Origin of the sequence: Chryseobacterium sp. Leaf405, from assembly GCF_001425355.1 — a bacterium.
Classification (GTDB): Bacteria; Bacteroidota; Bacteroidia; order Flavobacteriales; family Weeksellaceae; genus Chryseobacterium.
This window is the reverse complement of the sequence record NZ_LMQN01000016.1, coordinates 173014-230684: the sequence shown is the minus strand read 5'-3', so window position 1 is coordinate 230684 and position 57671 is coordinate 173014. Positions and strand designations below refer to the sequence as shown.

General features: G+C 33.7%; 55 protein-coding genes and 1 other RNA gene (1 of these 56 running past the window's edge). 44 read left to right on the top strand and 12 right to left on the bottom strand.

Annotated elements, in window-relative coordinates:
- The first annotated feature begins 173 nt into the window (after nucleotides 1-173).
- The 13 genes from ASG22_RS16950 (at nucleotide 174) to ASG22_RS16890 (ending at nucleotide 14261) form a co-directional block, all read left to right on the top strand.
- On the top strand, nucleotides 174-773 hold the full coding sequence (locus ASG22_RS16950; RefSeq protein ID WP_055987265.1) for a bifunctional nuclease family protein: 600 nt from the start codon (nucleotides 174-176) through the stop codon (nucleotides 771-773).
- A 22-nt stretch (nucleotides 774-795) separates the two neighbouring features.
- Nucleotides 796-2178, top strand: a complete 1383-nt coding sequence (locus tag ASG22_RS16945; protein ID WP_055987264.1) for a nucleoside permease — start codon at nucleotides 796-798, stop codon at nucleotides 2176-2178.
- 113 nt (nucleotides 2179-2291) lie between these two features.
- Nucleotides 2292-2846 (top strand): RNA polymerase sigma factor, encoded by a 555-nt coding sequence (locus ASG22_RS16940; RefSeq protein WP_055987263.1) that lies wholly within the window; start codon nucleotides 2292-2294, stop codon nucleotides 2844-2846.
- Entirely contained in the window at nucleotides 2812-3519 is a 708-nt protein-coding gene (locus tag ASG22_RS16935) for a hypothetical protein (RefSeq protein ID WP_055987260.1), read from the top strand. The genes ASG22_RS16940 and ASG22_RS16935 overlap by 35 nt, the downstream gene beginning before the upstream one ends.
- Nucleotides 3520-3599: 80 nt before the next feature.
- On the top strand, nucleotides 3600-4685 hold the full coding sequence (locus ASG22_RS16930) for a hypothetical protein (RefSeq protein ID WP_055987258.1): 1086 nt from the start codon (nucleotides 3600-3602) through the stop codon (nucleotides 4683-4685).
- Between the two features lie 148 nt (nucleotides 4686-4833).
- Complete coding sequence (locus ASG22_RS16925) at nucleotides 4834-5220, top strand: hypothetical protein (RefSeq protein WP_055987255.1); 387 nt, start codon at nucleotides 4834-4836, stop codon at nucleotides 5218-5220.
- Nucleotides 5221-5234: 14 nt separating this feature from the next.
- A complete protein-coding gene (locus ASG22_RS16920) occupies nucleotides 5235-5687 on the top strand; it encodes a hypothetical protein (RefSeq protein WP_055987253.1) in 453 nt (150 codons plus the stop codon).
- 54 nt (nucleotides 5688-5741) lie between these two features.
- Nucleotides 5742-6920 (top strand): acetyl-CoA C-acyltransferase, encoded by a 1179-nt coding sequence (locus ASG22_RS16915; protein ID WP_055987252.1) that lies wholly within the window; start codon nucleotides 5742-5744, stop codon nucleotides 6918-6920.
- 196 nt (nucleotides 6921-7116) lie between these two features.
- Nucleotides 7117-8604 carry an MFS transporter gene (locus tag ASG22_RS16910; protein WP_055987249.1) on the top strand — a complete coding sequence of 496 codons (1488 nt, stop codon included), beginning with the start codon at nucleotides 7117-7119 and terminating at the stop codon, nucleotides 8602-8604.
- Between the two features lie 194 nt (nucleotides 8605-8798).
- Entirely contained in the window at nucleotides 8799-10967 is a 2169-nt protein-coding gene (locus ASG22_RS16905) for a T9SS type A sorting domain-containing protein (RefSeq protein ID WP_055987248.1), read from the top strand.
- Nucleotides 10968-11160: 193 nt separating this feature from the next.
- On the top strand, nucleotides 11161-12087 hold the full coding sequence (locus ASG22_RS16900) for a mevalonate kinase (RefSeq protein WP_055987246.1): 927 nt from the start codon (nucleotides 11161-11163) through the stop codon (nucleotides 12085-12087).
- Between the two features lie 10 nt (nucleotides 12088-12097).
- Nucleotides 12098-13027, top strand: a complete 930-nt coding sequence (locus ASG22_RS16895; protein WP_055987244.1) for a UbiA family prenyltransferase — start codon at nucleotides 12098-12100, stop codon at nucleotides 13025-13027.
- A 64-nt stretch (nucleotides 13028-13091) separates the two neighbouring features.
- Nucleotides 13092-14261, top strand: coding sequence for a proline dehydrogenase family protein (locus ASG22_RS16890; RefSeq protein ID WP_055987242.1), 1170 nt, complete (start codon nucleotides 13092-13094; stop codon nucleotides 14259-14261).
- Between the two features lie 370 nt (nucleotides 14262-14631).
- Here the strand turns inward: ASG22_RS16890 and ASG22_RS16885 are convergent, their stop codons facing one another.
- A complete protein-coding gene (locus ASG22_RS16885) occupies nucleotides 14632-15180 on the bottom strand; it encodes a helix-turn-helix domain-containing protein (protein WP_055987241.1) in 549 nt (182 codons plus the stop codon).
- Nucleotides 15181-15993: 813 nt separating this feature from the next.
- Between ASG22_RS16885 and ASG22_RS16880 the strand changes: the two genes are divergently transcribed.
- The gene (locus ASG22_RS16880) at nucleotides 15994-17103 is read left to right on the top strand and encodes a M14 family zinc carboxypeptidase (protein ID WP_055987238.1); all 1110 of its coding nucleotides are present in this window, start codon (nucleotides 15994-15996) and stop codon (nucleotides 17101-17103) included.
- Nucleotides 17104-17206: 103 nt separating this feature from the next.
- Here ASG22_RS16880 and ASG22_RS16875 read toward each other — a convergent pair whose 3' ends face one another.
- Nucleotides 17207-17716 (bottom strand): DUF4920 domain-containing protein, encoded by a 510-nt coding sequence (locus tag ASG22_RS16875; RefSeq protein WP_055987237.1) that lies wholly within the window; start codon nucleotides 17714-17716, stop codon nucleotides 17207-17209.
- A 200-nt stretch (nucleotides 17717-17916) separates the two neighbouring features.
- Here ASG22_RS16875 and ASG22_RS16870 point away from each other — a divergent pair, with 200 nt between their 5' ends.
- The 3 genes from ASG22_RS16870 (at nucleotide 17917) to ASG22_RS16860 (ending at nucleotide 22153) form a co-directional block, all read left to right on the top strand.
- Nucleotides 17917-19332, top strand: coding sequence for an APC family permease (locus ASG22_RS16870; RefSeq protein ID WP_055987235.1), 1416 nt, complete (start codon nucleotides 17917-17919; stop codon nucleotides 19330-19332).
- 474 nt (nucleotides 19333-19806) lie between these two features.
- Complete coding sequence (locus ASG22_RS16865) at nucleotides 19807-20247, top strand: GPW/gp25 family protein (protein ID WP_055987233.1); 441 nt, start codon at nucleotides 19807-19809, stop codon at nucleotides 20245-20247.
- Nucleotides 20248-20269: 22 nt separating this feature from the next.
- A complete protein-coding gene (locus ASG22_RS16860) occupies nucleotides 20270-22153 on the top strand; it encodes a type VI secretion system baseplate subunit TssF (protein ID WP_055987231.1) in 1884 nt (627 codons plus the stop codon).
- A gap of 224 nt (nucleotides 22154-22377) precedes the next feature.
- Here the strand turns inward: ASG22_RS16860 and ASG22_RS16855 are convergent, their stop codons facing one another.
- From ASG22_RS16855 to ASG22_RS16845, 3 genes are all read right to left on the bottom strand, one after another.
- Nucleotides 22378-22677 (bottom strand): putative quinol monooxygenase, encoded by a 300-nt coding sequence (locus ASG22_RS16855; RefSeq protein WP_055987229.1) that lies wholly within the window; start codon nucleotides 22675-22677, stop codon nucleotides 22378-22380.
- Between the two features lie 22 nt (nucleotides 22678-22699).
- On the bottom strand, nucleotides 22700-23380 hold the full coding sequence (locus ASG22_RS16850; protein WP_055987227.1) for a type 1 glutamine amidotransferase domain-containing protein: 681 nt from the start codon (nucleotides 23378-23380) through the stop codon (nucleotides 22700-22702).
- A gap of 123 nt (nucleotides 23381-23503) precedes the next feature.
- Complete coding sequence (locus tag ASG22_RS16845) at nucleotides 23504-24076, bottom strand: Crp/Fnr family transcriptional regulator (RefSeq protein ID WP_055987224.1); 573 nt, start codon at nucleotides 24074-24076, stop codon at nucleotides 23504-23506.
- 207 nt (nucleotides 24077-24283) lie between these two features.
- Between ASG22_RS16845 and uvrA the strand changes: the two genes are divergently transcribed.
- From uvrA to ASG22_RS16820, 6 genes are all read left to right on the top strand, one after another.
- Nucleotides 24284-27115: an excinuclease ABC subunit UvrA gene (uvrA, locus tag ASG22_RS16840; RefSeq protein ID WP_055987222.1), complete on the top strand. Its 2832-nt coding sequence runs from the start codon at nucleotides 24284-24286 to the stop codon at nucleotides 27113-27115.
- Nucleotides 27116-27434: 319 nt separating this feature from the next.
- Nucleotides 27435-27833, top strand: a complete 399-nt coding sequence (locus tag ASG22_RS16835) for a hypothetical protein (protein ID WP_055987220.1) — start codon at nucleotides 27435-27437, stop codon at nucleotides 27831-27833.
- A 142-nt stretch (nucleotides 27834-27975) separates the two neighbouring features.
- A complete protein-coding gene (locus ASG22_RS20775) occupies nucleotides 27976-28110 on the top strand; it encodes a bacteriocin-like protein (protein ID WP_082505037.1) in 135 nt (44 codons plus the stop codon).
- 141 nt (nucleotides 28111-28251) lie between these two features.
- Nucleotides 28252-28764: a DUF421 domain-containing protein gene (locus tag ASG22_RS16830; protein ID WP_055987219.1), complete on the top strand. Its 513-nt coding sequence runs from the start codon at nucleotides 28252-28254 to the stop codon at nucleotides 28762-28764.
- A 5-nt stretch (nucleotides 28765-28769) separates the two neighbouring features.
- A complete protein-coding gene (locus tag ASG22_RS16825) occupies nucleotides 28770-29264 on the top strand; it encodes a GNAT family N-acetyltransferase (protein ID WP_055987216.1) in 495 nt (164 codons plus the stop codon).
- Between the two features lie 106 nt (nucleotides 29265-29370).
- Nucleotides 29371-29655, top strand: a complete 285-nt coding sequence (locus ASG22_RS16820) for a hypothetical protein (protein WP_131726209.1) — start codon at nucleotides 29371-29373, stop codon at nucleotides 29653-29655.
- Nucleotides 29656-30029: 374 nt separating this feature from the next.
- Here ASG22_RS16820 and ASG22_RS16810 read toward each other — a convergent pair whose 3' ends face one another.
- Nucleotides 30030-30344, bottom strand: a complete 315-nt coding sequence (locus ASG22_RS16810; RefSeq protein WP_055987210.1) for a DUF4286 family protein — start codon at nucleotides 30342-30344, stop codon at nucleotides 30030-30032.
- A gap of 148 nt (nucleotides 30345-30492) precedes the next feature.
- On the opposite strand from ASG22_RS16810, the gene gyrA reads away from it, so the two are divergent.
- The 5 genes from gyrA to ASG22_RS16785 all read left to right on the top strand — a co-directional run bounded on the left by gyrA (nucleotide 30493) and on the right by ASG22_RS16785 (nucleotide 36899).
- Complete coding sequence (gene gyrA, locus ASG22_RS16805) at nucleotides 30493-33084, top strand: DNA gyrase subunit A (RefSeq protein WP_055987209.1); 2592 nt, start codon at nucleotides 30493-30495, stop codon at nucleotides 33082-33084.
- 28 nt (nucleotides 33085-33112) lie between these two features.
- Entirely contained in the window at nucleotides 33113-34150 is a 1038-nt protein-coding gene (locus ASG22_RS16800) for a tetratricopeptide repeat protein (RefSeq protein ID WP_055987207.1), read from the top strand.
- Between the two features lie 198 nt (nucleotides 34151-34348).
- On the top strand, nucleotides 34349-35185 hold the full coding sequence (locus ASG22_RS16795) for a 1,4-dihydroxy-2-naphthoyl-CoA synthase (protein WP_055987205.1): 837 nt from the start codon (nucleotides 34349-34351) through the stop codon (nucleotides 35183-35185).
- Between the two features lie 72 nt (nucleotides 35186-35257).
- On the top strand, nucleotides 35258-36187 hold the full coding sequence (menA, locus tag ASG22_RS16790) for a 1,4-dihydroxy-2-naphthoate octaprenyltransferase (RefSeq protein ID WP_055987204.1): 930 nt from the start codon (nucleotides 35258-35260) through the stop codon (nucleotides 36185-36187).
- Between the two features lie 25 nt (nucleotides 36188-36212).
- On the top strand, nucleotides 36213-36899 hold the full coding sequence (locus tag ASG22_RS16785) for a metal-dependent hydrolase (protein WP_055987202.1): 687 nt from the start codon (nucleotides 36213-36215) through the stop codon (nucleotides 36897-36899).
- 105 nt (nucleotides 36900-37004) lie between these two features.
- On the opposite strand, the gene ffs is transcribed toward ASG22_RS16785, so the two are convergent.
- Nucleotides 37005-37101: signal recognition particle sRNA small type (ffs, locus tag ASG22_RS20770), an RNA gene on the bottom strand.
- 131 nt (nucleotides 37102-37232) lie between these two features.
- On the opposite strand from ffs, the gene ASG22_RS16775 reads away from it, so the two are divergent.
- From ASG22_RS16775 to ASG22_RS16720, 11 genes are all read left to right on the top strand, one after another.
- On the top strand, nucleotides 37233-37832 hold the full coding sequence (locus tag ASG22_RS16775) for a DUF4199 domain-containing protein (protein WP_055987384.1): 600 nt from the start codon (nucleotides 37233-37235) through the stop codon (nucleotides 37830-37832).
- 15 nt (nucleotides 37833-37847) lie between these two features.
- Nucleotides 37848-38798 carry a glycosyltransferase family 2 protein gene (locus ASG22_RS16770; RefSeq protein WP_055987197.1) on the top strand — a complete coding sequence of 317 codons (951 nt, stop codon included), beginning with the start codon at nucleotides 37848-37850 and terminating at the stop codon, nucleotides 38796-38798.
- Nucleotides 38799-38800: 2 nt separating this feature from the next.
- The gene (locus ASG22_RS16765; RefSeq protein WP_055987196.1) at nucleotides 38801-39529 is read left to right on the top strand and encodes a DUF3667 domain-containing protein; all 729 of its coding nucleotides are present in this window, start codon (nucleotides 38801-38803) and stop codon (nucleotides 39527-39529) included.
- Nucleotides 39530-39531: 2 nt separating this feature from the next.
- The gene (locus ASG22_RS16760; RefSeq protein WP_055987194.1) at nucleotides 39532-40233 is read left to right on the top strand and encodes a GIN domain-containing protein; all 702 of its coding nucleotides are present in this window, start codon (nucleotides 39532-39534) and stop codon (nucleotides 40231-40233) included.
- 109 nt (nucleotides 40234-40342) lie between these two features.
- Complete coding sequence (locus ASG22_RS16755) at nucleotides 40343-42058, top strand: phospho-sugar mutase (RefSeq protein WP_055987191.1); 1716 nt, start codon at nucleotides 40343-40345, stop codon at nucleotides 42056-42058.
- Nucleotides 42059-42074: 16 nt separating this feature from the next.
- Complete coding sequence (locus ASG22_RS16750; RefSeq protein WP_055987189.1) at nucleotides 42075-42983, top strand: hypothetical protein; 909 nt, start codon at nucleotides 42075-42077, stop codon at nucleotides 42981-42983.
- Between the two features lie 17 nt (nucleotides 42984-43000).
- Entirely contained in the window at nucleotides 43001-44254 is a 1254-nt protein-coding gene (locus ASG22_RS16745) for a pyridoxal phosphate-dependent aminotransferase (RefSeq protein ID WP_055987188.1), read from the top strand.
- A gap of 109 nt (nucleotides 44255-44363) precedes the next feature.
- On the top strand, nucleotides 44364-44918 hold the full coding sequence (locus tag ASG22_RS16735; protein ID WP_131726208.1) for a hypothetical protein: 555 nt from the start codon (nucleotides 44364-44366) through the stop codon (nucleotides 44916-44918).
- A gap of 18 nt (nucleotides 44919-44936) precedes the next feature.
- Complete coding sequence (gene kdsB / locus ASG22_RS16730; protein ID WP_055987182.1) at nucleotides 44937-45665, top strand: 3-deoxy-manno-octulosonate cytidylyltransferase; 729 nt, start codon at nucleotides 44937-44939, stop codon at nucleotides 45663-45665.
- Nucleotides 45666-45736: 71 nt separating this feature from the next.
- On the top strand, nucleotides 45737-46399 hold the full coding sequence (locus tag ASG22_RS16725) for a hypothetical protein (protein WP_055987180.1): 663 nt from the start codon (nucleotides 45737-45739) through the stop codon (nucleotides 46397-46399).
- A gap of 21 nt (nucleotides 46400-46420) precedes the next feature.
- Entirely contained in the window at nucleotides 46421-46999 is a 579-nt protein-coding gene (locus ASG22_RS16720; protein ID WP_055987178.1) for a glutathione peroxidase, read from the top strand.
- A gap of 77 nt (nucleotides 47000-47076) precedes the next feature.
- Here the strand turns inward: ASG22_RS16720 and ASG22_RS16715 are convergent, their stop codons facing one another.
- Nucleotides 47077-47733: an NAD(P)H-binding protein gene (locus ASG22_RS16715; RefSeq protein WP_055987175.1), complete on the bottom strand. Its 657-nt coding sequence runs from the start codon at nucleotides 47731-47733 to the stop codon at nucleotides 47077-47079.
- Between the two features lie 103 nt (nucleotides 47734-47836).
- Here ASG22_RS16715 and ASG22_RS16710 point away from each other — a divergent pair, with 103 nt between their 5' ends.
- Nucleotides 47837-48190 carry an MmcQ/YjbR family DNA-binding protein gene (locus ASG22_RS16710; protein ID WP_055987382.1) on the top strand — a complete coding sequence of 118 codons (354 nt, stop codon included), beginning with the start codon at nucleotides 47837-47839 and terminating at the stop codon, nucleotides 48188-48190.
- Here ASG22_RS16710 and ASG22_RS16705 read toward each other — a convergent pair.
- A complete protein-coding gene (locus ASG22_RS16705; RefSeq protein ID WP_055987174.1) occupies nucleotides 48187-49107 on the bottom strand; it encodes a bifunctional riboflavin kinase/FAD synthetase in 921 nt (306 codons plus the stop codon). The two genes, ASG22_RS16710 and ASG22_RS16705, sit on opposite strands and share 4 nt — an antisense overlap.
- 183 nt (nucleotides 49108-49290) lie before the next feature.
- Here ASG22_RS16705 and atpD point away from each other — a divergent pair, with 183 nt between their 5' ends.
- The 3 genes from atpD (at nucleotide 49291) to ASG22_RS16690 (ending at nucleotide 52074) form a co-directional block, all read left to right on the top strand.
- The gene (atpD, locus tag ASG22_RS16700) at nucleotides 49291-50799 is read left to right on the top strand and encodes a F0F1 ATP synthase subunit beta (RefSeq protein ID WP_055987380.1); all 1509 of its coding nucleotides are present in this window, start codon (nucleotides 49291-49293) and stop codon (nucleotides 50797-50799) included.
- A gap of 89 nt (nucleotides 50800-50888) precedes the next feature.
- Nucleotides 50889-51170 (top strand): FoF1 ATP synthase subunit delta/epsilon, encoded by a 282-nt coding sequence (locus tag ASG22_RS16695; protein ID WP_055987172.1) that lies wholly within the window; start codon nucleotides 50889-50891, stop codon nucleotides 51168-51170.
- Between the two features lie 82 nt (nucleotides 51171-51252).
- On the top strand, nucleotides 51253-52074 hold the full coding sequence (locus tag ASG22_RS16690; RefSeq protein ID WP_055987170.1) for a hypothetical protein: 822 nt from the start codon (nucleotides 51253-51255) through the stop codon (nucleotides 52072-52074).
- 118 nt (nucleotides 52075-52192) lie between these two features.
- Here ASG22_RS16690 and ASG22_RS16685 read toward each other — a convergent pair whose 3' ends face one another.
- From ASG22_RS16685 to ASG22_RS16675, 3 genes are all read right to left on the bottom strand, one after another.
- Nucleotides 52193-54388 (bottom strand): B12-binding domain-containing radical SAM protein, encoded by a 2196-nt coding sequence (locus ASG22_RS16685; RefSeq protein WP_055987167.1) that lies wholly within the window; start codon nucleotides 54386-54388, stop codon nucleotides 52193-52195.
- 114 nt (nucleotides 54389-54502) lie between these two features.
- On the bottom strand, nucleotides 54503-55765 hold the full coding sequence (locus ASG22_RS16680) for an aminotransferase class I/II-fold pyridoxal phosphate-dependent enzyme (protein ID WP_055987165.1): 1263 nt from the start codon (nucleotides 55763-55765) through the stop codon (nucleotides 54503-54505).
- 75 nt (nucleotides 55766-55840) lie between these two features.
- Entirely contained in the window at nucleotides 55841-56878 is a 1038-nt protein-coding gene (locus ASG22_RS16675; RefSeq protein ID WP_055987163.1) for a PLP-dependent cysteine synthase family protein, read from the bottom strand.
- Between the two features lie 222 nt (nucleotides 56879-57100).
- Between ASG22_RS16675 and ASG22_RS16670 the strand changes: the two genes are divergently transcribed.
- On the top strand, nucleotides 57101-57671 hold the start of the coding sequence (locus ASG22_RS16670; protein WP_055987161.1) for a DUF2723 domain-containing protein. Its footprint extends 2912 nt past the window's final position; 571 of the gene's 3483 nt are visible here — the first part of the coding sequence; it begins with the start codon at nucleotides 57101-57103; its stop codon lies beyond the right edge, outside the window.

Sequence of the window (57671 nt, the reverse complement as noted above, 5' to 3'; positions counted from 1 at the left end):
GGCAATAGTCAGTTTATTTCACTTGTCAGTTTTAAAGTGTTTTTTAAATTCACTTATGAAGCAAAATTGACAACGAAATTAATTCACAATTCATATATAAAAGCCCATTTCGGGCTTTTATTTTTGTCTAAAAAAGTGAAAACACAAGAAAAAAATAATTTATATTTGTAGCCATGGATTATAAACAGTTAATTATTCGCGGAATATCGTACAGCCAGACCCAATCCGGGGCGTACGCGTTGTTATTGGAACATGAAGAAACACACATAAAATTACCTGTTGTTATAGGAAATTTCGAGGCACAATCCATTTCTCTTGGTCTGGAGAAAGACATTCATCCGCCTCGTCCTCTTACACACGATTTATTTACAAAATTTATCGTTTCTGCTAATTACGAATTGGTGTCTGTAATTATTTATCAGATTGTAGATGGAGTTTTCTTCTCTAATATCAACTTTAAAAATAAAGTTAATGATGAAGAATTAATTCTTGACGCAAGAACTTCAGATGCAGTAGCAATGGCAGTAAGATTTGATGCCCCGATTTATACAACACAGCAAGTACTGAATGAAGCGGGAATTCTTCTGGAATTAGAGGATGTTGCTAAAGAAGATCAGTCATTTTCTGAAACAGTAGAAGCAGAAGATAATTTAAGATCAGTTTCTATGGAAGAGCTTCAGAAATTACTGGAAGAAGCTGTGAAGGAAGAAGATTATGATACCGCTCTTGAGATTCAGGAAGAAATCAAAAGAAGGAAAAAGAAAATTGATTAAAGGGATATTTTTATACTAACTTATGAATTTAAAATTACGTCTGACCATCCTCAGTTTTTTGCAGTTCTTCGTTTGGGGAGCATGGCTGATTACGATGGCTAATTTTTGGTTCGGTACAAAACATTGGGACGGAGCGCAGTTTGGAGCTGTTTTCGGAACTATGGGGATTGCATCCATTTTTATGCCGACCATCACCGGAATTATCGCAGACCGTTGGGTAAATGCAGAGCGAATTTTTTCGGTTTTACACATCCTTTACGGAGTTGTACTTTTCATTTTACCACATTCGGCAGATCCCGGTTCATTTTTTACAGTAATGCTTGTGGCAATGTGTTTTTATATGCCAACGATTGCATTAGCAAATTCTATCTCTTACACGATTCTTAAAAACAGCGATTTGGATGTTGTAAAAGACTTTCCGCCGATTCGCGTTTGGGGAACAGTTGGATTTATTGTAGCCATGTGGATTACCAATCTTACGGGTAATAAAGCGACAGAAGGACAGTTTTACATTGCTGGGGTAGCAGCTATTTTATTGGGAATTTATGCTTTAACATTACCAAAATGTCCTCCACAGAAATTAATTGATAAAACGGCGCCATTATCAGAGCAATTAGGTCTTAATGCATTTAAATTATTTAAAGATTATAAAACTGCATTATTCTTCTTATTCTCCATGTTATTAGGAGCGGCTTTGCAGTTGACAAACGCTTACGGAGATGTATTTTTAAGTGAATTTGAACATTTTCCGAAATATGCAGATTCTTTTGTAGTACAGAGATCAACGATTATTATGTCGATTTCTCAGGTTTCTGAAACACTATTTATATTGGCGATTCCTTTCTTTTTAAAGCGATACGGAATCAAAAAAGTAATGTTGATTTCGATGTTTGCCTGGGTATTAAGATTCGGATTCTTTGCTTACGGAATTCCTGAAGGATACGGATTAGGATTAATCGTCCTTTCTTGTGTCGTTTATGGAATGGCTTTCGATTTCTTCAACATTTCTGGATCACTTTTCGTGGAAACGACAACTGACAAGAAGATTCGTTCTTCAGCCCAGGGTTTGTTTATGATGATGACAAACGGTTTCGGAGCTGTTTTCGGAAGTTATGCAGCAGGTTGGGCAATAGATAAATTTTTTACACACAAATTTACAACCGTTTCTTCTTTGGCAACCTATTTACAAACGACTCCTGATAATCAGACGTTTTTGGATATTCTTAAAAAGAGTTTTAATTCAGCGGTAAATCCTGACGGAACATTATCAGCAATCGTAATGGTAAAAGACTGGCAGAACATCTGGCTTTCTTTTGCGGCTTACGCTCTGATTTTAGCTATTTTATTCGCTGTTTTATTCAGACACAAACACAATCCGGCAGAAATATCAAAAATAAAACATTAATTTATTTCATTGATTACTAAAATATTAAATTGCACTTTCAAAAAAAGTGCAATTTTTTTGTTTTTCAGGCAACCATTTGAAAAATATTTCGTCTTATAGATAGAAACCAATACATGAAGCATTTAGAAGAGAATTTTAAACTGGCAAAAAAACAGGATCGAAGAGGGCAGAAAGCTCTTTACGAAATGTTTTCGGCGAAAATGCTTGCCATTGCGAATTCTTATACCAATAACCTTCATGATGCTGAAGATATTCTTTTAAATTCTTTTATGAAATGTTTCACAAAGATTAATGAATGTCGGGACTGGAAAAGTTTTCCTTTTTGGCTGAGAAAAATCGTTGTAAATGATGCGATTAATTTTATAAGGAAAAATAAAAACATTTTGTATTCAGATATAGAAATTTCAGACGAATATTTGGAGGATGATTTTGAAGAACGCTTTGATGAAATTAATATTGAAGAAATTTTTTCACAAATGCCGGTCGGATATAGATTAATTTTCAATTTGTATGTATTTGAAGAGAAAAAACATCAGGAAATTGCAGAAATACTCAATATTTCAGAAGGAACAAGTAAAAGCCAGCTTAGTAAAGGAAAAAAATGGCTTGCAGATTATTTAAAATCAAAAGAAAATGAAAAAAGAAATATTGAATCAATTAAAATCTGATTACGAAAAGCTTGAAATAAAGCCTTCAGCAGGTCTTTGGAGCAAGATTGATCAAATGGATTTTTCTGAGGATAAAGTTATTGATACATCTTCAAAAATATATTTTCAATGGTGGAAATATGCTGCTGTAATTGCATTTTTGGTTTCTCTGGGAGGAGGGTTGTTGTATTTTAATTTAAATGAGATTAAAAATATTTCTCAGGATAAATTGACTTCATCAAATCAGTCAACTGAAAATTCAAAAATAAATTCAAGCCTAAAAATTATGGATTCCGATTTTGAACAATCTGAAAATAATAAAGTCAAAGTTTTTCATTCTCAGCAAGATTTTGTTCATGAAAATCAAAATAAAAGTGTGGAGGATAAATTCGCAAATAATTCAACAATTGCTAATAATGAAATTAGTTCTGCCAAAGAAGAATTCCCTTCAATTGAAGATAAAATAGTGGTTACAGAGATTCAAAATCCTGTCATTACTGAAAAGAAAAAAGTGAATTATATAAAAGCTGACGAATTGCTTTTAGGAAGAGAATTTGATAAAACCCGTAAAGAAAATCTCGAAGAACATGGAAAGTTCGGGGTTTTAGATATGAGTAAAATTAAAGGTCCAAGGCTAACTTCTTTCAAAGTGCTTGGAATGACTATCTTTTCCGATTCCATAGACACAAAATAATCGTGTAAACTTTCAACTATAAAAAACTGTTCTGAAATAGGAACGGAAGAAAAACTATTGTTTAAAATAACTTAGAAATTATGAAAACAAAAATTGCTGTAATGACTGCTGTAATGGCTTTTTCGTATTATTCGGCGCAGGAAAAGCCTTATCTGAATTCTTATTCTCAAAAAATTGACAGTATAGTAGTTTCAGAAAAAACAAAAATGAATACTGAGCTGGATGAAGTCGATAAAAATTATAATGCAAAATCGATTACTGCAGATGAAAAACAAAAACAAAGGGCTGAGATAGCTTCTAAGTATCAGGAAATTATCAATACTAAAGTTGATGCAGAAAAATCTGACTTAGAAGATGCAACGAAAGAAATGGTGAGAAATGCAGTATTAGGTACAAATGATACAGTAAAAAGCCATGGTAGAAATGAACTTCAATTAGGAATTTCGGGACTGAAAATGAAAATTAACGGCAACAAAAAAGAACCAAAAGATTATCTTCATAATTGGAATCTTACGGTAAGTTTCGTGAGTGCTAACCTGACTTCAAAAGATGAACCTTTCAGATTTTATAATAAAGATTCTGACATAAGAGCTAATGTTTACAATGCATCCAGTTTTGCGGTCAGGTATGAAAATCAGCTTGGTGGCTACAGAAGTCCGTTATTTTATCGTGTCGGATTAGGCGTTCGGTCTGATCAGTTTACTCCGAAATATGGTAAAGTTTTCAGCCAGGAAAATAATACATTGGCACTTACAGACTTTACCAAAGGAAACCTTAAAAATACCAAATTCAATATCACGTATGTGTATATTCCATTGGATTTCAGATTGGTTTTAAATCCTAAATATACAGAGTACGACGGAGTTAAATATTTGGATAACAGAAAAAGCCAGATTAGTTTAATCGCAGGTATTTACGGTTGTGTAAAGGCGGGAAATATCATTTATAATAAATATTCTACCGAATATAGTAAAAGAATTGTAGAGCGTGAAAGAGTAATGCATGGCGTAAATGATCTTATTTTTGGAGCTAAATTAGGAATTGGTTTAGGCGGATTTAATTTATTTATTCAGAAAGATCTCACCCCGGCTTTTAATGATAATGCTCGGTTGAGTAAGAAATATGGATTACAGATAGGATTGGAAATCGCTAATGTTAATTTTTAAATTAATAAAAATGATTGTGTTTTTTTACAAATTATTAAATTTTATTATGAAATTTTTACTATTAATTGTTAGTTAATAATAAATTATTGTTTTTGAAACACACTTATTTAAAGTGTGTTTTTTTTTGTATTTTGGTACTTTGAGAAATATGAAAAACATTCAGTTAATAGGATTAATAATGGTGGTTGCAGGAAGTTTTCTGCCGTTGGTTCATGTTCCTGTCATCGGAAATTGGAACTATTGGAAAATAGACCATTATTTGGCAGTTACCTGTTGGGTTTTATCCGCAGGAGCGCTTTTCGGTATTGTAAACAATAGTGGAAAAATGACAAAAATCTTTGGAATTCTCTTAATCCTCTTGTTTCTCTTTACTTTATTTGCTGTAAAAGTTCAGGCTGCAGAGTATTTTAGCTTTATGCCTTTTAAATCTTGGCAAAATAAACTGGCAGGAATCGTAAAAATAAAATGGGGCTGGATAGTAGAATTTTTAGGAGCTTTCATCATCATTTTTACAAAAAACAATAACAAATTATAAATAATAACACAAATATGAATTTTTTAAAGGTAATTTCAGTAGCCGTATTGTTTTTAGGAGTTTCACAGGTAGATGCTCAGAAAAAAAAATCGGATAAACCAAAATCTGAGGTTTCAAGTCAAAAGCCATTAGATAATCCCATAAAATGTATCAATATCAAAGAAGGAACTTTTCTAAGAATTAATTATCCTAAAAATCTTTGGTATATGACGGTAAAAGATAATATTCAGACAGAATATTATAATGACGGAAAAGATTTCATAAAATCAAGTATGGTTTTTGTTGATGAATGTAATTATAAAGTGATTGTGCTGGAAAAATCAGAGAAAGAAAATCCTGTAAAAGTTGGAGATGTTTATTCTAACAGAATATTTGCAAGTCAGGATAATTTTTTAAGAATTGAAAGTACCATGAATGGCGATAAATATGATTTGCCATTAGAAAAAATAGAAGAGAGCAAAAAATAGAAATATAAGCCGAAAGGCTTACTCAATTTTAAAATATAAAAATAGAATTATAAAATGAAAGAAGTATTCATCGTTTCTGCAGTAAGAACTCCTATTGGGAGTTTTTTAGGAAGCTTAGCAGGCGTTCCGGCTACAAAGTTGGGAACTGCTGCCGTAAAAGGAGCATTAGATAAAATTGGTCTTGATCCTAAACAGGTTCAGGAAATTTATATGGGGAACGTTTTACAGGCGGGTGAGGGACAGGCTCCGGCTCGTCAGGTTGCTTTGGGAGCAGGGCTTTCTATTGAGACACCTTCTACTACAGTAAACAAAGTTTGTGCTTCAGGAATGAAGGCAGTTACTATGGCTGCACAGGCAATTAAAGCGGGTGATGTAGACGTAATCGTTGCAGGAGGTATGGAAAATATGTCTTCAGTTCCTCATTACTATAATGCAAGAAACGCAACTAAATTAGGTGATGTTAAAATGTTGGACGGAATGGTTTTAGACGGTCTTACAGACGTTTACAACAATGTTCACATGGGAGTTTGTGCTGAAAAATGTGCAACAGATTACAGTATTACAAGAGAAGATCAGGATAATTTCGCGATTGAATCTTACACCAGATCTTCAAAGGCGTGGAGCGAAGGAAAATTTGCAGAAGAAGTAGTTCCTGTTGAAATTCCTCAAAGAAAAGGAGAGCCTATCATTTTCGCTGAAGATGAAGAATATAAAGCAGTAAAATTTGATAAAATCCCGACACTTCCTACAGTTTTCAAAAAAGAAGAAGGAACGGTAACAGCTGCAAATGCTTCTAATTTAAATGACGGAGCTTCTGCATTAATTCTTGTTTCTAAAGAAAAAATGGAAGAATTAGGGCTGAAGCCGTTGGCAAGAATTGTTTCTTATGCTGATGCCGCTCAGGCTCCTGAAGATTTCACGACTGCACCTTCAAAAGCATTACCGATTGCTCTTAAAAAAGCAGGATTGGAGCTTACGGATGTCGATTTCTTCGAATTTAACGAGGCATTTTCTGTAGTTGGTTTGGCTAATAATAAAATCTTAGGATTAGATGCTTCTAAAGTAAATGTGAACGGTGGAGCAGTTGCTTTGGGTCACCCGCTTGGAAGTTCAGGTTCAAGAATTATTGTTACATTAATCAATGTATTAAAGCAAAAAAATGCAAAATACGGTGCCGCTGCAATCTGTAATGGTGGTGGTGGTGCTTCTGCTATTGTTATTGAAAATATGTAATATTTAGTTAAATAAGTACATTAAAATCCGGAAGTTTTTGCTTTCGGATTTTTTCATTTTAAGTTTAAATTAAAATGAAAACAGTTCATAAGAACCTTTGAACTTTAACCAAACAATAAAATTTATCCTAAACAAAATAAAAACCGCCGAATGTTCAATGGTTTTTATATTTTTGTGCTACTAATATTTATTTGAAATGTCTGAAATTGAGAATCAACAACCTCAGAATATAAAGAATAATCCAAAGATAATGAAAGCCTGGGCGGTCTATGACTGGGCAAATTCTGTATATTCTTTGGTCATTACGTCTGCAATATTCCCTATTTATTACACAATATTAACGACAGCTTACAACAAAAAGGAATTCGTAACTGCGGCTAAAGAAATCCAGGAAGTTCCTGTGAGACACATGATTAAAGTGTTCGGAGAAAATTATGAGCCGGATGCCGTTCTTAGTTTTTCCTACGCATTGTCATTTTTTCTTGTTGTGCTTTTGTCACCATTTTTATCATCATTGGCAGATACAATCGGAAACAAAAAATCTTTCTTACAGTTTTTCTGTTATCTGGGAGCAACATCATGTATGGGATTGGCGATGTTTACAGGAATGTCCAATTTCTTCTTAGGCTTGCTGTTCAGCATTACAGCGAGTGTAGGTTTTTGGGGAAGTTTGGTATTTTATAATTCGTTTTTACCGGATATTGCCACTCCGGAAAAGCAGGATTCACTTTCTGCAAAAGGATATATTTATGGGTATATAGGATCTGTAATTTTATTGATTATCTGTTTGTTATTGATTCAATTGGTAGCGAAAGGTCCTGAACAGTCTAAGATCTATATCAGAATCAGTTTCTTATTAACAGGAGCTTGGTGGTTCGGATTCTCACAATATACATTTAAACATTTACCTCAGTTTGGAGATGTTAAAGACAAGCTTCCTAAAGATCTGGTTCTTTTAAATTACAAGAATATTTTCAAAAAACACGAAGAACAGGGTGGATTTTTCGAAGTGTTAAAAGATAATATCAGTTTCTATAAAGACATTGCTAAAGAAAGTTTCAGGGAATTATTTAGTGTAGGAAATAAACTTTTTTCAGATAAAAGATTGAAATTCTTCTTATCAAGTTTCTTCTTTTATAGTGTTGGGATGCAGACTATATTTTTAATGGCTGTTCCTTTTGGAAGCACGGTGATTTTTCCGAAAGAAGTCGATAAATACAAGCTTATTATTACAATTTTGGTCATTCAGATTATCGCAATTTTTGGAGCTTTTCTGTTCTCAAAATTATCTAAAAAAATCGGAAATAAAAATGTGATCACGATTGCAGTTATCATCTGGATCATCTGTTGCTTATCTGCATATTCTCTGAATAAAGAAAATCCTAATTTGCAACTTCAGTTTTATGGGTTGGCAGGTTTGATAGGTTTGGTTATGGGTGGTCTTCAGGCAATGTCCAGATCGACATACTCAAAGTTGTTACCGGAAAATTCTATGGAAAATACAACTTATTTCAGCTTTTATGATGTACTTGAAAAAATAGCAATTATTTGCGGAATGCTTATTTTCAGTGTGTTTATTCAGAAGTTTCATAATATGCAGTATGCGTTTATATCAATGGCTGCATTTTTTGCGATTGGCGCAATCTTAATCAGATTCGTAAACAATAAAATTTTAAAAGACTGATTTTAATATTTACAATTATACATAGAAAGGCATTAATTATTTTAATGTCTTTTTTTATTTACCTTAAATAAATTTTAATTATAATATTATTACAATTAATTTGTTCTAAGTTTCAAATTAGGTGAAAATGATAGCATATTTTCACAACTATTAGAATTTTTTTGTTTATTTGCAAATTGAAATAAATAGTAAAAATGATAAAAAAACTTCTACTTCTCTCCATTTTGCAATGCTCGATATTCGGTTTTGCACAAAATATGAAACCTGTTGCTCAAAAAGTTTCAGAATATCATACTCAAAAGAAAAATTTTGAAAAGTATGATTTGTTCACAGTAAGCAAAAATTCCGAGAAACTACCCGAGTACAAAAGAGCAGCAACAGACATTACGGTTATTAATGTTGATGCTAAACAGCTTAAAAAAATAGCCACAGAAAAACCTGAATATCTTGAAGTATCTTTTCCTTTCGACGGAAAAATGATTACAATGGAACTGTACAAAAATCAAATTTTTACCAATGATTTTAAAGTTACAACCAATAAAAGTGAAGTGGTAAACTACAATCCGGGAGCTTATTATCAGGGAATTGTAAAAGGAGATAATCAATCGATTGTAGCTTTCAGTTTCTTTGATAATGATATTGTAGGAGTTGCTTCTACACCAGAATTAGGAAATATCATCGTAGGTAAAGTGAAAAATTCTTCTGATTTTGTAAGCTATTCAGATTCAAAATTGACAGGTATTAATCCTTTTGTTTGTGGTGTGGATGAATTAACAGACAACCATAAACAGAAATTTTCATATAATCCTGATGATAAAAAAAATACGGCAAAAGTATTGACTCAGAATTGTGTAAGAATTTATTATGAAGTTTGTTATACTCCCTATGTTAATAACGGATCAAATACAACGACAACAGTGAACTGGTTAACGGCAATTCATAACAATATTGCTACTCTTTATAACAATGATGACGTGAAAATTGCTCTAAACGAAATCTATGTCTGGACAACAGCGGACCCGTATACAGGAACTCCGAATGCAAATTTGGCAAGCTTCAGAGCAAACAGACAGACTTTTAACGGAGATTTGGCTCACTTAGTAAATCAGCCTTCTACAACCAGCGTTGCTTACATTAATTCTTTATGTACAACCAATAGACACGCTTACTCAGGTGCATCTCAAACGTATAATAATGTTCCTGTTTATTCATGGACGATTATGGCGATGACTCACGAAATGGGGCATAGTTTAGGTTCGCCTCACACACACGCTTGTGCATGGAACGGAAACAACACAGCTATCGACGGTTGCGGTCCTGCTGCGGGAGCAGATGAAGGTTGCACAGGTCCTATTCCTTCTACGACAGTAAAAGGTACGATCATGAGTTATTGTCATTTAATTTCAGGGGTTGGAATTAATTTTACCAATGGCTTTGGTCCTCAGCCTGCTGCGCTAATCAGAAATACGGTAGAATCTAAACCTTGTTTAGGAACAAATTGTACAACAGCTTGTACGACAACAATAACGGGATTATCTGTTTCAAATATTACACAGAATTCAGCGAGTGCAGCATTTACAGATGGAACTTCCACTTCTTGGAAATATAAATTAACGAAATTCGACGGAACTCCTGTTTCAACGGGAAATACAACAACACAGACATTTAATTTTTCAAGTCTTGAACCTGCAACGTATTATCTTTTATCAGTAGGAACAGATTGTTCTGCGGGATATCAGAGAACACAGATGTTCCTGACAGATGCAAACTGGTGCAGCGGAATATTATTTACAGATACAGGAGGTGTGACAGGAAATTATGGCGACAGCCAGACTATTGTTAAAACTTTTTATCCTTCTTCAGGTTCTAATTTAACGATGAATTTTACAGAATTTGGTTTAGAAGACGGTTACGATTTTATGTATATTTATAATGGTCCGTCTACTAGCTCACCAATGTTTGCAACAGGAAATGCTTTAACGGGGACAACTTTACCCGGAACGTTTACTTCAACCCATCCGTCAGGTGCAATTACGGTAAGATTTGTTTCAGACCCGGCAGAAACAGGGATTGGCTGGAAAGCGAATTTCTCTTGTGCAATTTTAGCCGTTGAAGATGTAAATACTAAAGATAATTCAGTGAATATCTATCCGAATCCTGCAAAAAATGCAATCACAATTTCTTCAAAAGATGCTTTAAAATCATTCAAAATTTATGATGAAGCAGGAAGGTTGATTAAATCAGAATCTGCATTAAAAGGAACTCAATTCAATGTAAATATTTCTTCTATGCTAACTGGAAATTACGTAGTAACGGTAGAAACAATAAAAGAAAAAGTTACCAAGAAATTAATTAAACAATAAGTTTTAAATAAATAAGTACTAAAAGCCTGATTATGTCAGGCTTTTTTGCTACCTTTAAGATAATAAAATATAGATTTTTAGAAATAATTAAAAGTTTATAATAATTTTGGTGTTAAAATATGTTATAATTCGGCTCGAATTTTGCTTATATTCAACAGAATAATTTTAAATTTGCAAAAAATTTATTGTCAACATGACGAATCCTCTATTTTACGCTAAAATAATTCTTTTCGGAGAATATGGAATGATCGAAGATTCTCAGGGTCTAGTTGTTCCATATAGCTTTTACAAAGGAACTTTAAAGTTCTCGGAGTCCGAATCTGAATTCGAGAAAAAATCAAATGAACATCTGCAGAAATATTCAAATTATCTTGCAGATTTATCGCTGTCCGATGATTTTAAGTTAGATGTAGAAAGATTTAAACAAGATATTTCACAAGGGCTTTTCTTTGATTCTAATATTCCACAAGGATATGGCGTAGGAAGTTCAGGAGCTTTGGTCGCTGCTATTTTCGAAAAATATTCATTAAAAAAACATGATCCTGAAAATATTTCTAAAGATAATTTAAAAAATCTGAAGGCTGTTTTTGGTGAAATGGAAAGCTATTTTCACGGTAAAAGTTCAGGAATGGATCCTTTGATCTGTTATATGAATTTACCGATTTTGATCGAAAATAAAGAAAATTTAGATAAAGTTTCCATACCTGACGGAGAAAAAGGTAAAGGTGCTATCTTTTTAATTGACTCAGGAATTACGGGTGAAACCGGACCAATGATTCAGATTTTCTTTGAAAAAATGAAGACTGAAGGTTTCAGAAAAACATTAAAAGAAGAGTTTATCCGTTATAACAACGCATGTATAGATTCTTTCCTTAAAAAAGATATGAATCCTTTCTTTAGAAATCTTAAAAAACTTTCGCATTGGGCATATGAACATTTCCGTCCGATGATTCCTGAAAGTATTTTCAATATCTGGAAAAAGGGACTGGATTCTAATGCGTATTATTTAAAACTTTGCGGAAGCGGAGGTGGTGGTTACATTTTAGGTTTCACTAAAGATTATGACAAAGCAGAAAAGATGCTTGATGGCTTTCATAAAGAAGTGATTTACAGATTCTAAACACGTTGGGATGAATTCTGAGAAAGAAACTTTCCAACAGAAAAATTATATCAAAAAATCTTTTCTTTACAGATTTTCACAATTCGTGGGCTTTCTTTTGGGAGCTCGCTTTTTTGTTGCCATTTTGCTCACTTTTGCATTGTATGTTTCAACGTTTTTCCTTTTTAATCAGGATGAAACTTTCAGGAAATTTGTCTTTGATTTTAAAGTTCACGGAATTATTTTCTGTACAGTTCTCACGATTTTGGCAGGGGGAATCATCAACCAATTTTATGATTTTGAGAAAGACCATATCGTAAAACCCTTCAGAACAAGACTTCAAAGTTTCATTAAACAGAAATACTTTTTATACGTTTATTTGTTTTTAAGTGTTATTTCTTTGGGAGTTGCTTGGATGATTTCACATCGGGTTTTTGTTTTTTTTGTGGTGTATCAGTTTTTTATGTGGTTTTACAGCCACAAATTAAGTCGGATTTTTATCTTAAATAATCTCACTTTTGTTAGTTTAACGCTGTATCCTTTTTTTGGAATGATGGTATATTACGAGACATTTTCCAAGAAAGTTTTGTTAATGGCAATCTTTCTTTTCCTAGTTCTTTTATGTATTGATATTGTAAAAGATATGTTGACAAAAAGTGTTGATAAAGCCTTTGGATATATAACAATTCCGAATTATTTTAAAAGTAAAAACACAAAAATTATTATTGTTTCTTTATTAATTATAACCATGATAGTTTCCATGAAACTGATTCTCCGTACAGGAATTTCAGGATTTATGGCCTATTATTTTTCGGGTGGGCTTTTTATATTCATTCTTTGCATCTATCTTCTTTTAAACCAAACAAAAAAGAGTAACTTTTTGATATTGAATATTTTAAGATTTTGGGTTTTCGTAGGAATTATCGCAATGATGCTTAACGGAATTGAAGGTAAATTATAGAAAATTTTCTTTAAAAAACCTTTCCTTTTCTTACCTTTGCAAAACCTAAATTTATATAAAAGTAATGCCCATTTTTAACGATACTAAAGTCGCATTTGCAGACAAGTCTGATGCACAGTTAAGAAAAGCGTATTGGATGTTCAAGATGATCGAGCAGCCTTCACTTACAAAAATCGGAACTTCTGTTCTTAATTTTACCATTCATAATGATTTTCCTTTCGTAACCGGAATTGTAAAAAACACTTTATTTGAGCAATTTTGCGGAGGTGAAACCCGTGAAGAAAGTATGAAAGTGGTAAAACAGCTTTTCAAAAGAGGAGTCGGAAGTATTTTTGATTATTCGATTGAAGGGAAAGAAGATGAGGCTACGTTTGACGCTGTCTGTGAAGAAATCAAAGATATTGTTAAGTTTTCTGTGGGAAATCCAGCGATTCCTTTTATTGTTTTTAAACCTACAGCTTTCGGAAGAATAGATTTATATGAAGCTATTGGAAAGAATGCAGAACTGACTTCAAGTCAGAAAGAAGAATGGGGAAGAGTGGTAAAAAGGTTCGATGAAGTGTGTCAACTTTGCCATGAAAACGATAAAAAAGTAATGGTAGACGCCGAAGAAACCTGGATGCAGGATGCAGCAGATCACCTTTGCGAAGAGATGATGGAAAAGTACAATCAGGAAAAACCTATCGTTTGGAATACCATCCAAATGTATAGAACCGGAAGATTAGAATACATGGAAAAAAATCTTCAAAGAGCAAAAGAAAAAGGATATTTTATTGGGTATAAGATTGTTCGTGGTGCTTATATGGAAAAAGAAAGAGCCAGAGCCGCAGAAAAAGGATATGCAGATCCTATCCAGCCGACGAAAGATGCTTCTGATAAAAACTATAATGCGGGAATTGACTTTGTGATGAATCATTTAGATAAAGTTTCTGCCTTTTTTGGAACACACAACGAGATTTCCTCAGAATTGGTAATGGACAAAATGAAAGCAGCTTCATTGGAAAATGGAAATCCTCACGTCTATTTCGGACAGCTTTATGGAATGAGTGATAATATTACTTTTGCCTTGTCTGATAAAGGATATAATGTAGCGAAATACCTTCCTTACGGACCCGTAAAAGATGTTGTTCCGTATCTTACCAGAAGAGCTCAGGAAAATACTTCTGTTGCAGGACAGACGGGCAGAGAACTTGGTCTTATCAGTAAAGAATTAGATAGAAGAAAAGGGAAATAAACCTCTTCATTTTAGATATATAAGCTTCACAATTGTGAGGCTTTTTTATTGGGCTTTTAAAAATAAAAAGAGAATATTTTAAATTATTTAATATTTGTCAATTTTCAAGTTTTATTATAAATAAAGTAGAAATTATTAAAATTTCATCATTTATTTCGATATAATTATTTATATTTGATTACTATCAATAAAATTAACCTTTGAAACAAAATTTATTCTTTAATTACAATTCTGAAAGTAAATTAATAATCAACTTTTATAAAAAGTAAAAGAGTAAATATGTTAATAATGATAAAAACTATAGAGCAATAGCTTTAGTTTTCTTCTTCAAATATTTTTTACCTGATCAATTTTTCTTTGATCAGGTTTTTTATGGCTCAAAACTCTCAAATTTTCCATTATCATAAAAGATTACGATACGTTTTATATTACCTTGCTGATTTCCAATAGCTTGGGATAATATTTGATCATTGGAATTCTCTAATCGCTGAGAATCGGATATTTTTTGTTGCACTGTATTTTGGTGTGGTATAGATGATTCTCGAAGAGGCATTTTAGGGGCTTCAGTTTCCTCCTCTTCAACTCCAAAATCTTCATCATTATTCATCATGGTGAAAAGGTCGGGTAGAGAAGTAAGTTTAGATTTTTCTTCTTCTAAAACTTGAGGAGTTTCTTCCTGTATTTTATTAATTTCTGGCAATTCAGATTTCAACATTTCGCCTTCACCTGTTACCAACCAGTCCCAAAGAATCTCCGGAAACTTCGATTTTATTTTTATGATAAATTCAAGAGATGGCTTATTTCTTCCCGAAGTAATATGGGAAATAGAAGATCGCTGAACATCTATCTCATCAGCAAATTCTGAAGAAGTAAGATTAGAATACTCTATAACTTTGGAAATTCTCTCGTTTAAACTCATAAAGCAGTTTTTAATGGTGTTACAAATGTAAATAATATAATTTACAAATGCAAATCAATGTAATAAACAAATGTAAATAGTACTTAAATACAAATGTAAACATATTAAAATGCTGTTATACAGTTAATTATATATTTAAGATAAAAATATTTTACAAAAGTTTATTATGGATAAGTTTCAGATTATGCGTTTGTTCAACTATAACGTCGATAACTTATGGATAACTTGCCTTTAGATAAACATCAATATATACTTTATAAAGTTACTTTTGCACAGATCTACATTACTGTTACATAACAAGAAATAAGATAGCAATGCAAAGTTTTAAAGTGCTTAAACAAGCCCTATTTAGAAGGTTTAATTTTGTAAAATAATATAAATTGAGCTATGTGAACGCTCATAAGCTATTTTTCCTCTGGAATGTTATTTGAAGTTGTTTAATCAAAATAATAACTGTTTACAGAATTAAATTATCACAAAAATTTAAAGATTTAAATAAAAAAACTAGTTAATTTACATTTGTATACGATAATTTTTTACTAGTCACTATCAGTTATTCTTGTTTAATTAAATTATTAAAAAATAGCATTAAATACAGATGTAATGACTTAAAGTAATATTAATATAATTATTTAGATAAATCCTATATATTATTCAATATCAGTTATTTAAATAATATTAATTGAGTTATCATCAATTGTCAATTTTGTACACAGACATTTTGGCAGTAACTAATGTTTAATCAAATAACAAATGTAAATTTCTTATTTTGATCAAAAATAGTTAAATTTGACTCTTGTAAATTACTACACAATGAATTTTGAACAATTGTATCAGCAGAACCCTGATTTCCCAAACCGTTATATTTCCCCTGAAAAATTATTTTCTTATTTACACACTAATCTCAGAGATCATATTGAAGAGATAGGAAAATCGTATTTAGAAAAACCTATTTATAAATTAACAGTTGGAACTGGAAACATTAATATTCTTGCCTGGTCGCAAATGCATGGGAACGAATCGAACGCAACTCATGCGATGCTCGATTTATTATTGACTTTAGATAAGGCTCAGGAACTAAAGGGAGAATTGCTGAATAAGATCAAGCTTGATTTTATCTTTATGCTAAATCCCGATGGCTCGGAAAAATGGACAAGACTGAATGCCGCAGAAATTGATTTGAACAGAGACTTTCACAATGAAGCAAGTAAAGAGATAAAATTCCTTAAAAGTATTGCATCTTCTAAAAAATACGATTATGCTTTGAATCTTCACGAACAAAGGACAATTTTTACCACAGATGGAATTCATCCCGCAACTTTATCTTTTTTAGCTCCATCTGAAAATGTAGAAAGAACAGTTACTGAAAACCGTAAAAAATGTATGGCGGTAATTGCGGAAGTTTACAATCATTTGAAAGAATTAATTCCAAATCAGATCGGAAGATATTCTGATGAATTCTACCCAACTTCTACAGGAGATAATTTTATCAAGGCAGGAATGCCCACGATTCTTTTTGAAGGTGGACATTTTGTTGAAGATTATACAAGAAAAGGAACGAGGAAATATTACACGATTGCATTATATTATGCTTTGAAAGCAATCAGTGAATTGAATTCTGATATTGAAGGTTGGGAAACGTATCTTGATATTCCTGAAAACAGAGAAACACATTACGATATCGTTTACAGAAATGTTAAGTTAAATACGGATCACGAATGTATTTTGGATGTTGCCGTTCAATACAGAGAAATTATGGAAGAAGGGAAAGACGAAATATCTTTTGTTCCTTTCGTAATGGAAGTAGGAGATGTAAAGCAAAAAAAAGGCTGGCTGGAAATCGACTGTACCGGAAAGAAATTTGTTTCAGAAAATAAATATCCGAAACTGGATGCGGAAGTAAATTTTAAGATAGAAGATTAAAAAAGCGGAACAATTTGTTCCGCTTTTGTTTTTATACTAAATATCATTTTGATGAAAGGAGAAATCCAAATAGATTATTCACTTTATTCACAATGATAAAAAATTAGTTCACTACCTTAATTCCGTTAGCAACAAATCTGATCTCTTCTTTTGGAGTGGTAATCGCATCGATTTCCGATTGAGGTTTTTTAGCATCTTCAGCGTAATGCTTTTGTTCGTCGATAGAAGTTATCTTTCTTTCAGCAGTTCCGTCTAAAACAACAGTTTTGCCTTTCAATGCAGTCGGAACGAAGAATGCATAATCCTTCATTTTTACAAAAAACTGAGAATTATCTTCAGTCTGAATCGTTAACCAACATCCTTTTTTATCGCAAACGTCTGTAACTTTTCCTTTTACAGCTACGTTTTCAACTTTTTTATTATCTTTTTTAAGTTTTTTGCTTAATTTATCTACTGAGATTGCTTTGGATTCTGTATCAGAAGCAATTGTATTTCCATAAACATCTCCTACAACAGCGTTTCCTGCCGGCGGACCAAATTTCTTAGTTTCCTGTGCAAAAGCTAAAGTGGATATACTTACCGCAACTGCGAATAATATTGCTTTAAATTTCATATTAATATTTTTTCCAAAAGTACTAATAAAATTTGAATCGTAAATCTTAAAAAAACTTGATAAAAAACAGTTTTTCTTTTCTCGTATTTACACTTATTGAGACACATGATTACAAAGGTTCAAGTTTCAATTGATCTTAATTTCCAACAAAATAAAAAACGAATCTTATATTTATTTATATTTGACGCCTAAACTCAACTATGCAGAAAAAACTAAAACTTTGGGACGCCATTATGTTGGTAATGGGATCGATGATAGGTAGCGGAATCTTTATTGTCAGCGCAGATATGATGCGAAACCTTGGGTCGGGATACTGGCTGATCGTCGTTTGGGTTATTACCGGAATTATGACTGTTGCAGCAGCAATTAGTTATGGTGAACTTTCAGCATTGTTTCCAAAAGCCGGCGGACAGTACACTTATCTTAAAGAAATCTTTGGTAAAAAGATGGGTTTTCTTTACGGATGGGGACTGTTTACCGTAATTCAAACCGGGACGATTGCGGCAGTTGCTATGGCATTTGGGAAGTTTACGGCCTATTTGGTTCCAGCTTTAAATGATGCAGCTCCGATCATCCAGAGTGGAGAGTTTAAAATTACATGGATTCAGATTTTAGCGATCGGAACGATTATTTTACTTACATATTTTAATACCAGAGGTGTAGAAAGCGGAAAAATATTACAGAATATTTTCACGGGTTCTAAAATCATCGCAATTCTAGGATTAATTGCTGCCGGATTTATTTTCGTTGATTTTTCTCATTTGGCGGAAAATTTCAGCTTAGGATACGATTCTTTTAATAATCTCAAAAAAGATGCATTAGGAAATTTCCTGAAAGAGGGTTGGGAACCTATTGGCGGAATGACTTTATTAGGTGGAATTGCAGCTGCGATGGTAGGTTCAGTTTTCAGTTCTGTAGCATGGGAAAGTGTAACTTTTGTTTCAGGTGAGATTGAAAATCCGAAGAAAAACGTGGTAAAATCTATGATCTACGGAACTTCTGCTGTAATGATTTTATATCTCGCTGTGAATTATGTTTACCTGAATGCATTAGACAGAGATGCAATTGCTTTTGCAGAAAACGATCGGGTAGCAGTAGCTGCTTCACACTTTATTTTTGGAAGTGCAGGAACGATTATCATTGCATTGTTGGTAATGGTTTCCACATTTGGTTGTAACAACGGATTGATCTTAGCGGGAGCCCGAGTTTTCCAGACGATGGCAAAAGATGGAATGTTTTTCAAACAAGCTGAAAAAAACAACAAAAATGATGTTCCGGCTAATGCACTATGGATGCAGGGAGTTTGGGCTTGTTTGCTGTGTTTAAGTGGGCAATACGGAAATCTTTTGGATATGATCTCTTTCGTTATCGTATTATTTTATATGATTACCGTTTTCGGAGTTATTTATTTAAGAATTAAAAAGCCGAATTTAGAAAGACCTTATAAAACCTGGTTGTATCCGGTTACACCCATTATTTATTTGTTAATCGGAACAGGTTTCTGTATTTTACTTTTAATTTACAAACAACAATATACCTGGCCAGGATTCGTAATGGTTTTACTCGGACTTCCGGTGTATTATTTTATTAATCGAAATAAGAGAATTCAAGAATAAATTTCACAAGCTGTCTGACTGAGTCGGGCAGCTTTTTATTTGGAGCTTAATCCCGCTATCCACTGTATCTTTTTGGTTACGGCTTCCGCTTCGCTCCAGCCGCAACCAAAAAGGATGTCGTTTCTATCGGGGCTAGGGTTATGTAAATGTAAGGTTGTTTATAATCTCCAGAACCTTTCGAACATCACAGACAACCCTGTTTTACATCAAATGAGATCTCAGGAATTGATAATCAATATTGTTTGTAATCATAAGAGGAGTTGGGCAGATTGCAAACACTGTTGCTTTGGATTTTCATTTTTTGTACTATACACGGTAAGACTTTTGACAGGTATATTTTTAATTCACTTAAAAAATTAAAACTATAAAGCATAATTGAAAATATTATGTCATTTTATTTCGTTAAAAATGATTAATTTGGTATTTCCTATCAAGTAAACGATTAGATGAAGTAAAATGTAAAGAAGCTGAATCATGGACACACCAAATTACAGAATGCCTTTTGTACCATCGACATTAATGACGGAAGGAGGAAGTATAGACACCTGCGACATGGGTGAAAGTATTGCCCACAACATTATGCTGTTGATTACGACAAAAAAAGGTGAAAATAGATATGATGAAAATTACGGAAACGATGTTTGGAATCTGGAATTCGACAACGGCGTAACCAGTGCGGTCTGGGAAAATATTTTTGTTAAAAGTTTGAAAAAACAAATACAGGAATACGAGCCCAGAATTACACAACCTCAGGTTGATGCACACATACAAATTGTAGAACACAACTACGACACAAAAGAACATACCGAAATAAAAAAGAAAGTAAGAATTGCCATCAATGCTAAAATGGAAGATTCGGGAGAGCGCTTCAGCTTTTCTACAGAATTGTTTCTGAGCCCGATGTCGATAGATTAGATTGTAACAGTAACCAGAATTTATGAACTTAGACCAAAATATATATTCCAAAGAATCTGTAAAAGCAAGAATGCTTCAGAATGCAACTAAAGTTTGGGGATTGAAAAGTCCGCAGTCTCTTGATCCGTTCGTGAAATTATTGATCGACGCATTCAGCACAGAAGTTTTCAAAGCGAATAACGAAATACAGACGGTAAACGCCAGAATTTTAGAAAAACTGGCAAAATTATTAACCCCGTCAATTTATACACACCCGATTCCGTCTCATGCGATTGCGTTTACGCAGCCTTACGAATCATCGGAAATTCTGCTGGAACACACCGAGTTTTTCTATAGAAAACAAATGACTTCCACCATAAAATCGGAGTCTGATAAACAAATTAATATTCCCTTTACACCAATAGGGAATGTCAGAATTAATAAAGTTCAGACTTCCATTATGTTTGTAGGAAATACCTGTTACGGAATTGATGACAGACTGAATAAAATTCCTATCGCAAGATTTCAGGGCAAACCGGAAGATTACAGAAAAGTGACAATCGGAATTGATGTTACCAACTATTCAAATGAAAATTTTCCTAAAAATTTAAGTATTTACTGTTCAAATCCTGCCTTTGAGCATTTAGATTTTACCTATAAATTATTACCATACATCACTGTTTCCAGCAATGGAAATCCTTTATTTGTAAAAGAAGGTTTAACGTATTATAAAAATAGTCAGGCAGACGGATACGAGCAGATATTCCGTGAACAGTCTATCCGAAACAAAGTGGTGGAAGATGTAAAAAGCATTTATAATCACAAATTTATTGAAGTCACGGGAATTTCTAATGCTTTATTTTCCGAACTGGGAAAGCTTCCTGAAAATCTTGATTTTGTTGATTACAAAGAAGAAATTACAAAATTTATTGAAGGAAAAAGATATTTATGGTTGACTTTCGAGTTTCCGCCGCAGTTTTCCGCTGAGATTTTAGATAATTTTTCATTTGTTTTGAATGCTTTTCCGATTTATAATCGTGGCTGGAAGAAAACGGAATACAGTTTAGATATTATGGGAAATAATATTCCTCTTGTAACCGATGAAGGCGAACATTTTTTATATGTTGATGAGGTTCAGGATGGAGACGGAAGACGCTACACCGAAATTCCTTTTACACCAAACGATGATTTACGAAAAGGTTTGTACACCGTAAGAAAAGGCGGAATGGAACGTTTTACCAACCGAAATGCAGTGGATATGATTGCGAATGTGCTCGAATTGACAAGAGACGAAATTGCTGCGTTTTCTTTATTGAACAGAGATAATGTAAAAGGCGTTCTGAGTGAAATGTCGGACAAAATGAAATCGATGGTTCAGAAAGTGAACAATGCAAAAAGAAATATTAAACAGGAACTGAACTATGTGATCATGGAACCTGTCGACAAAACAGATCATACCTACGCTTCGTTTTGGATCACCCATTCTACGCTGGCAAATCATATGCGTCCGGGAACTGAACTTTCAAACCAGTTAAAGTCACAGATGTTGGTTCTTCTAACAGAAACGATTGGCGGAGCGGAAGAGCAGAAAGGAACAGACAGCATTCAGGCTTATAAATACGCTTTGACGACAAGAGACAAAATTATTTCTCTGGAAGATGTTAAAAATTATTGCAGAATGGTTTTGAAAGACGAATTGAAAGATGTAAGAGTGACTCGAGGAACAATGATCAGCAATAAACCGAAAGAAGGTTTCATCCGAACGGTTGAGGTAGAGATTATTCCTCAAAATTATTCGTTCTACGGAAGAGCCTATTGGGAAAATATGGCGAATATCCTGAGAAATCAGATTATTTCAAAAGCGATCGACGGTATTGAATATTTAGTGAAAATCACAAACGAAGATTCAGATTTTGGAGAAAATTAAAATAATAAAAGTTTCGGGCAAACCTATGGTTTGCCCGAAAATTACGCTTGCTCCATTCAGAAGACAGTACAATGCATAAAAAAACTCCCACAAAAAATGTGAGAGTTTATATAATTATTTTAAAAATTTTAGTTCAAAACGTAAGAAGTTCCGTCTCAGGGAGGAAGTTTANAAAAGTTTCGGGCAAACCTATGGTTTGCCCGAAACTCATAAAAATACACTTATTAAAATAACCGATTCATTAAAATAACTTCTCTGTTTTCCAGTAACGGGACAACTTGTTCTACAACAATATTTTTGAAATGCTCAGAATTACGATGCGTTTCTACAGCATTAGCATCTACATACCCTTCGTACAAAACAATCGTATTTTGGTTTTCTTTACTTTGATGAAGTTTGTAGAATAAATTTCCTTCTTCCTGAGTACTTTTTTCTGCAGCTTCTTTCATTAATTGAAGAACAGTATCCAGATTTCCTTCTTTCACTTGCCATTTGGCATGAACAAATACAGCGTTTTGATCCATTTTTTTTAATTTTAAAATTAAGTTACGCTTTTTTAGCTTCTAAAAGAGCAACGATTTTTTCTCCAACACCTTTTGCAGAAGCAGGATTCTGACCTGTTACAAGATTTCCGTCCACTATACTGTTGGCAGACCAAGGTTCTGCATCATGAAAAATAGCACCTTGTTCAGTTAAAGCGGTCTGTAAATCGAAAGGAACATCCGGTCTTGCATAATTGTCTTCTTCTTCGGTAGTGAAAGAGGTAATATTTTTGCCATTCACCAGATAACTTCCGTCACTCAACTTTACATTTAAAAGAGAAACCGGACCGTGACAAACGGCTCCTACAATGCGATCAGATTCATAAAACTCGGCAATAACTTTTTTAATTTCATCAGCTTCCGGCATATCAACCATTGGCGCTAAACCTCCGGGAACAAAAACAGCATCATAGTCATTCAGATTTACATTAGACAGTTTTGTTGCATTATGCATTTCTTCCCACCCTTTTCCTGTTAAGAATTTTAAATTATCAGGATCATCGGCTAAATTTAAAGCATCTAAAAATGGAGATTCACCTGTTAAACTCGCAAAATCGATTTGATAACCTGCTTTTTCAAATTCTGCATAAGGATGTGCTACTTCAGATAAAAAAGTACCTGTTCTTCTGTGGTTAGGTCCTATTGAGCTCGTATTGGAAACGATGATTAATACTTTTGCATTCATGACATTACATTTTTTTAGTTAATTAATATTCTGTTTGATTTTTCTATAGCAAATGTAGGTCGATCCGATGCCTGAACAGAAGGAGTGAAGTCACAAAAAAAGTGTGATCAAAATCACACTTATCTATTTATTATTGTTTGAATATAATCTGCTCAGCGTTTCCCGGCTTACTCCCAGATATTCTGCAACATATTTTTTTGGAATTTGTGTGATGAGGTCAGGGTACAGTTTTGAAAACTCCTCATACCGTTGTTGAGGTGTGCTTGATAGTAAAAGGATAATTCTTTGTTGCAAAGCAATATAGCCATTCATTAATTTTACTCTGAAAAAATGTTCCATCTTGTGAAGTTCCATCGATAATTTTTCTCTTCCTTCTAAGGTAAGGCAGACAACAGCTCCGTCTTGTAGGCATTCTACAAACATTTTGGCATTCTGCTGTTTGAAAAATCCGACATAATCGGTCATCCACCAATTTTTTTTCGCAAACTGCAGAATGTGTTCTTTTCCGTTTTCGTCAATATAAAATACCTTGTAAATTCCTTCCAGCGTCAGGAATTCATATTTCACTTCATCACCCTCATGAACCAGAAACTGATTTTTACGAACATTTTTAAGAATGAAAAAACTTTTGACATAATCAAATTCTTCGTCTGTGAGTGGAGTTATTGCTTCGATATGGTCTCGCAGTCTTTGCATAGTTGGTTTTATGAGATGTAAATTTAATCAAATTTTGATCAAGCCTACGATTCTTCAACGTAGCTCAGGATAATGCGGAAAATTATTAAGTTTAAAATTAAAAATCTCTCTTTTCTGTTAATTAATCTAACATTTTTTAACACAAAAAAGTCCATAAAATTCCGTAATTTTGCCCATCGTGATTTTCAGGTAAAGTCACACCAAATTATGAGTAAATCAACAGAATATATAGAAGTTTACGGAGCCAGAGAACATAATCTTAAAAACATTAATGTCAAAATTCCACGCAACGAATTGGTGGTTATCACCGGACTTTCGGGAAGTGGAAAATCATCATTGGCTTTTGATACGATCTTTGCCGAGGGTCAGCGTCGTTATATCGAAACGTTTTCTGCTTATGCGAGACAGTTTTTAGGCGGTTTGGAACGTCCTGATGTCGATAAAATCGAAGGATTGTCACCCGTAATTGCGATCGAACAAAAAACAACTAATAAAAACCCCCGTTCCACGGTAGGAACGGTTACGGAATTGTACGATTACCTGCGTCTTTTGTATGCGAGAGTTTCTGATGCCTATTCACAGACGACAGGGAAGAAATTGGTAAGCTATACAGAAGATCAAATCCTGGAAGCCATCAAAGAAAATTATAAGTGTGAAAAAATTATGTTGATGGCACCTGTTGTTCGTTCCAGAAAGGGGCATTATCATGAGCTTTTCGTGCAGATGGCAAAAAAAGGGTACGGACAGGCAAGAATTGACGGCGAATTGACGGATATTGAATATGATTTAAAGCTTGACCGTTACAAAACCCACGACATCGACATCGTAATCGACCGTTGGATTATCGGTGAAAGCGCTTCCGAAGCCAGAATGGAAAAATCGTTGCGAACGGCAATGGAAATGGGAGAAGGTTTGATTGGAATTCAAAAACTGGGAAGTACGGCTATCGAATATTTCTCTAAAAATTTGATGGATGCTGAAACCGGCCACTCATTGGCGTTGCCTGAACCTAATACATTTTCTTTTAACTCTCCGAAAGGAAGCTGCCCAAGTTGTAAGGGGTTGGGAACAATCAAGAAAATCAACACCGATTATTTTGTTGAAAATCCGAAATTGTCGATCAATCAGGGAGGATTGTTACCTTTGGAAGATATTAAATCAAACAAATGGATTCTTTCTCAGATTAAAAATATTCTTGAAATTTTTGGATTGGGATTGGCAACTCCTTTTAAGGATATTCCGGAGGAGGCTTTGGATTATATGTACCACGGTTGTCACAAAGAATTCAATAAAGATCTAAAATATGCAGGCATTACCAAGAAAATCAAGATCAGTTTTGATGGGTTGATTCCTTTTATGGAAGAAATGATTGAGGAAAGAGAATCTTACGAAGCGATTTTGCTGGAAAGACATTTCACAACGGAGGAGACTTGTCCGGAATGTAAAGGTGCGCGTCTTCAGCCTTCAAGTTTGAGTTTTAAAATTGACGGAAAAAATATTGCTGAGGTAAACGGACTAAGCTTATCTGACCTTAAAGAATGGCTGCATGATGTAAAGGATACATTTTCAGAAAAAAAATCAATCATTGCTCATGAAATTTTAAAAGAAATCGAAACCAGGCTACAATTCTTATTAGACGTTGGTTTGGAATATTTAAGTTTGAGCAGAAGTTCAAAAACTCTTTCCGGAGGAGAATCTCAGAGAATCCGTCTGGCGACACAAATTGGTTCTCAGTTGGTGAATGTTTTGTATATTTTAGATGAACCAAGTATCGGATTGCACCAAAGAGATAATGAAAGATTAATTAATTCGTTAAAAAATCTTCGTGACATTGGAAATTCAGTTATTGTTGTTGAGCATGATAAAGACATGATTCTGGAAGCCGATGAGGTTTTGGATATTGGCCCGAGAGCCGGGAAATTCGGTGGAGAAATTCTTTGGCAGGGAAAACCTAAAGATCTGTTGAATGCTGATACGATAACCGCTCAGTATATTAACGGAAAAAGAAAAATCGCCGTTCCGGAAATCAGAAGAGCAGGAAACGGGAAAAATATATTGCTAAAAGGAGCGACGGGAAATAACCTTAAAAATGTAACATTAGACATTCCTTTGGGAAAATTAGTTGTCGTTTCAGGAATTTCAGGAAGCGGAAAATCTTCTCTAATAAACGGAACGCTGTATCCGATTCTGAATAAACATTTTTACAGAGCTGTTCAGGAGCCTTTGCCTTACAAAAAAATCGAAGGACTTGATAATATTGATAAAATTGTTGATGTAGATCAAACACCAATTGGAAGAACACCTCGTTCAAATCCGGCGACCTACACGGCAATGTTTACAGACATCAGAAATTTATTCTCAGAATTGCCTGAAAGTAAAATCCGTGGTTACAAGCCGGGAAGATTTTCTTTCAACGTAAAAGGCGGAAGATGCGAAACCTGTCAGGGCGGCGGTTTGAAAGTTATTGAAATGAATTTCTTACCCGACGTTTACGTTCATTGTGAAACCTGTAACGGAAAACGTTTCAACAGAGAAACACTGGAAGTTCGTTACAAAGGAAAATCTATTTCGGATGTATTGGATATGACGATTGATGAAGCGGTAGAATTTTTCCAGCCGATTCCAAAGATTTTTGCTAAAGTGAAAACGTTACAGGATGTTGGTTTGGGATATATTACATTGGGACAGCAATCGACAACGCTTTCTGGAGGGGAAGCGCAGCGTATCAAATTAGCTACAGAACTTTCAAAAAGACAAACCGGAAACACGTTGTACATTCTCGACGAACCGACAACCGGACTTCATTTTGAAGATGTCAAAATTCTGATGGAAGCCATTAATAAATTGGTGGAATTAGGAAACTCATTCATTATTATTGAACATAATATGGATGTAATAAAATTGGCGGATCATATTATTGATGTTGGTCCTGAAGGTGGAAGATATGGCGGACAGATTGTTGCACAGGGAACGCCAGAGGAAATTGTGAAATCAAAAAAGAGTTTGACGGGTAAGTTTTTGAAGCGGGAATTGGAGTAATTGAAATCAATTTTAAAACATAATATTTGTGAATTTTGACAAAGAATTTAACATCGATGGTTTAAATTTCTGCAGAATGACAAATTTGATTTAAATATATAGACTAAACTAATTAAGTTTAGTCTTTTTTTATGCTTAAAAATAACTTCCAATATTAAATTTTCAATTATTTTTAAAATTTATAACTCTGAAAATCAATACTTTAATTTTTAATGTTAACTCAATGTTAACTGTATGTGAAATTAATATGAATAATTTTATATATCTTTGGTAAAGAGATCATAAATAATTTTAATATAACATTTAAAACCAAAGAGTTATGAAAAATAAAATTCAGATATTAGTTGCTTCAATTTTCGTTTGTGGAATTATGTCTTTAGTGAATACAGTAAAAGCACAAACAACAGATAATACAATTGAAGAAATTCAGTTGAGTAAAAATACCTTTAATGATATAAGAACCCGACTGATGGACAACTTCGACCTTACAAAAGTGGATTATAAGCAGGGAGTCGTAAATTCAGTAGTGAAATTTGATATTGCAAAAAACGGGAAAATAGTAAATGTTCATTCTAACGGCGACTGCAAAAACGTAAGCAAAGAAATTGAAAACGTTTTAAGCGAACTTGATTATAGAGTAGACCGCAAAAAAGTGAATGAAAATATGATTGCATATACGTATGTAATGCCCGTAACCGTAGAAATTGATAACAGATAATATTCATAAATCTTTTATATAAAGCCATGCAAATTTGTATGGCTTTTGTTTTGAATTCCAAATCACGAAAATTTTAAAAATAAATGTATAATAATTAGCAGTAGTTTTCGTTTTAAGTATAATTCACCAAAATTAGAACAATATGAAAAATTTAAAGAAACTAAGCAAAACAGAACTAAAGTCAGTGTACGGAGGACAACCAAAGCAATACTGCGTTTATTGTGAAAGATTAAACAAAACGGTATGCAGCCCGGTTCCCATTGCACAGTGTCCTTAATAATTTAAACCGCTTTTTACAAGCGGTTTTTTAGTGCACACTAAAGATTTTTATGGTAAATGAAGTCTACTATTTAAAATCTTATTCTTTTCTCCAATCAAGACAAAAATTTAATACATTTGACAGTATAATAAATCTCTCGTGAATTCTATTCTTGATGTCGTTGTACGCTCTCTTTGTGTTTATCTTTTCATGGTGATTGCCATTCGTCTGTTTGGTAAAAACCAGCTCTCTCAGCTTAATGCGGGAGATGTTGTTCTTCTGTTGTTGATTTCAAATGCGGTTCAGAATGCTATGGTTGGTCCCGATACCTCACTGCAGGGCGGGCTGATCGCAGCTTTGGTTTTGTTTGTTGCTAATTTTACACTAAAAAGATTGATGTTTTCCAATCCGAAGTTTAAAAGCTTTATGGAAGCAGATCCTGTGATTTTGGTAAAAGATGGAGTAGTAGATGAAAATGCTTTGGATAAAGTTAAAATTAATAGAGATGAACTTGAAGAAGCAATCAGAGAACATGGAGTGGATGGAATTGAAAACGTAAAACTGTCGATTCTGGAAGTAGACGGAAATATAAGTGTCATTTCTGAGGATAAAAAGAATAAACAAACCCATTTTTCAAGAATTAAAAGAAAAAATAAACGAAAATATCTTTAAATACTATGAATTACGAACTCAGAGAAATGCTTCCAAGCGACGAAACCAGAGTGTTGGAAATCTTTCAGCAAGGAATTGACGGAGGAATGGCAACATTTGAAACTTCAGTTCCTGATGCTGAGGTCTGGAGTATGGATTATTTCAACGATTGCCGTTGGGTGTTGGAAAATGAATCTGGTGAAGTCGTGGGTTGGTGTGCTTTAAAGTTAATCAGTAAAAGAGAAAATTTCAAAGGCGTTGCAGAAGTGAGCATTTATCTGGATAATAACTATCAGAATAAAGGATTGGGTTCTGTTTTACTTAAAAAGATGATTTTGGATAGTGAAAGCCACGGATTTTGGACATTACAAGTAAATATTTTCGCTGAAAACGAATCATCAATTAAATTTCATCAGAAAAATGGTTTCAGAACCGTCGGGATCAGAAAAAAATTAGCAAAACTAAATGATGAATGGAAAGACGTTGTGATGCTTGAAAAAAGAAGTGACTCAATTTTTTAACAAAAAAAGTAATAAATTTTCTTAAAAATTTTTAATAATCTAATAATAAAGCGTTATTGGCATTTATATTGTAGCTCTTATTGATGTAATTTGAAAATAATATATTATGAAGATGTTGACTAAAATCTTAGGATTGTTTCTATTTGTTCTTTCCTTTGCTTATTACAGTGCAGCGCCCGTTCAAAGAGGAAGAGGTCACGGGCATGGGCACGGTCCTAAGAATCATTATTATAAAGGACCACACAGACCACATTATAAAAGGGTTGTGTATCACAGACCTCCGGGACATTATTATAAAAAGCATTATTACAGACCTGTAAGACACAGGCATTATTCTCAGAGACCTTACCGTGTTTATCAGAGTAGACCGGTAGTTATCGTTAATTTATAACAAACCATAAAGCATTGAACTATTCAATGCTTTATTTTTTAGTACGGCTTATTACAGATTGGCACTTACATTGATTATTTTATTTCAATCAAAAAATGAAATATGAAATCTTTACTTAAAATTTTGGGTGTATTTGCATTAGCGTACGCCACAAGTGCATGTCATCCGCCTCCAAGACCTCCAAAACGACCGGAACCACCAAGAAGGCCTCATGGAATGATTGAAAAAAATACGGATCATTCTAAAACAGATTTAATCTTTGAGAGAAAATCTACAATAAGATCATAAAATGGAAACATAAAAAAGCCCTGAAATTATTCGGGGCTTTTGATTTATTTGAAAATTAAGCTATTAAATTCAATAGTTAATTAAATTTATAATCTTGATTTCTTCGGATTAAGGAAAGTATTAAAAATCATTACTTCCTGTCCGAATTTCTTATCAATAATTTCTGCAATATTTACCAGTTCACTTTCTATAAAACCGGATCTCAGTTCATCATTGTCGAAGATCAACAGAAGGTTGTAATTTTTACCGTCTTCTATATAATCACTGTGTACTTCTGAAAGGATATATTTATCTACGTCTAATAGGTTTTCAGTCATTAAAACCAACGTTTCGTCCATATAATTTTCCCATTCTTCAAGATTATTTTTTGTACAGTGGAAAGTTACACTTAATACGCTCATATTTTATGAATTTTTAAGATTTTTTGGATAAATTCTACGGCAAAAATCGACAAATTTTTCGTAAATTAGCACGTTAATAAAAAAACGAAATAGATAATTTTCAGACGCACAGCTAAGGGTCTGGCAATCATTATAATAAAATTTGTTTATGCAAAAAGAAGGAGAAAGATTGATTCCTATCAACATTGTTGATGAAATGAAATCATCTTATATCGATTATTCGATGTCCGTTATTGTTTCAAGAGCATTACCGGATGTAAGAGATGGCTTAAAACCTGTTCATAGAAGGGTACTTTACGGTATGTATGGATTGGGGGTTTTTTCTAATAGAAAATATTTAAAATCTGCGAGAATCGTTGGGGACGTTTTGGGTAAATATCACCCCCATGGAGACTCCTCTGTATATGATGCGATGGTAAGAATGGCGCAGCCTTGGAGCTTACGTTATCCTCAGGTGGACGGTCAGGGTAACTTTGGTTCGATGGACGGCGACCCGCCTGCAGCAATGCGTTATACGGAAGCAAGATTGAAAAAGATTTCTGATGATATTCTTTCTGACTTAGATAAAGATACGGTTGATTTTCAGAATAACTTCGATGATAGTTTAACTGAGCCTACCGTAATGCCTACAAAAATTCCTAATCTTCTGGTAAACGGAACTTCAGGTATCGCAGTAGGTATGGCAACCAATATGGCTCCTCACAATTTATCGGAAGCGGTAAATGCAATTTCTGCCTATATTGATAATAAAGACATAACGATTGATGAGCTAATGCAGCACATTATCGCTCCGGATTTTCCTACAGGTGGGATTATTTATGGATATGATGGGGTAAGAGATGCTTTCCATACGGGAAGAGGAAGAGTGGTTTTAAGAGCTAAAGTAAGCTTTGAAGAGGTACACAATAGAAATGCAATTATCGTTACTGAAATTCCTTACCAGGTAAACAAGGCTGAAATGATTGCCAGAACAGCCGAATTGGTAAAAGACGACAAGATTGTAGGAATCTACGAAATCAGAGATGAATCTGACAGAAACGGGATGCGTATTGTTTATGAATTGAAAAACGATGCAATTCCGAATGTTGTACTAAACTTATTATACAAATATACTTCACTTCAGACCTCTTTCAGTGTTAATAATATTGCTTTGGTACACGGAAGACCGGAACAATTAAATCTGAAAGATATTATCCACCATTTTGTGGAGCACAGACACGTTGTTATTGTAAGAAGAACGGAGTATGAGCTTAAAAAGGCAAAAGAAAGAGCTCATATCTTAGAAGGATTCATGAAGGTGATCGGAACTCAGGATTCTTTAGATAAAGCGATTGCAATTATCCGTCACAGCTCAAATCCTCAGGCTGCAAAAGAAGGAATTATTCAGGAGTTTGACTTGTCTGATATTCAGGCTCAGGCAATTCTTGATCTACGTCTTGCTCGTCTGACAGGAATGGAGCTTGATAAAATTCGTGATGAATACAATGCAATCATGAAAGAAATCGCTGATTTGCAGGATATTTTGGATAACGAACCAAGAAGATTCCAGATTATTAAGGATGAATTAGCAGAAGTTAAAGAAAAATACGGCGACGAAAGAAGAACAGAGATCGATTATTCTGGAGGTGAAATGTCTATCGAAGATATTATTCCAAACGAATCTGTAGTTCTTACGATTTCTCACGCAGGTTATGTGAAGAGAACGTTGCTTTCTGAATATAAAATCCAAAGTAGAGGGGGTGTAGGAAATAAAGCGGCAACAACAAGAGATTCAGATTTCCTGGAGTATATCGTTTCTGCAACCAATCACCAATATATGTTGTTCTTTACTGAAAAAGGAAGATGTTACTGGTTAAGAGTATTCGAAATTCCTGAAGGTTCTAAAACAGCAAAAGGTAGAGCGGTACAAAACTTAATTAATATTGAACCGGACGATAAGATCAAAGCATATATCAGAACCAACAATTTAAAGGATTCAGAATATGTTAATCAAATGAGCGTTGTGATGGTTACTAAAAATGGTACGATCAAGAAAACATCATTGGAAGCATATTCAAGACCAAGAATTAATGGAGTTAATGCAATTGAAATTAGAGATAATGACCAATTGTTAGGGGCTTACTTAACAAACGGAACTTCTCAGATTATGATTGCTACCAAAAATGGTAAGTGTATTCGTTTCCCTGAAGAAAAAGTAAGAGAAGTAGGTAGAGGATCTATTGGTGTGCGTGGTATCAGCATGGAAGATAATGACGAAGCAATTGGTATGATTGTAGTTAATGATTTGGAAAATGATACAGTTCTTGTAGTATCTGAGAAAGGATATGGAAAAAGAACAGCCGTTTTGGATTACAGAGAAACCAACAGGGGTGGAAAAGGAGTTATTACTTTAAATATCACTGAAAAAACAGGAAATCTTATTGCGATTCAGAATGTAACAGACGAAGACGGATTGATGATTATCAATAAATCCGGTGTTGCAATCCGTATGAATATGGATGAGATGAGAGTGATGGGTAGAAATACGCAAGGGGTAAGAATGATCAACCTTAAGAAAAATGACGAAATTGCAGCGATTGCAAAAGTAGAAATGGATAAGGATGTAGTGGAAGAAGATTCTGAAGAAAATGAAGAAGGAGCAGAAATTCTAACTGATAATGAGGAAAACAATACAGAAGCACCTCAGGCAGAAAATGAAAACTCTACAGAGGAAACTGAAAATCCTGATTCAGAAGAATAAAATTGTACAATTAATATAAAAATAGATTATGAAAAAGCTAATTTTAGGTATGGCTATCGTTGCCTCAGCTTTTGTTTTCGGACAGAAGGAAGATGCAAACGCTAAGCTACAAGAAGCTAACAAAGCTGCAATGGATGCGTATAATGCAAAAAATTATGCCGTTGCAGCACCTAAGTTTATGGAAGTTTACAACTTGTTGAAAGCAACAGGTCAGGACAATAAAGTATATGTATATTACTCAGGTTTAAATTATGCTTTGGCAAACGATATTCCTCAGGCTACAAAAATATATACAGATTTGATTAACTCCGGTTATACTGGTGTTGAGACAACATATACGGCGAAAGATAATAAATCTGGTCAGGTGTTAAGTTATGATAAAACGACTTGGGATTTATTGAAGAAAACAGCTTCAAAAGATTATTCAGATTTTAAAACTGAGCAGTCTCCAAGTGTTGAGCAGGATTTGTATGAAACCTTATCTACTTTATTAATCAATGCTAAGAAAAACGATGAAGCTTTAGCGCTTATTGAAAAAGGATTGGCAAAATTTCCTAACAGTACAAAATTAAAAGAGTATCAGGGAAGTGTACTGTACGCTACAGGAAACACGGATAAATTCATGACGAATTTAAAGGAGCAACTAGCTAAAAATCCTAATGATGCGACAAATTGGTATAATTTGGGAGTTCTTCAGTCTAAAAATCCTGAAACCACAAATGAGGCGGTTGCTTCTTTTCAAAAAGCAATTGAGCTAAAACCTGATTTCTCTAATGCTTATCAAAATCTGGTTTATGCAGTAATCGGAGATGATGAAAAAGCTGTTGCTGATATCAATGCATTAAGAAAATCTAAACCGGACGATGCTACAAAACTAATTGAAGCAAGAAAGGAGAGATTTGGTAAAGCAACACCTTATGCTGAAAAATGGCAACAGGCTATGCCGACGGATATTAATGCAGTTCAGACGCTAAAAGATATCTATAACACGACTAAGAATACGGCTAAGTATAATGAAATGAAAGCTAAAGAAGCTGAACTTCAGGCAAAACAACCTGCTAAATAATTTTCAAATTTTTGAAATTTAAATATAAAACCGTAACATTTTTGTTTCGGTTTTTTTTGGTGCTATTCAGAACCAAATAAAATCAATTTTAAAAATAATTTTCCTGTTAAAGAATATGGTAATTTTCCAATGATTATCATCAAAAATCAATGTTAAAATTCTCTGTAATTCCGTATCTTTGGGAAAAATTTTACAAAAATGATCGAGTGGAAAACCGTTAAGGAATACGACGATATTACCTATAAAAAATGTAATGGCGTTGCGAGAATTGCTTTCAACAGACCGGAAATTCGTAATGCTTTCAGACCTAAGACTACTTCAGAATTATACGATGCCTTTTACGACGCTTCAGAAGATTCGTCAATTGGTGTTGTTTTACTTTCAGGGGAAGGACCAAGCTCGAAAGACGGAGTTTGGGCTTTTTGCAGCGGAGGCGACCAAAAAGCGAGAGGCGAGCAGGGATATGTGGGAGAAGACGGAAGACACCGTTTGAATATTCTGGAAGTTCAGCGTTTGATCCGTTTTATGCCAAAAGCCGTGATTGCAGTAGTTCCGGGATGGGCAGTTGGCGGCGGTCATTCTCTTCATGTGGTTTGCGACTTAACGTTAGCAAGCAAGGAACACGCTATTTTCAAACAAACGGATGCAGATGTTACAAGTTTTGACGGTGGTTACGGTTCTGCATATTTAGCTAAAATGGTGGGACAGAAAAAAGCTCGTGAAATTTTCTTTTTAGGCAGAAATTATTCAGCTCAGGAAGCATTCGAAATGGGAATGGTAAACGCAGTAATTCCTCACGATGAACTAGAAGAGACTGCTTACGAATGGGCTCAGGAAATATTGGCAAAATCTCCAATGTCTATCAGAATGTTGAAGTTTGCGATGAATCTTACAGACGATGGAATGGTGGGGCAGCAGGTTTTTGCAGGAGAAGCAACGCGTTTGGCATACATGACGGAAGAGGCAAAAGAGGGACGAAATGCCTTCTTAGAAAAGAGAAAGCCTGATTTCGGAAAAGATAAATGGATATCCTAACATAAGTAATTGGTAATAAGTAATGAGCAATATTAGCAGTACTTATTACCAATTACTCATTACTTATAAATTATGAAAGATTGGATAAAAGCCGCAAGGCTTAGAACATTACCGCTTTCCATGAGCGGAATTATAATGGGTGCATTCATTGCAAAATGGAGGCTTTATGGTGAAGGTGGAGTTTGGGACTGGAAAATTCTGGCATTGGCGCTTTTGGTGACTTTGCTGTACCAGATCTTATCAAACTATGCAAATGATTACGGAGACGGTGTAAAAGGAACCGATGCTAAAAGGGCGACGGAAGCTGAAGCAAGAGCAGTGGCATCAGGAAAAATTACAGCAAAACAAATGAGAAATGCAGTCATTCTTTTCTCGGTGTTGTCTTTTGTTGCAACGGTTGCACTTTTATACGTTGCTTTCATCCCGAAGTATATGAACGAATTTTATATTTTCATCGGTTTGGGAGTAGCTTGTATTTTAGCGGCGATTGGCTATACAGTTGGTAAAAAACCTTACGGATACATGGGATTGGGAGATCTTTTCGTATTTGTATTTTTTGGATTGGTTTCGGTTTGCGGAAGTTATTTTCTGTTTACAAAAACGTTCAGTTGGGATATGCTATTGCCGGGAACAGCGATCGGGATGATGAGCATGGCAGTTTTGAATCTAAACAATATGAGAGACATCGAAAGCGACAGATTATCAGGTAAAAATAGTTTCGCACTGAGAATAGGATTCAAAAATGCGATGATTTACGAAATGATTTTACTCCAGCTTCCTTTAATTTTACTTTTAATGTTTTTTGGAGTTAATGGCTTCTTTCAATCTCAAAATTATTATGTCTTTATTGTAATGATTTTGTTGATTCCAATAGCGAAACTAAGAAGGAAAATCATGGAAATTAAAGAACCGAAACAGCTAGATCCGTTTTTGAAACAGGTCGGTATTATTACTTTTGTAATGGCAGTTCTTACCGCTTTCGGACTTAACTTTTTCGTATAGTAAATAATTCAAAAATAAATTTAAAATGAAAATACAATATTTAGGACAAAACTGTTTTTTGTTCACTTATAAAGACAAAATGATCTTATGTGATCCTTTCTACAACTACAAAAAAGCAGAATCAGGTTTTGATATATCGGCTCAGAAAATTGATTATATTTTATTAACTCACGCGCATGGAGATCATATTGCAGACGTGGAAGAGGTATTACAATTTCACCCGGAAGCCACGATTATTGCTGTTCCGGAAATTTGTGGATATTTCAAAAATGCGAAAAATACAGATGATGTAAATTTAGGAGGGTCGGCAAAAATCGATGATCTTAAAATTTCAATGGTTCCGGCTCATCATACAAGTTCGTTTCCTGACGGAAGCTATGGAGGTGTTCCTGTAGGTTATATTTTCAGATTTCCTGAAGGTAGAAATCTTTATTTAGCTGGTGATACAGGGGTAATGGCAGATATGGAGTTATTTCCAAGATTGTACGGGAATTTAGACCTTTCTATCCTTCCGATTGGAGGTCACTACACAATGGGTCCGGAAGAAGCAATTTTTGCAGCCACAGAATTGTTGAAAACTCCAAAAGTGATCGGATGTCATTTTGATACATTCCCAGCCATTGAAATTAACCACGAAATTGCATTGAAGCATTTTGCAGATAAAAATGTAGAACTTGTTTTACCAAAATTAGGTGAGGAGTTCGAATTTTAAATAAAATTTAGAGAGATAATTTGAAAATTCAAATAGAAATGTTGGAAAGTTTAGACATAAAAAAAGATAATCTTCAAATTACCTCTCTTCAACTTAAACCAAAAAAAATGGCAAGCTACCTAAATCACACCGCTCAACCAATTACCTTTGCTGCGTTCCCACCCTGGAGGATTCTCAGGAGCTGGTTGTTTAGGACTTGCCGTTGCAAAGGTAGGAATATTTTATAAACTTCAAAACATTATTACAGAAAATTAATTGAAAAAATACGCTGATAGAGCTACATTGCTGAAATTCAGCTTAATAATTTTTCAAAAATTTTCAAAAAATTTAGATATGATAAAAAGCCCTTCCACATTAGGAATTTTACTGTTTGGTGCTACGATGATCGTTTTTCTCGTGGTGTATTACTTCTTTTTAGGAGTTAATTATTTTGATATTTCGTTGAAAGCCAATGCTTTCGTATTACCGCTTATTTACGCAGGAGCAGCATTCTGGTCAGTAAAATCTTACTGGAACAACAATAGAGTCGTAAGTTTTAAAGATGCATTCAAAAGAGCATTTATTCCAATGTTTATCGGTGGAGCTCTTTCGATTGTAAGTATTTATGCTTTTATGAATTTTGTTGATCTAGATGCTAAAAAACTGTTGAATTATCAATACGTAACGAGACAAAAAGCAGAAATGGATAAAGAATATAAGTCTGCAAGAAAGGTTTTGAAACATCAGAAAGATATTGATGAACTTGATCAGAAGTATAAAGAAAGACTTCCAAGTTTCTCTCCGAAAGCTGTTAAAGGAAAAGATATGCTTACGGCAAGTCATTTTTCAGGATATTTTGCAGCAATCCTTATATTTTACGTAGTTTTGTCGTTATTTTTTGGAGCATTTTTCAGAACAAGAAGTGTTTATCAGGAAACAGAAAATCAAGAATAATTTTATTAAATTTAAATGAACCTATCTATAGTTATTCCGTTATTGAACGAGGAGGCCTCTCTGGAAGAGCTTTTTTCAAGAATTGATAATGTTTGCAGATCAAACAGTTTATCGTATGAAATCTGGTTTGTAGATGACGGAAGTACAGATTTATCGTGGAGTATTATCGAGAATTTAAAAGTTCAGCATCCGCAGATCCACGGTATCAAATTTTCAAAAAATTACGGAAAATCTCAGGCGCTTCATGCAGCTTTTGAAAGAACAAACGGAGACGTAATTATTACAATGGATGCTGATTTACAGGATTTTCCGGAAGAAATTCCGGACCTTTATAATATGGTAATTCATGAAAATTATGATATTGTTTCCGGCTGGAAAAAGAAGCGTTTTGACAATGTCATGACGAAAAATGTTCCGTCAAAATTATTCAATGCAGCAGCAAGAAAAGTTTCAGGCGTTGAACTTCATGATTTCAATTGTGGGTTGAAAGCTTACAAAAAGCAGGTGGTAAAAACGATTGACGTGTATGGAGATATGCATCGATATATTCCGGTTTTGGCTGCCAATGCAGGCTTCAGAAGAATCACGGAAAAAGAAGTAAAACATCAGGCGAGACCTTACGGAACTTCGAAATTCGGAACAGAAAGATTTATCAGAGGATTCTTAGATTTAGTAACGCTTTGGTTTGTAAGTCGTTTCGGCGGAAGACCTATGCATTTCTTCGGAGCTGTAGGAACTATAATGTTTATCTTAGGTTTTCTTTCAGCACTTTGGTTGGGAGTTTCAAAATTAATTGATGTTGCAAGAGGAATTTACGGACATTTAATTACTAATAATCCTTGGTTCTTCATTGCTTTAACGATGATGATTATGGGAACTTTGCTTTTCATTGCAGGATTTTTAGGCGAAATGATTATCAGAACAAACAGGGAACATAAGAATTACAATATTGACGAGGTGATTTAAAGATGAATTCAAAAAGTTGTTTGAACTGCGGTCATTCAATCTCCGATGAGTTTTGTGCTCATTGCGGACAGAAGGCGGACACAGCAAGAATAACTCCACGTTCTTTAATCAAAAATGATATTCTCGGATCGATTTGGCATGTTGAAGCTAAATTTTTCCAAACTATAAAAGAAATTTTTTTCAGACCCGGACAAACGGCAATGAATTATATTGCAGGAAAAAGAATCAGATACAACAGTTTTATACCGTTGTTACTGATTCTTTTCAGTTTTAATGTATTGGGAATGCATTACTACGAAAAGTTTGCACCACCCGAAATTGAAGATGATTATCAAATAAGAAATTTCTTGTCGAAATATTCTAAAACGATATTATTTATCATCATCCCTATGCTTGCTGTAAATGCTTATTTTTTATTTAAAAGAATAAATTTGAATATTGCGGAGCATTTTATCATCGGAACCGTTAGTCTTTTAGGAATTTTAATCTTATTTTTGTTGGACGATATTGTAAGTCTGATTGGTTTATGGAAGCCTGTTTCAAAGATTTTCGATTTCATCGACAAAATTATATTCGGTCTTTCTATTATTTTCCCGGCAATTACTTATTGGAATGCTTTTAAAAATTCATATTCAAAACCAGGTTTACTTTGGAGAATATCAGTTTTTTATGTGCTATTGGGAGTGGAAAGTATGGTTGTAGTTTCGATTTTATATAAAATATTTTATTAAATATGAAAAATATATTTTACACATTCATGTTGATGGCAGTGGTTTCCTGTGGAAAGATTTCACCGGAAGGAAAGATTGAAACGAAAGATGTAGATGTTTCAGAATTTGTAAATCTTAATCTGGAAGGAAAGTTCCGTGTATTCTATGCAAGAGGAACAAAAAATTTTGTTGAAATAGAAACCTATCCGAATGTTGCTGATAATCTGAATGTTGATGTGACAGACAAAACCCTTTCAATCAAAGAAAAACGTGGAACAAAAGGGGTAGATTTTTATAATATAACAATTTATTCAAAATATAATCTGGAAAAAGTAGCAATTTCCGATTCTGTAGAAATGAATATTTCAAGCGAAATTAAGATCGACAATTTTAAGCTTAATTTGAAAAATAATGCTACATTTATGGGTTCGGTGAACACAAGAAGAGCAGAAGTAGAAATGCAGAACCGAAGCCGAGCCAACTTTTTAGGACAAACAAAAGAAGCCGTGATAAAAATCTCTGACACAGCAAGTTTGATTTCTCCATATTGGAAAATAGAAAATCTGAAAATTGATTCTAAAAATGGAAATTATGCCGAAGTCAACGTAAAAGATTCATTAAAAGGACATATTCAGAATACAGCTAAATTTGTGTATTATAATGACCCAATCCGTGCTTTTAAAGTGGATAAAACCACGAATGTACAGAATAAAAAATTGGATTAAATCACTGTTTTGCAATTCAGGACTGAATAAAATACAGTGAAAAATCTTCAAAATAAAATAGATACCTACAACAAATCAAATATTAAACTATAAAGAACAAAATACAAATATGTCAACATTAGAAAAAGCAAAACTTTGGTTAAGCGATACATTCGATAAGGAAACAAGAGATGCAGTTCAATTGTTAATTGACAGCAATTCTCCCGATTTAGAAGACTCATTTTACAGAGAGCTGGAATTCGGAACAGGAGGGATGAGAGGAATTATGGGTGTCGGAACCAATCGTTTAAATAAATACACGTTAGGTCAAGCAACACAGGGACTTGCGAATTATATGTTAAAGCAGTTTCAAGGGGAAGAAATCAGTGTTGCGATTGCTTATGATGTAAGAAATAATTCAAAAGAATTCGGAAAATTGGTGGCAGATGTTTTGACGGCAAACGGAATTAAAGTATTGCTTTTCAAGAATCACAGACCGACTCCGGAATTATCTTTCACGGTTCGTGATAAAAAATGTAATGGAGGAATCGTATTGACAGCTTCTCACAATCCCCCTGAATACAACGGTTATAAAGTATATTGGAACGACGGGGCGCAAATTGTTCCGCCTCATGATGAAGCGATTATCAATGAAGTGTATTCTGTGAAATTTGATGAAATTAAATTCAACGGAAATGATGATTTGATTGAATGGATCGGAGAGGAGCAGGATGAAGTTTATATTGATGCTTGCATAGAAAATTCTACCTATCAGAATGTTGGAAAAGAAAATTTAAATATAGTTTTCACATCAATTCATGGAACAACCTATACAACGGTTCCTAGAGCGTTGGAAAAAGCAGGTTTCAAAAAGATTGATCTAGTAAAAGAACAAATGATTCCAAGCGGAAATTTCCCAACAGTTGATTCTCCAAACCCTGAAGAACCTGCAGCATTGGAAATGGCGATGGATTTAGCTAAAATTACCAATGCAGATATTGTAATCGGAACTGATCCGGACGGTGACAGGTTAGGAATTGCAGTAAGAAATCTGGACGGTGAAATTCATCTACTGAATGGAAATCAATGTAATACAATTCTTACCTATTATATTTTAAATGAATGGAGAAAGCAGGATAAAATCACCGGAAAAGAATTCATCGGTTCTACGATTGTAACGTCTGATATTTTCTTTGATATTGCTCAGAAATTCGGTGTTCAGTGCAAAGCCGGATTGACAGGTTTTAAATGGATCGGAAAAATGATCCGTGATGTGGAAGGAAAAGAAAAATTCATTTGTGGTGGCGAAGAAAGTTTCGGTTTCATGACGGGAGATTTCGTTCGCGACAAAGATTCTTGCGGAAGTATTATCTTGGCTTGTGAAATTGCTGCTTGGTGTAAAGCCAACGGAAGAACAATGTACCAATATCTGATCGAAATTTATCAGGAAACCGGAATGTATTACGAAGGTTTGGTGAATTTGGTAAGAAAAGGAAAAGACGGAGCGGAAGAAATTCAGAATATGATGAAGAATTTCCGTGAAAATCCGCCAAAGGAATTGGCTGGATCGTTGGTTGAAGAAGTCAAGGATTTTAAAGAGCAGACTAATTTTATCGTTTCTAAAAATGAAAAAGTAGTGATGAACGACATTCCAAAATCGAATGTTTTGATTTATTATACTCAGGATGGTACAAAAGTGTGCGTAAGACCTTCAGGAACAGAACCGAAGATTAAATTTTATATTTCCGTAAAAGATTCTATTACTTCCGAAGCTGATTTCAGAGATAAACTGAGGTCTTTGGAAGCAAAAATTGAAGAAGTAAGAAAAGATTTGAAGTTAGATTAATTTCAAAATTATCTTTATGATTAAAAAAGGTTTAGCGGCTTTTATTCTGTTGATTTCTATTTTTTCCTGTAAAAAAGAAGCTTCAAAAACTTCTCAGGAAAAAGTTGAAATAGATACTATGTCGAAAACAGAACACGCCAAAAGTTTATTTAGACCTGTTGATACGGTATGCTTTTCTTCAAATACAACAGAAAATTATATTATAGCTTTACAATGGCATAAAGATAAAATAATAAAGAAAGTTGCTCAGAATTCACCTAGACAGAATGATAAATTATACGAAGATTACATTAAAATTCGCAATAAATATATACTGTGTTTAAGTGAAAACTTAGTAAAAGTTTTGATAGACTATGTTAATTATTATGATTCTAACAGCAATAGTTACAAGTTTCCGGAAAACGTAAAAAAGTTGGCTGCTGAGCTTAAAAAAGGAGATCTTGAATTTAGGGAAATAGGAGAAGGTTATACAGAAATCTGGTCTGTGCCCGATCATTATTTTTCGATATTCAGAGATAATGTAACAGCGGATTATAACAGCTATATTGAGCAGTTGGCAAAAGAAAGTGAAGGATTGTATTCGGCAGATGCAGGAATAGTAATTTCCTGGAAAGAATTGGGAGACAGAACGATATTTTGGGAGAATTTTATCAGTAAGTATCCTCAAAGTCTTTTACTTCCGAGAGCAAAGGAGATATATGACAGTTATTTAACAGATTACCTGTTAGGGATGGACAATACACCTACTCATGAGCATTCCGACGGAACATTATATGATGAAAACAGGAAGGAATTCAACAGGATTATAAAAAAATATCCGAATTCTTATGTTGCAAAAAAATCTAAGGAATTGATAAGTCTTTTTGATGCAAAAGTTCCTGATGAAGAGATCCATAAAAAAATGATGGATAGAAATAGTAAATAAATTTAAATAAAAATAAAGTGAAAGTTTCAAAATTAGCGGCGAACCTGATAGGTTCTGAAATTGTAAAAATTGGTAACGAAGTAAATGATTTAAAGGCAAAAGGAGCAGAAATTGCAAATCTTACCATTGGTGATTTGAACTCTAATATCTATCCTATTCCTGCAAAATTGAAGGAGGAAATTCAGAAAGCTTATCAGAATAATCTGACAAATTATCCGCCTGCAAATGGACTTTTATCTTTGAGACAAGAAGTTTCTAAAGACTTAAAAGCCAGATGGAATCTTGATTATTCGCCAAACGATATTTTAATTACAGCAGGTTCAAGACCTTTGATCTATGCAGTTTACAAAACTATCGTTGACGAAGGTGACAAAGTAGTCTATCCTACACCATCTTGGAACAATAATCACTATGCTTATCTTACTTCAGCTGACGCTGTTGAAGTAAAGACAACTCCGGAAAACAATTTCCTTCCCATTGCGGATGATTTAAGACCTCATTTGAGCGGAGCGGTTTTGGTCGCACTTTGTTCTCCATTGAATCCGACCGGAACAATGTTCACAAAAGAGCAACTTTCTGAAATTTGTGAATTAATTTTAGAAGAAAATAAAAAGAGAGGTGAAGATGAGAAGCCATTGTACTTAATGTATGATCAAATTTATTCTAATCTTACTTTCGGAGCAGAACACGTAGATCCTGTGTCTCTTTTCCCAGAAATGAGAGAATATACAATTTACATCGATGGTATCTCAAAATGCCTTGCTGCAACGGGAGTTAGAGTAGGTTGGGGATTCGGTCCAGCTCATATTTTGGATAAAATGAAGGCTCTTTTAACGCACGTTGGAGCTTGGGCTCCAAAACCTGAACAGGAAGCAACTGCAAAATATTATGAAAATCCAGAAGAAGTAAATGCTTTCGTAGAAGATTTCAAAGGAAAATTGGAAGCGAGCTTAAAGGTTCTTCATACAGGAATTCAGGATTTAAAGGGAAAAGGTCTTGCAGTCGACAGTATCGAGCCAATGGGCGCACTTTATTTGACGATTAAATTAAATTATATCGGAAAAACAAAACCTGATGGAGCAGTTATCGAGAATTCGTCTGACTTAGTATTCTATTTAATCAACGAAGCTGGCGTTGCTTTGGTTCCTTTTTCTGCATTCGGAGAAGAAAAATCTGAGCCTTGGTTCAGAGCTTCTGTTGGAGGTTTAGCAACTGAAGAAATTTCTGCAATGATGCCTAAATTAGAAAGTGCATTAAACAATTTGAAATAAATTTAGAGAAATAAAGATGCTTCGTGGATTGATATTCACGAAGCATTTTGTACTTGTAACTGATTTTACTGCAAATGAACCTTCCCAAAAGATATTTTCTTGAAACCAAATGGTTAAGTTATTCAACTTTAGGAATTATTATTTTGGTCATTCTCAGTGTTTGGCTTTCTGGAACTGGTTCGCACAGATCCTTATTTCAAAATTCAATCTTATCAACATCAATTTTAGCGGTTGCATTCTTTCTTTTTATCAGTTTGGGCTTGTATATGGTCTAAAATTGAAGGAAAATATTGGAAATATTTTAACAAAAGAAAGAATCAAAAAAATGTCGGATAAAACTCCTGAAATGGGAAGTTTTGATTTCGATGGACCAGCCGTAGGAGACGGAATTGGAGGAATTATCCTTTCAATTATTCTGTGGATATTGATCTCCGTGGTCTTTATTTTTCTTTTATATTGTCTCGGAGTTTTCTTTTGGGTTGTAATTTTATTGTTTACAGCCCTATTATATTGGATTTTTTTCCGAGCTTTACGTTTGGTATTTAAAAATTCGAAGCATTGTAAAGGAAATTTGCTGAAAAGTTTCGCTTTCGGATTTTTTTATTCATTTCTGTACATCTCGTGGATTTACGGAATTATCTTTTTGGTTAATTATTTACATTAAATCATTATTATTTATAAAATGAAGATTATCGCAGTCATTCCCGCACGTTATGAAGCAAGCCGTTTTCCGGCTAAATTAATGCAGATGCTGGGAGAAAAAACGGTTATTACAACAACATATCAAAATGTTGTGGAAACGGGTTTATTTGATGAAGTTTTTGTGGCGACAGATTCGGAAATTATTTTTGATGAAATTATAAAAAATGGCGGAAAAGCTGTGATGACCGGACAACACGAAACAGGGAGTGACCGAATTGCAGAAGCAGTGCAAAATATTGATTGTGATATTGTTATCAATGTTCAGGGTGATGAACCTTTCTTAAAATTAGAACCATTACAACAGTTAATTGAAGTTTTTCATAACGATGAAAATCAGGAAATTTCTTTAGCTTCATTAAAAATACAACTCACTGAAAAAGAAGAAATTGAAAACCCTAATAATGTAAAAGTTATTACTGATAATAATGGTTTTGCCTTATATTTTAGCCGTTCTGTGATTCCTTTTCACCGGGAAATTTCTTATGATGTAAATTATTTTAAGCATATCGGAGTTTACGCTTTCAGAAAACATGCGCTAATTCAGTTTTCAAAATTAGAAATGAAACCTCTGGAAATTTCAGAAAAAATCGAATGCATTCGTTATTTGGAATATGGTATGAAAATCAAGCTGATAGAAACTAATTTCATCGGAGTCGGAATCGATACACTGGAAGATCTTGAAAAAGCAAGGAAATTACTGTCTAATTAATTGGTAAATTGTCCGACTAATGCAATGATAAATTAATAAAGCCTTATATTTGAATTGATAAAATTGAATTAATGAAGAAATTACTTTTTGTATTCGTCCTGATATGTTCACAGCTATCTTTTGCACAGACCGCAAAAGAAATTATTGATAAAAATATCGAATTATCCGGAGGATTAACCAATTGGAAACTTTTAAATTCGGTACTGCTTCAGGGGAAAGTGATTTTAGGAATTAAAGATGAATATCCGATAAAAATTTATCAGCAACGTCCGAATCTTACCAAAACTGTGATTACAATAGGTGGAAAAGATACGGCAATTGAAGGATATGACGGGACAAAAGGATACGCCATGAACTATGCGGCAAATAAAGTTCAGGAATACGCAGAATATGTGCCCGAAAGTTTCGATAATGATTTTATTGACTGGGAAAATAAAGGTTTTGAAGCTAAATATTTAGGTAAAGAAAAAATCGGAAATATTTACTGTCACAAAGTGGAATTAACGAAAAACGTTAATAAAAACATGTATTATTTCGATACTAAAAGTTATATGCTTTTGAGGGAAGTAAAAAAAGATGAAACATTAGATTATTCAGATTATAAAAAAGTGGGAAATTTGTCGATGCCTTTCAGAATTGAGTCTGCAAGTACAAAGAAAGACGGAGATTTTGTCATGCTGCTTAATAGAATTGACATAAACAAAGTATTTCCTGCTAATACATTTAAGTTTTAATTAAAAGAATAAAATTTAGTTATGAAAAAGATTTTTTTAGTGCTGCTTTCTTTTGTGGCATTTTTTAATAGTTGCGCTCAGAAAAAGAGCGATGCATCTAAAGCCAAAACCAAAGAACTTATGGGAAAATCAATCTACGATTTCAAAGTTGATGCCTTAGAAGAGGGCAAACAAATTAATTTTGCAGATTTTAAAGGCAAAAAGATCCTTGTAGTAAATACCGCTTCAGAGTGTGGATTCACACCGCAATATGCTGATCTTGAAAAAGTTGCTGAAGAGTATAAGGATAAATTGGTAGTAGTAGGATTTCCTGCTAACAATTTCGGAGGTCAGGAACCGGGCTCTAATAAGGAAATTGGTGCTTTCTGCCAGAAAAATTATGGTGTAACATTTCCATTAGCTTCCAAAGTTTCTGTAAAAGGTAATGATACAGCTCCAATCTTTAAATATTTAACTGAAAAGGATTTAAATGGAGTAAAAAATACAACCATCCTTTGGAATTTCACGAAATTTTTAATCGATGAAAACGGAAAATTAATTGATTCTTTTGTAAGTACAACAAAACCTACAGATGAAGCAATTACAAAATATCTGAAATAACACTTAACCAATATATCAGTTTAGTAATACTAATTTTGAATTTTGTTATTATTAAACTGATATATTGTTACATTGAATTACTCGTTACTTTTCTCAGCAAAACAAAATATATTTCCCAGTTTTATTTTGGAGTAACCGTTACTTTTTATTTTTGAAGAATTTATCATTGCTTTGGCTAAAATATTTGTAGGAAGTGGTTTCTGGCTTTCAAAAAGTCCTAATTTGTTAGCAAATTTGATAATTCTACTTCCCAAAACCTCTCCCGTTCTGTCAGATTCTTTTCTTTCCAGTATTCCTGGTTGAAAAATGGTAATTTTTGTAAAATGAAGTTGTTTTACAGCGTCTTCCAATTCGCCTTTCATTTTTGAATAAAAAATTCTTGACTTAGAATCTGCTCCGTAAGAGGAAACTAAAATATAATCGTCGACATTATTCTCTTTAGCGGCTTTCGCAAATTGATATTGATAGTCATAATCTACTTTTCTTTGTGCCTCTTTGCTGCCTGCTGCTTTTAAAGTAGTCCCAAGACAGGAGAAAATAACATCACCTTTTACCAAATTTTTCCATTCTTCAGGTTTTTCAAAATCGACAATGTGAGTTTTTAACTTATCATTTTGAAGATTAATAGGCTTTCTTACGAAAATATCAACCTCTTCAAAATCTTTATCCTGAAGTAATTGATTCACTAAATCTTTTCCTGTAGCACCTGTAGCGCCGATTACGAGAGCTTTCATATAATGTCGTTTGTTGTGATGGTATTTTCTTTATTAAATTTACTAAATTTGAATTAAAGTAAAAAATATTACTCACTACCAATTGTTCATTACTGATTATAATATGGATGCCAACGAAATTTTAGAATATTGTCTTGCTAAAAAAGGAGTTATAGAAAGCTTTCCTTTTGATAATGAAACGCTTGTGATGAAAGTAGGAACAAAAATGTTTTTGCTGATGGCTTTGGAAAAACAACCTTTAGGAATCAATGTAAAAACCGATCCGGAATGGAGCGCAGAGCTTCGTGAGCAGCATCCACAAATTACAGGGGCATTTCACATGAACAAAACACACTGGAATTCAGTAATGACAGATGGTTTAAAAAGAGAGCTGATTTTTAAATTAATCGATCAGTCGTATGACTTGGTATTTAAGTCATTAACGAAAAAAGCGAAAGAGGAAATTATAAATAATTAGAAATCAAATTCTTCTGTTAATCTTTTATCTTCATCCAATCTTTCGATTAATTTTTCCAATCCTTCAAACTTAATTTCGTCATGTAAGAAATCTCTGAATTTAACGGTAATTTTTTCGCCGTAAATATCTCCTTCAAAATCAAGAATATAAACTTCCACCGTTAGCTTTTCTCCGTTAACAGTAGGATTTGTTCCAATACTTAACATTCCTTTATATCGTTGATTTTTAACGAATACTTCAACAATGTAAGCTCCTTTTTTAGGTAATATTTTAATAGAATCTGTTTCAATATTTGCAGTCGGATAACCAATTGTTCTTCCTATTTTTTTTCCATGAACTACTGTCCCGGAAACAGAGTAGGAGTAACCCAGCATTTCATTAGCTTCCTTAATATTGCCTGACAACAGTGCATTTCGAACTTTTGTTGAGCTGATATTATTTTCGTGAATATTGATAGCTTCCATTTGTTCAACCTCAAAATCAAGTTCTTTTGATAATTTTTGAAGGAGTTCAAAGTTTCCGCTCTTATTTTTTCCGAAAGAATGGTCGTATCCTATAATTAGATACTTTACATTCAGCTTTTCAATTAAAATCTGTCGTACAAACTCTTCTCCGGTAAGATTTCTAAATTCTTCATCAAATTCTTTAAGGAATAAATTTTCAATACAATATTTATCCATCAAAAATTTCTTGTCCTCTAAAGTATTCAGAAGTTTTAGATCTTCATTCGGATTAAAAACAAACCTCGGATGCGGCCAGAATGTAAGAATTGCAGTTTCTAAACCGTTCTCAGAACCTATTTTTATCAATTCATCAATAATACTTTTATGCCCAAGATGTACACCGTCGAACATTCCTAAAGACAACGCTAAAGGCTTCTGAGAGGTATAATCTTTAAAATTCTTGAAAACTTTCAAAACGAAAAAAATTTGACTGCAAATATAAGTATAATGTAACAATGTATCGATATAACAATTTATCAATGTTTTTAAGCGAAAAAATGATCGGTAAATTATTAAAAAAGCATGATAAAAATCTTTTTTTTAGCAATTGCAGGTTTATTAAGAATCATTATATTTGCACCAAGAAAAAATTTAGCAATGGCAAACCAAATTAAAGGAAAAATTTCTCAAATTATTGGTCCTGTAATCGACGTAGTCTTCTCAAATGTGGAAGCAATTCCAAGTATTTATGATGCGTTGGAAATTACAAAAGGAAACGGTGAAAAAGTAGTCTTAGAAGTAGAACAACATATTGGTGAAGATACAGTAAGATGTATCGCAATGGATGCTACAGATGGTCTTCAGAGAGGGCAGGAAGTAATTGGATACGGAAATCCTATTATGATGCCAATCGGTGAAGCTGTAAACGGAAGACTTTTCAACGTGGTTGGGGATGCTATCGACGGACTTCAAAATATATCTAAGGAAGGTGGTCTTCCTATTCACAGACCAGCTCCGAAATTTGATCAACTTTCAACTTCTGCAGAAGTTTTATTCACAGGTATTAAAGTAATCGACTTAGTTGAGCCTTACGCAAAAGGAGGTAAGATTGGTTTGTTCGGTGGTGCGGGTGTAGGTAAAACAGTATTGATCCAGGAGTTGATTAACAATATTGCAAAAGGACACGGAGGTCTTTCAGTTTTTGCCGGAGTAGGTGAAAGAACGAGAGAAGGAAATGACCTTTTGAGAGAGATGCTAGAATCAGGAATTATCAAGTATGGTGATGATTTTATGCACTCTATGGAAAATGGAGGTTGGGATCTTTCTAAAGTAGATTTAGAAGCAATGAAAGATTCAAAAGCTGCATTCGTTTTCGGACAGATGAATGAGCCGCCAGGAGCAAGAGCTAGAGTAGCACTTTCTGGTCTTACATTAGCTGAGTACTACAGAGACGGTGGAGAAAGCGGACAAGGTAGAGACGTATTGTTCTTCGTAGACAATATCTTCCGTTTTACACAAGCTGGTTCTGAGGTATCTGCACTTCTTGGTCGTATGCCATCTGCGGTAGGTTATCAACCAACATTGGCATCTGAAATGGGTGCGATGCAGGAAAGAATTACTTCAACTAAAAATGGTTCAATTACTTCAGTACAGGCAGTTTACGTACCTGCGGATGACTTAACTGACCCGGCTCCTGCAACAACGTTTGCTCACTTGGATGCAACTACGGTACTAGATAGAAAAATTGCTTCATTGGGTATTTATCCAGCGGTAGATCCATTGGCTTCTACGTCAAGAATCTTGGCTCCGGAAATTATCGGTGAAGAACATTATAACTGTGCTCAGAGAGTAAAAGAAATTCTTCAGAGATACAAAGCACTTCAGGATATTATTGCAATTCTTGGTATGGAAGAACTTTCTGAAGAAGATAAATCAGTAGTTTACAGAGCTAGAAAAGTTCAGAGATTCCTTTCTCAGCCTTTCCACGTTGCAGAACAGTTTACAGGTCTTAAAGGATCATTGGTAGATATCAAAGATACCATCAAAGGATTCAATATGATTATGGATGGTGAATTAGATCACTTACCAGAAGCTGCTTTCAACTTGAAAGGAACTATTGAAGAAGCTATCGCAGCAGGACAAAAAATGTTAGCTGATAACGCTTAATAAATTAATTAGACACAAGATGTCAGATTCTAGACATGAGACTTTTATGTCTGAAATCTGAATTCTGAAATCTTTAAATCTAAATTAAAATGAATATAAAAATATTAACACCAGAATACGTAGTTTTTGAAGGTGAAGTAGATTCAGTATTATTGCCTGGAAAAAATGGTGAATTCCACATCATGAAAAACCACGCAGGAATTGTTTCTTCATTAATCGGAGGTAAAGTGAAACTATATGCAAAATCAATTGATGAAGCATATACTAAAAACTTTACAAAAGAAAATGAAAAAGACTCTGTTTTTTCTTATCCAATCAAAAGCGGTGTTGTAGAATTTAATCATGATAAAGGAATTATCCTTTGCGAATAATTAAATGAAAAGCTAAATATATTTTCAAGAAAAGTGTAACTTTGGTTACACTTTTTTTTATTTTATGTAAGAATCTGGTTGTATGAAGAGTAGTTTAATCATTTTATTTACAGTTTTAGGAATTTTATTTAATGCTCAGACGGTCAAAATTAAAAGAGGAATTGTAAATCTTGAAGGAATTCATGTCGCAAAACTTTCAAATAAAGGAAATGTTTATACTTTTATGGATCTGAAAGAAACTCCGATTTATACAGTAGAGTTTGTAGATAAAAGTATAGTAGATTCTGTAAGAGATAGTTATATCAAATTAAATAGAATTTATAATCAGGATAAAACTCTCGAGTTAGATTATATTTCTCCTTCTGCATTTTCAGGTGATGAAAAATCAGCAGCTTATACTTGTGTTAAAAGTTTAAAGATTATCGATGAAAGAGGGATTAATATTAAAAATCTTGATGAACTTTTTAAGAATAATCCAAAAAGAAAACTTGATTCCAAGACTAAAGATGCATATACGACAAGAACCAAAATTGACAAATTAAATATTACAGTAAATAACGTAGGAGAAATTCTAAGTAACGGTAAACCAGTTGGTTATTTTACCAATCTGCCTGTGAGCTTTGGGTCTGAAGATACAATTACGGACAAAACTTTTGTTGATATTGAAATTTATGATGCTAAAAGTAAGTTTATTGGAAAATATATTACAACAACCAAGCAATTAAAGACTGCAGGGGGAAAGGTTTTTACTATTTACAGGGAAATCTCTGGCCGTGCTTCGATTTTAAAATTCCCCACCTATAAGGCGATTGCAGAACGAATGGCAATCCTAGATCCTAATTTTATTAAAATTCAGGAAAAGGTTATCGTAGGAGAGGTTACAAAAGATGGTATTCAAAAATAAAATCATCAATTATTCTGTTTACATAAGAAATATCCAATGGTTTTAGCCAAAAATTATAACAAAAATTCCTGAAAATTATTTTCAGGAATTTTTGTTTTCTTTATTATTAATTAAATTTTTACAAACTTAAAATCACACCATTTTCTTTTAATTGCTGTATAGGTTTTGAAAACCAGAATAATTCAAAATCTTCAAGATTTTTTTCAAAATTTATTTTCAATTGTTGAAGTGTAATTTTTTTCTGATTCTCAGTTGAATTTTCTTCAAATATTTTCATTAGCCATTCTGCCTGTTCTCGCTCTAAATCTATGCTCAAAACATTAGTTTTTAAATGAACTGTAATTTTCGTGTACGGATAAGTATATTTCTTTTTTGTTTTTATGAGATTCTCAGCGATTACGTTTTTTGTTAAAAATATAACTTTTGAATTTCCTTTAAATTTAAAATCTTCTTCCTCCAGCAGAGAATCATGAATATGGTCCGGATGAATCGTCGTTTTCGGAATTTTAAAATCAAACCAATCCTGAAGAGAAAGGTCAAAATTAATTCCGTGCATATAATTGAACAAAGATTTTTTCAATCCAAAACTAAATTTCCCATGATCGATTCCTGTTTTGTCTGTAAAATCAATATCGTTGTTGGCAAATAAAATTTCCTGTTTAATTGGTATTACTCCAAATTCTTCCGGATTTAATCCGACAGGTGAGTGTGCAGTCATAGCAAACTGATGCCAGAAAGCACTTTGTAAAATTCCCATTTCGAATAATTGTCTAACCATTTCCAAAGAATCGACGGTTTCCTGAATCGTTTGAGTCGGGTAGCCGTACATCAGATACGCATGAATCATAATCCCGGCTTCTGTGAAATTTCTTGTCACTTTGGCAACCTGTTCTACGGAAATTCCTTTGTCAATTAATTTTAGTAATCGGTCACTTGCGACTTCCAATCCGCCGGAAACGGCAACGCAACCAGATAGCTTTAATAAAAAGCACAAATCTCGGGTAAAACTTTTTTCAAAACGAATATTAGTCCACCAGGTTACTACCAAATTTCTTCGCAAAATTTCCAATGCCACTTCACGCATCAAAGCAGGCGGAGCAGCTTCATCTACAAAATGAAAACCTGTTTCTCCGGTTGTTTGGATTAGTTCTTCCATTCTGTCAACTAAAATTTTGGCTGAAATAGGTTCATAAATTTTAATATAGTCTAAGGAAATGTCACAGAAAGTGCATTTTCCCCAATAGCAACCGTGTGCCATCGTCAACTTATTCCATCTTCCGTCACTCCATAAACTGTGCATCGGATTGGCTATTTCGATAACGGAAATATATTTATCTAATTGCAAATTAGTATAGTCTGGAGTTCCAATGTCTGCCTGTTTATAATCGTGTCTAGTAGAATTATTTTTATAGGTAACTACTTCGTTTTCAATTAAAAAAGTTCTTTTAAATTGAGATTCTTCATTTAATTCAGACTTAAAAACATTTTCGTAAAGCAGTTCAAGAGGAATTTCTCCATCATCTAAAGTAATAAAATCGAAGAATTCAAAAACTCTTTTATCTTTGATCTCCCTCAATTCTGTATTGGGGAAACCACCGCCCATCGCAATTTTGATGTGAGGATAATGTTCTTTAATATACTTTGCAGAACGAAAAGCAGAATATAAATTTCCAGGAAAAGGTATTGAAAAACAAATTAATTTTGGCTGTACAAAATTTAATTTTTCCTGAAGAATTTTTAAAGTAAAATCATCAATAAAAGTTTGATCTTCTGAAAGTTTCGAATATAATTCATCGAAAGAATTAGCGCTTTTTCCTAATCTTTCCGCATATCTGCTGAAGCCGAAATCAGAATCAACATTCTCAACGATATAATCGGATAAATCTTCCAAATATAAAGTTGCCAAATGTTTAGCCTTGTCTTGGAGCCCCATATTTCCAAAAGCAAATTCCATATCATCCAACTGGTTGAATCGGGAAGCTTCCGGTAGAAAATTCATCGAACAAATCTGTCTTGCTAGTGTGGGAGTTTTTCCCTGCAAAAAAGAAATGACCTGATCGATGGTCTTTATATATTCATCCCGTAACGTGAAAATTCTCTTTGAATTTTCTGAAATCTGCTGAAGATCAATTTCTTTATTAAAAACACGCTGAATTCCGTCTTTTGAAAATAATGCTAAAATGACTTCAATTCCTAAATCCATCTGATAGCTTGAAATATTTTTTGTATTCAAAAAACCTTTGATATAAGCCGTCGCAGGGTAAGGAGTATTAAGTTGAGTAAAAGGCGGAGTGATAAGAAGCAGATCTTTCAACAGTAAATTTTTTGCAAAGTTATTTTAAATCTTTTAGATTTCTCTAATGATTTGTTGTTAAAAAAACCGCTAGATATTCTAACGGTTTTCATTTATTTTTAAATTGAAAATCAATTACATTTGTTTGTACTCGATATTCATTTGTTTTTCCATTTCTGCATATTCTCCTGAAGCTAATTTTTCTTTAATTCCTTCAAAAGCAGCTAATGTTTCATTAATTTCTGCATCTGTATGTGAAGCTGTAGGGATCAATCTTAATAAAATCATCCCTTTTGGAATCACCGGATACACAACAACTGATGTGAAAACTCCGTAATTTTCTCTTAAATCTTTTGCTAAAAGAGTAGCTTCAATAGTTGTTCCCTGAATGAAAACAGGTGTTACACAAGTATTGGTATTTCCAAGATTGAAACCTCTTTCTTTTAATCCGTTTTGAAGTTTATAAACGTTTTCCCACAATTTATCTTTAATCTCAGGACGAGTTCTCAATAATTCCAATCTTTTCAAGCCTCCGATTACCATTGGCATTGTAAGAGATTTAGCAAAAATCTGAGAACGAAGATTATATTTTAAGAATCTGATGATCGTTTCATCTCCTGAAAGAAATGCTCCGAAGCCAGCCATAGATTTAGCAAAAGTTGAGAAATAAACATCAATCTGATCCTGGCAACCTTGCTCTTCGCCTGCTCCGGCTCCTGTTTTACCTAAAGTTCCGAAACCATGTGCATCATCTACCAATAATCTGAAATTGAATTTAGATTTTAAATCACAAATCTCTTTCAGTTTTCCCTGCATTCCTCTCATTCCGAAAACGCCTTCCGTGATCACTAAGATTCCACCGCCGTTTTCTTCAGCAACTTTCGTCGCTCTTGCTAAGTTTTTTTCTAAACTCGCAATATCGTTATGTTTGAAAGTAAAACTTTTACCCATGTGAAGACGAACTCCATCTACGATACAAGCATGAGAATCTGCATCATAAACAATCACATCATGTCTTGTTACCAATGCATCGATAGCTGAAACCATTCCCTGGTAACCGAAATTTAAAAGATAAGCAGCTTCTTTTTGCGTAAATTCTGCCAGTTCTTTTTCTAATTGTTGGTGCTGCTGCGTTTCTCCGGACATGGCTCTTGCGCCCATCGGATAAAACATTCCGTATTCTGCAGCTGCTTTTGCATCAGCTTCCAATACTTCCGGGTGGTTACAAAGACCTAAATAGTCATTAGCACTCCAAAAAATTACATCTTTACCCTGAAATTTCATTCTTGGACCAATCGGACCTTCCAATTTTGGGAAAACAAAATATCCTTCAGCATAATCAGCAAATTGTCCTAAAGGACCTGGATTTTGTTTAATACGATCAAAAATATCTAACATTTTATTAATATTTAAGTAAAAAAGCCTTTTGTGATTTACAAAGAAGGCTTAATGTGTATAAAATTATTTTATTATTTATTTGATGAATTCAGTTTTAAAAACTTCATCATAATTGTGAACACAATTATTAACGAAACCTTGTTCTGCCATCCACTTGTCACTGTATACTTTTGTGATATATCTTGAGCCGTGATCAGGGAAGATTAAAACAATCATATCTTTCTCTGAAAGCTCATGGGATTGTGCATATTGAATCAATCCTTGCGTAACAGCTCCGGTAGTATAACCGCCCATAATTGCCTCTTTTAAAGCGATTTCGCGGGTTCTGTAGGCAGACATTTCGTCATTTACTCTTACAAATTCGTCTACTTTGTCAAAAAGAAGGGCAGAAGGGATTAAATTTTTTCCCATTCCTTCAATCTGATAAGGATGAACATCTTCTTTATGGATTTCCCCTGTTTCGTGATAGCTTTTCAAAATAGATCCATCTGCGTCAACACCAATAATCTTGATTGCAGGATTTTTCTCTTTTAAATATTTTGCTGAACCTGATAAAGTTCCACCTGTTCCAGTACAAGCAAAAAGGTGAGTTATTTTACCTTCTGTCTGTTCCCAAATTTCCGGACCTGTAGTCTGATAGTGTGCATCAATATTTAATTCATTGAAATACTGATTGATGTAAACTGAATTTGGCGTTTCTGAAGCAATTCTCTTAGCCACTTCATAATAAGATCTTGGATCATCTGCCGGTACATTTGCAGGGCAAATATAAACAGTAGCTCCCAATGCCTTAAGATAGGCAATTTTTTCTGCTTTGGTTTTATCACTTACCGCAAGAATACATTTATATCCTTTGATGATGCAAACCATTGCAATCGAAAATCCTGTGTTTCCGGAAGTAGTTTCTACAACTACGGAACCTTCTTTTAATAAACCTTTTTTTTCAGCGTTGTCTATAATATGAAGTGCGATTCTGTCTTTAGTGGAATGTCCAGGATTATATGATTCTAACTTGGCATAAACGGTTGCAGGAATATCTTTCGTCACATTGTTAAGCTTTACCATAGGAGTGTTTCCTACCAGGCCAAGTATATTATCGTAAACATTACTCATTATTTGTTATTTTTCAATAAAAATCTGTCGGCAAAAATACAAAAAAATAAATTTAATTTCTAAACTTTTGTTTGATTTCTAACCTCTAAAATAGATAAAAATATTTTTATTTCGTTATATAAATCCGAAAGTTTTCAAAAAGTGAGCCAAAAGCTTTAAATTTTGTTAAAAACAATAGATACTGATCTAAAAACCTTATTTTCGCATCATTGATTTAATACTATGAAAAATTGGACTTTTAGGCAATGGAACACCCTTCTCGGATGGGTGACTTTCGTCATTGCATTCTTCACGTACTTGTCCACCATAGAACCCAATTTCAGTTTTTGGGATTGTGGCGAGTACATTTCTTCTGCGGTAAAACTTGAAGTAACGCATGCTCCCGGAGCAGCTTTATTCCAGATTGTGGGTGCGGTGGCAGCCATGTTTGCTTTTGGTAACGGAGAGAATTATTCTATTGTTATTAATGGGATGTCTGCATTATTCAGTGCATTTACGATTTTGTTTTTGTTCTGGACGATTACTCACTTTGTAAGAAGACTTTTAAACAAAGATTTTGATGAGATTACAAGACATCAGGAAATTTCTATTCTCTTTGCCGGAGTTATAGGAGCTTTGTGCTTCACATTTTCTGATACATTCTGGTTTTCGGCGGTAGAAGGTGAAGTGTATTCGATGGCATCCATGTTCATCGCACTTTTAGTTTGGTTGATTACAAAATGGGAAAACGAATATCAGGCTCTGGATAGTGAAAGATGGATTATTCTTATTTTCTTCATTTTAGGACTTTCTG

Coding starts and splice junctions, on each gene's coding strand:
- ASG22_RS16880 (WP_055987238.1), top strand. CDS start 15,994: ATGAATTTTGAACAATTGTATCAGCAGAACCCTGATTTCCCAAACCGT.
- ASG22_RS16940 (WP_055987263.1), top strand. CDS start 2,292: ATGAAGCATTTAGAAGAGAATTTTAAACTGGCAAAAAAACAGGATCGA.
- ASG22_RS16875 (WP_055987237.1), bottom strand. CDS start 17,716: ATGAAATTTAAAGCAATATTATTCGCAGTTGCGGTAAGTATATCCACT.
- ASG22_RS16850 (WP_055987227.1), bottom strand. CDS start 23,380: ATGAATGCAAAAGTATTAATCATCGTTTCCAATACGAGCTCAATAGGA.
- ASG22_RS16755 (WP_055987191.1), top strand. CDS start 40,343: ATGTCAACATTAGAAAAAGCAAAACTTTGGTTAAGCGATACATTCGAT.
- menA (WP_055987204.1), top strand. CDS start 35,258: ATGAAAGATTGGATAAAAGCCGCAAGGCTTAGAACATTACCGCTTTCC.
- ASG22_RS16905 (WP_055987248.1), top strand. CDS start 8,799: ATGATAAAAAAACTTCTACTTCTCTCCATTTTGCAATGCTCGATATTC.
- ASG22_RS16695 (WP_055987172.1), top strand. CDS start 50,889: ATGAATATAAAAATATTAACACCAGAATACGTAGTTTTTGAAGGTGAA.
- ASG22_RS16860 (WP_055987231.1), top strand. CDS start 20,270: ATGAACTTAGACCAAAATATATATTCCAAAGAATCTGTAAAAGCAAGA.
- ASG22_RS16720 (WP_055987178.1), top strand. CDS start 46,421: ATGAAAAAGATTTTTTTAGTGCTGCTTTCTTTTGTGGCATTTTTTAAT.
- atpD (WP_055987380.1), top strand. CDS start 49,291: ATGGCAAACCAAATTAAAGGAAAAATTTCTCAAATTATTGGTCCTGTA.
- ASG22_RS16710 (WP_055987382.1), top strand. CDS start 47,837: ATGGATGCCAACGAAATTTTAGAATATTGTCTTGCTAAAAAAGGAGTT.
- ASG22_RS16760 (WP_055987194.1), top strand. CDS start 39,532: ATGAAAAATATATTTTACACATTCATGTTGATGGCAGTGGTTTCCTGT.
- ASG22_RS16915 (WP_055987252.1), top strand. CDS start 5,742: ATGAAAGAAGTATTCATCGTTTCTGCAGTAAGAACTCCTATTGGGAGT.
- ASG22_RS16725 (WP_055987180.1), top strand. CDS start 45,737: ATGAAGAAATTACTTTTTGTATTCGTCCTGATATGTTCACAGCTATCT.
- ASG22_RS16895 (WP_055987244.1), top strand. CDS start 12,098: ATGAATTCTGAGAAAGAAACTTTCCAACAGAAAAATTATATCAAAAAA.
- ASG22_RS16795 (WP_055987205.1), top strand. CDS start 34,349: ATGATCGAGTGGAAAACCGTTAAGGAATACGACGATATTACCTATAAA.
- ASG22_RS16825 (WP_055987216.1), top strand. CDS start 28,770: ATGAATTACGAACTCAGAGAAATGCTTCCAAGCGACGAAACCAGAGTG.
- ASG22_RS16945 (WP_055987264.1), top strand. CDS start 796: ATGAATTTAAAATTACGTCTGACCATCCTCAGTTTTTTGCAGTTCTTC.
- gyrA (WP_055987209.1), top strand. CDS start 30,493: ATGCAAAAAGAAGGAGAAAGATTGATTCCTATCAACATTGTTGATGAA.
- ASG22_RS16950 (WP_055987265.1), top strand. CDS start 174: ATGGATTATAAACAGTTAATTATTCGCGGAATATCGTACAGCCAGACC.
- ASG22_RS16845 (WP_055987224.1), bottom strand. CDS start 24,076: ATGCAAAGACTGCGAGACCATATCGAAGCAATAACTCCACTCACAGAC.
- ASG22_RS16750 (WP_055987189.1), top strand. CDS start 42,075: ATGATTAAAAAAGGTTTAGCGGCTTTTATTCTGTTGATTTCTATTTTT.
- ASG22_RS16930 (WP_055987258.1), top strand. CDS start 3,600: ATGAAAACAAAAATTGCTGTAATGACTGCTGTAATGGCTTTTTCGTAT.
- ASG22_RS16925 (WP_055987255.1), top strand. CDS start 4,834: ATGAAAAACATTCAGTTAATAGGATTAATAATGGTGGTTGCAGGAAGT.
- ASG22_RS16690 (WP_055987170.1), top strand. CDS start 51,253: ATGAAGAGTAGTTTAATCATTTTATTTACAGTTTTAGGAATTTTATTT.
- ASG22_RS16770 (WP_055987197.1), top strand. CDS start 37,848: ATGAACCTATCTATAGTTATTCCGTTATTGAACGAGGAGGCCTCTCTG.
- ASG22_RS16855 (WP_055987229.1), bottom strand. CDS start 22,677: ATGGATCAAAACGCTGTATTTGTTCATGCCAAATGGCAAGTGAAAGAA.
- ASG22_RS16890 (WP_055987242.1), top strand. CDS start 13,092: ATGCCCATTTTTAACGATACTAAAGTCGCATTTGCAGACAAGTCTGAT.
- ASG22_RS16735 (WP_131726208.1), top strand. CDS start 44,364: ATGGTTAAGTTATTCAACTTTAGGAATTATTATTTTGGTCATTCTCAG.
- ASG22_RS16765 (WP_055987196.1), top strand. CDS start 38,801: ATGAATTCAAAAAGTTGTTTGAACTGCGGTCATTCAATCTCCGATGAG.
- ASG22_RS16910 (WP_055987249.1), top strand. CDS start 7,117: ATGTCTGAAATTGAGAATCAACAACCTCAGAATATAAAGAATAATCCA.
- ASG22_RS16900 (WP_055987246.1), top strand. CDS start 11,161: ATGACGAATCCTCTATTTTACGCTAAAATAATTCTTTTCGGAGAATAT.
- ASG22_RS16935 (WP_055987260.1), top strand. CDS start 2,812: ATGAAAAAAGAAATATTGAATCAATTAAAATCTGATTACGAAAAGCTT.
- ASG22_RS16775 (WP_055987384.1), top strand. CDS start 37,233: ATGATAAAAAGCCCTTCCACATTAGGAATTTTACTGTTTGGTGCTACG.
- ASG22_RS16800 (WP_055987207.1), top strand. CDS start 33,113: ATGAAAAAGCTAATTTTAGGTATGGCTATCGTTGCCTCAGCTTTTGTT.
- ASG22_RS16715 (WP_055987175.1), bottom strand. CDS start 47,733: ATGAAAGCTCTCGTAATCGGCGCTACAGGTGCTACAGGAAAAGATTTA.
- ASG22_RS16785 (WP_055987202.1), top strand. CDS start 36,213: ATGAAAATACAATATTTAGGACAAAACTGTTTTTTGTTCACTTATAAA.
- ASG22_RS16675 (WP_055987163.1), bottom strand. CDS start 56,878: ATGAGTAATGTTTACGATAATATACTTGGCCTGGTAGGAAACACTCCT.
- ASG22_RS20775 (WP_082505037.1), top strand. CDS start 27,976: ATGAAAAATTTAAAGAAACTAAGCAAAACAGAACTAAAGTCAGTGTAC.
- kdsB (WP_055987182.1), top strand. CDS start 44,937: ATGAAGATTATCGCAGTCATTCCCGCACGTTATGAAGCAAGCCGTTTT.
- ASG22_RS16920 (WP_055987253.1), top strand. CDS start 5,235: ATGAATTTTTTAAAGGTAATTTCAGTAGCCGTATTGTTTTTAGGAGTT.
- ASG22_RS16870 (WP_055987235.1), top strand. CDS start 17,917: ATGCAGAAAAAACTAAAACTTTGGGACGCCATTATGTTGGTAATGGGA.
- ASG22_RS16680 (WP_055987165.1), bottom strand. CDS start 55,765: ATGTTAGATATTTTTGATCGTATTAAACAAAATCCAGGTCCTTTAGGA.
- ASG22_RS16835 (WP_055987220.1), top strand. CDS start 27,435: ATGAAAAATAAAATTCAGATATTAGTTGCTTCAATTTTCGTTTGTGGA.
- uvrA (WP_055987222.1), top strand. CDS start 24,284: ATGAGTAAATCAACAGAATATATAGAAGTTTACGGAGCCAGAGAACAT.
- ASG22_RS16885 (WP_055987241.1), bottom strand. CDS start 15,180: ATGAGTTTAAACGAGAGAATTTCCAAAGTTATAGAGTATTCTAATCTT.
- ASG22_RS16865 (WP_055987233.1), top strand. CDS start 19,807: ATGGACACACCAAATTACAGAATGCCTTTTGTACCATCGACATTAATG.
- ASG22_RS16820 (WP_131726209.1), top strand. CDS start 29,371: ATGAAGATGTTGACTAAAATCTTAGGATTGTTTCTATTTGTTCTTTCC.
- ASG22_RS16810 (WP_055987210.1), bottom strand. CDS start 30,344: ATGAGCGTATTAAGTGTAACTTTCCACTGTACAAAAAATAATCTTGAA.